The 49,179-nt window shown below is 66.3% G+C and carries 44 protein-coding genes and 1 tRNA gene (1 of these 45 running past the window's edge); 11 read left to right on the top strand and 34 right to left on the bottom strand.

Features of this window, described 5'->3' with window-relative positions; all coding sequences use genetic code 11:
• The 5 genes from E4P09_RS22380 to ccrA all read right to left on the bottom strand — a co-directional run.
• A protein-coding gene (locus tag E4P09_RS22380; protein WP_170984580.1) for an NAD(P)/FAD-dependent oxidoreductase crosses the window boundary here: on the bottom strand, window positions 1-403 show its start. The gene continues 908 nt to the left of window position 1, outside the view; the window shows 403 of its 1,311 coding nt (coding positions 1-403); the start codon lies at window positions 401-403; its stop codon lies beyond the left edge, outside the window.
• A gap of 39 nt (window positions 404-442) precedes the next feature.
• On the bottom strand, window positions 443-1,210 hold the full coding sequence (locus E4P09_RS22385) for a DUF2243 domain-containing protein (RefSeq protein ID WP_137391856.1): 768 nt from the start codon (window positions 1,208-1,210) through the stop codon (window positions 443-445).
• 33 nt (window positions 1,211-1,243) lie between these two features.
• Window positions 1,244-1,384 carry a hypothetical protein gene (locus E4P09_RS26105; RefSeq protein ID WP_170984581.1) on the bottom strand — a complete coding sequence of 47 codons (141 nt, stop codon included), beginning with the start codon at window positions 1,382-1,384 and terminating at the stop codon, window positions 1,244-1,246.
• A 49-nt stretch (window positions 1,385-1,433) separates the two neighbouring features.
• Window positions 1,434-1,919: a DUF4142 domain-containing protein gene (locus E4P09_RS22390; protein WP_137391857.1), complete on the bottom strand. Its 486-nt coding sequence runs from the start codon at window positions 1,917-1,919 to the stop codon at window positions 1,434-1,436.
• A 91-nt stretch (window positions 1,920-2,010) separates the two neighbouring features.
• Window positions 2,011-3,306: a crotonyl-CoA carboxylase/reductase gene (gene ccrA, locus E4P09_RS22395; RefSeq protein ID WP_137391858.1), complete on the bottom strand. Its 1,296-nt coding sequence runs from the start codon at window positions 3,304-3,306 to the stop codon at window positions 2,011-2,013.
• A gap of 236 nt (window positions 3,307-3,542) precedes the next feature.
• Between ccrA and E4P09_RS22400 the strand changes: the two genes are divergently transcribed.
• Complete coding sequence (locus tag E4P09_RS22400) at window positions 3,543-5,546, top strand: protein meaA (RefSeq protein ID WP_137391859.1); 2,004 nt, start codon at window positions 3,543-3,545, stop codon at window positions 5,544-5,546.
• 20 nt (window positions 5,547-5,566) lie between these two features.
• On the opposite strand, the gene E4P09_RS22405 is transcribed toward E4P09_RS22400, so the two are convergent.
• Window positions 5,567-5,752 carry a hypothetical protein gene (locus tag E4P09_RS22405; protein ID WP_137391860.1) on the bottom strand — a complete coding sequence of 62 codons (186 nt, stop codon included), beginning with the start codon at window positions 5,750-5,752 and terminating at the stop codon, window positions 5,567-5,569.
• A 117-nt stretch (window positions 5,753-5,869) separates the two neighbouring features.
• On the opposite strand from E4P09_RS22405, the gene pdxY reads away from it, so the two are divergent.
• The gene (pdxY, locus tag E4P09_RS22410; RefSeq protein ID WP_275406507.1) at window positions 5,870-6,685 is read left to right on the top strand and encodes a pyridoxal kinase; all 816 of its coding nucleotides are present in this window, start codon (window positions 5,870-5,872) and stop codon (window positions 6,683-6,685) included.
• Here the strand turns inward: pdxY and treY are convergent.
• From treY to E4P09_RS22500, 19 genes are all read right to left on the bottom strand, one after another.
• On the bottom strand, window positions 6,682-9,216 hold the full coding sequence (treY, locus tag E4P09_RS22415; protein WP_137391862.1) for a malto-oligosyltrehalose synthase: 2,535 nt from the start codon (window positions 9,214-9,216) through the stop codon (window positions 6,682-6,684). The genes pdxY and treY overlap by 4 nt on opposite strands.
• On the bottom strand, window positions 9,213-11,054 hold the full coding sequence (gene malQ, locus E4P09_RS22420) for a 4-alpha-glucanotransferase (RefSeq protein WP_137391863.1): 1,842 nt from the start codon (window positions 11,052-11,054) through the stop codon (window positions 9,213-9,215). Before malQ ends, treY begins: the two co-directional genes overlap by 4 nt.
• Window positions 11,051-12,871 carry a malto-oligosyltrehalose trehalohydrolase gene (treZ, locus tag E4P09_RS22425; RefSeq protein ID WP_137391864.1) on the bottom strand — a complete coding sequence of 607 codons (1,821 nt, stop codon included), beginning with the start codon at window positions 12,869-12,871 and terminating at the stop codon, window positions 11,051-11,053. The genes malQ and treZ overlap by 4 nt, the downstream gene beginning before the upstream one ends.
• 49 nt (window positions 12,872-12,920) lie before the next feature.
• Window positions 12,921-15,005 carry a glycogen debranching protein GlgX gene (gene glgX, locus E4P09_RS22430; RefSeq protein ID WP_137391865.1) on the bottom strand — a complete coding sequence of 695 codons (2,085 nt, stop codon included), beginning with the start codon at window positions 15,003-15,005 and terminating at the stop codon, window positions 12,921-12,923.
• Between the two features lie 11 nt (window positions 15,006-15,016).
• Complete coding sequence (gene glgB, locus E4P09_RS22435) at window positions 15,017-17,251, bottom strand: 1,4-alpha-glucan branching protein GlgB (RefSeq protein ID WP_137391866.1); 2,235 nt, start codon at window positions 17,249-17,251, stop codon at window positions 15,017-15,019.
• The gene (treS, locus tag E4P09_RS22440; protein ID WP_137391867.1) at window positions 17,235-20,570 is read right to left on the bottom strand and encodes a maltose alpha-D-glucosyltransferase; all 3,336 of its coding nucleotides are present in this window, start codon (window positions 20,568-20,570) and stop codon (window positions 17,235-17,237) included. The genes glgB and treS overlap by 17 nt, the downstream gene beginning before the upstream one ends.
• A gap of 30 nt (window positions 20,571-20,600) precedes the next feature.
• Window positions 20,601-23,882 (bottom strand): alpha-1,4-glucan--maltose-1-phosphate maltosyltransferase, encoded by a 3,282-nt coding sequence (locus E4P09_RS26620; RefSeq protein WP_239025316.1) that lies wholly within the window; start codon window positions 23,880-23,882, stop codon window positions 20,601-20,603.
• 60 nt (window positions 23,883-23,942) lie between these two features.
• Complete coding sequence (locus E4P09_RS22450) at window positions 23,943-24,983, bottom strand: aspartate-semialdehyde dehydrogenase (protein WP_137391868.1); 1,041 nt, start codon at window positions 24,981-24,983, stop codon at window positions 23,943-23,945.
• A 397-nt stretch (window positions 24,984-25,380) separates the two neighbouring features.
• A complete protein-coding gene (leuB, locus tag E4P09_RS22455; RefSeq protein ID WP_137391869.1) occupies window positions 25,381-26,493 on the bottom strand; it encodes a 3-isopropylmalate dehydrogenase in 1,113 nt (370 codons plus the stop codon).
• 78 nt (window positions 26,494-26,571) lie between these two features.
• Window positions 26,572-27,177, bottom strand: coding sequence for a 3-isopropylmalate dehydratase small subunit (leuD, locus tag E4P09_RS22460; RefSeq protein WP_137391870.1), 606 nt, complete (start codon window positions 27,175-27,177; stop codon window positions 26,572-26,574).
• Window positions 27,178-27,290: 113 nt separating this feature from the next.
• Window positions 27,291-27,443 (bottom strand): hypothetical protein, encoded by a 153-nt coding sequence (locus tag E4P09_RS26110; RefSeq protein WP_170984583.1) that lies wholly within the window; start codon window positions 27,441-27,443, stop codon window positions 27,291-27,293.
• Between the two features lie 4 nt (window positions 27,444-27,447).
• Entirely contained in the window at window positions 27,448-27,873 is a 426-nt protein-coding gene (locus E4P09_RS22465) for a metallopeptidase family protein (protein ID WP_239025317.1), read from the bottom strand.
• A 61-nt stretch (window positions 27,874-27,934) separates the two neighbouring features.
• Window positions 27,935-29,341: a 3-isopropylmalate dehydratase large subunit gene (leuC, locus tag E4P09_RS22470; RefSeq protein WP_137391872.1), complete on the bottom strand. Its 1,407-nt coding sequence runs from the start codon at window positions 29,339-29,341 to the stop codon at window positions 27,935-27,937.
• 195 nt (window positions 29,342-29,536) lie between these two features.
• Window positions 29,537-29,929 carry a 50S ribosomal protein L19 gene (rplS, locus tag E4P09_RS22475; RefSeq protein WP_137391873.1) on the bottom strand — a complete coding sequence of 131 codons (393 nt, stop codon included), beginning with the start codon at window positions 29,927-29,929 and terminating at the stop codon, window positions 29,537-29,539.
• Between the two features lie 55 nt (window positions 29,930-29,984).
• Window positions 29,985-30,707, bottom strand: coding sequence for a tRNA (guanosine(37)-N1)-methyltransferase TrmD (trmD, locus tag E4P09_RS22480; protein ID WP_137391874.1), 723 nt, complete (start codon window positions 30,705-30,707; stop codon window positions 29,985-29,987).
• A gap of 3 nt (window positions 30,708-30,710) precedes the next feature.
• Window positions 30,711-31,229, bottom strand: a complete 519-nt coding sequence (gene rimM / locus E4P09_RS22485; RefSeq protein ID WP_137391875.1) for a ribosome maturation factor RimM — start codon at window positions 31,227-31,229, stop codon at window positions 30,711-30,713.
• A gap of 34 nt (window positions 31,230-31,263) precedes the next feature.
• Entirely contained in the window at window positions 31,264-31,647 is a 384-nt protein-coding gene (gene rpsP / locus E4P09_RS22490) for a 30S ribosomal protein S16 (RefSeq protein ID WP_137391876.1), read from the bottom strand.
• A 156-nt stretch (window positions 31,648-31,803) separates the two neighbouring features.
• Window positions 31,804-33,375, bottom strand: a complete 1,572-nt coding sequence (ffh, locus tag E4P09_RS22495; protein ID WP_137391877.1) for a signal recognition particle protein — start codon at window positions 33,373-33,375, stop codon at window positions 31,804-31,806.
• 11 nt (window positions 33,376-33,386) lie between these two features.
• Window positions 33,387-33,578, bottom strand: coding sequence for a glutathione S-transferase (locus E4P09_RS22500; protein WP_137391878.1), 192 nt, complete (start codon window positions 33,576-33,578; stop codon window positions 33,387-33,389).
• Between the two features lie 310 nt (window positions 33,579-33,888).
• Between E4P09_RS22500 and E4P09_RS22505 the strand changes: the two genes are divergently transcribed.
• Window positions 33,889-34,347: a DoxX family protein gene (locus E4P09_RS22505; RefSeq protein ID WP_137391879.1), complete on the top strand. Its 459-nt coding sequence runs from the start codon at window positions 33,889-33,891 to the stop codon at window positions 34,345-34,347.
• Here the strand turns inward: E4P09_RS22505 and E4P09_RS22510 are convergent.
• The 4 genes from E4P09_RS22510 to acnA all read right to left on the bottom strand — a co-directional run bounded on the left by E4P09_RS22510 (window position 34,344) and on the right by acnA (window position 39,050).
• Window positions 34,344-34,724 (bottom strand): lysozyme inhibitor LprI family protein, encoded by a 381-nt coding sequence (locus tag E4P09_RS22510; protein WP_137391880.1) that lies wholly within the window; start codon window positions 34,722-34,724, stop codon window positions 34,344-34,346. The genes E4P09_RS22505 and E4P09_RS22510 overlap by 4 nt on opposite strands.
• A 76-nt stretch (window positions 34,725-34,800) precedes the next feature.
• Window positions 34,801-35,316, bottom strand: a complete 516-nt coding sequence (locus E4P09_RS22515; protein WP_137391881.1) for a hypothetical protein — start codon at window positions 35,314-35,316, stop codon at window positions 34,801-34,803.
• A 135-nt stretch (window positions 35,317-35,451) separates the two neighbouring features.
• The gene (locus E4P09_RS22520; RefSeq protein WP_170984584.1) at window positions 35,452-36,186 is read right to left on the bottom strand and encodes a DUF1223 domain-containing protein; all 735 of its coding nucleotides are present in this window, start codon (window positions 36,184-36,186) and stop codon (window positions 35,452-35,454) included.
• A gap of 167 nt (window positions 36,187-36,353) precedes the next feature.
• A complete protein-coding gene (gene acnA / locus E4P09_RS22525) occupies window positions 36,354-39,050 on the bottom strand; it encodes an aconitate hydratase AcnA (protein WP_137391883.1) in 2,697 nt (898 codons plus the stop codon).
• 309 nt (window positions 39,051-39,359) lie between these two features.
• Between acnA and ccmA the strand changes: the two genes are divergently transcribed.
• The 5 genes from ccmA to E4P09_RS22550 are packed head-to-tail and all read left to right on the top strand — an operon-like array spanning window position 39,360 to window position 42,319.
• On the top strand, window positions 39,360-39,971 hold the full coding sequence (ccmA, locus tag E4P09_RS22530) for a heme ABC exporter ATP-binding protein CcmA (RefSeq protein ID WP_137391884.1): 612 nt from the start codon (window positions 39,360-39,362) through the stop codon (window positions 39,969-39,971).
• On the top strand, window positions 39,968-40,636 hold the full coding sequence (gene ccmB / locus E4P09_RS22535) for a heme exporter protein CcmB (RefSeq protein ID WP_137391885.1): 669 nt from the start codon (window positions 39,968-39,970) through the stop codon (window positions 40,634-40,636). Before ccmA ends, ccmB begins: the two co-directional genes overlap by 4 nt.
• Before the next feature lie 58 nt (window positions 40,637-40,694).
• The gene (locus E4P09_RS22540; protein WP_137391886.1) at window positions 40,695-41,459 is read left to right on the top strand and encodes a heme ABC transporter permease; all 765 of its coding nucleotides are present in this window, start codon (window positions 40,695-40,697) and stop codon (window positions 41,457-41,459) included.
• 27 nt (window positions 41,460-41,486) lie between these two features.
• Window positions 41,487-41,672, top strand: coding sequence for a heme exporter protein CcmD (ccmD, locus tag E4P09_RS22545; RefSeq protein WP_137391887.1), 186 nt, complete (start codon window positions 41,487-41,489; stop codon window positions 41,670-41,672).
• 2 nt (window positions 41,673-41,674) lie between these two features.
• A complete protein-coding gene (locus tag E4P09_RS22550) occupies window positions 41,675-42,319 on the top strand; it encodes a DsbE family thiol:disulfide interchange protein (protein WP_239025318.1) in 645 nt (214 codons plus the stop codon).
• A 16-nt stretch (window positions 42,320-42,335) separates the two neighbouring features.
• On the opposite strand, the gene E4P09_RS22555 is transcribed toward E4P09_RS22550, so the two are convergent.
• Genes E4P09_RS22555 through E4P09_RS22570 form a run of 4 tightly spaced genes read right to left on the bottom strand, consistent with a single transcriptional unit; the run spans window position 42,336 to window position 46,334 of the window.
• The gene (locus E4P09_RS22555) at window positions 42,336-43,250 is read right to left on the bottom strand and encodes a metal ABC transporter permease (protein ID WP_137391888.1); all 915 of its coding nucleotides are present in this window, start codon (window positions 43,248-43,250) and stop codon (window positions 42,336-42,338) included.
• A 3-nt stretch (window positions 43,251-43,253) separates the two neighbouring features.
• Window positions 43,254-44,456, bottom strand: coding sequence for a metal ABC transporter permease (locus E4P09_RS22560; protein ID WP_137391889.1), 1,203 nt, complete (start codon window positions 44,454-44,456; stop codon window positions 43,254-43,256).
• Between the two features lie 13 nt (window positions 44,457-44,469).
• Window positions 44,470-45,324: a metal ABC transporter ATP-binding protein gene (locus E4P09_RS22565; protein ID WP_239025319.1), complete on the bottom strand. Its 855-nt coding sequence runs from the start codon at window positions 45,322-45,324 to the stop codon at window positions 44,470-44,472.
• A 17-nt stretch (window positions 45,325-45,341) separates the two neighbouring features.
• Complete coding sequence (locus tag E4P09_RS22570) at window positions 45,342-46,334, bottom strand: metal ABC transporter solute-binding protein, Zn/Mn family (protein WP_137391890.1); 993 nt, start codon at window positions 46,332-46,334, stop codon at window positions 45,342-45,344.
• A gap of 288 nt (window positions 46,335-46,622) precedes the next feature.
• Here E4P09_RS22570 and blaOXA point away from each other — a divergent pair, with 288 nt between their 5' ends.
• Both blaOXA and E4P09_RS22580 read left to right on the top strand, forming a co-directional pair.
• On the top strand, window positions 46,623-47,447 hold the full coding sequence (gene blaOXA / locus E4P09_RS22575; protein WP_137391891.1) for a class D beta-lactamase: 825 nt from the start codon (window positions 46,623-46,625) through the stop codon (window positions 47,445-47,447).
• A 99-nt stretch (window positions 47,448-47,546) separates the two neighbouring features.
• Window positions 47,547-47,633, top strand: a tRNA-Leu gene (locus E4P09_RS22580).
• A gap of 67 nt (window positions 47,634-47,700) precedes the next feature.
• On the opposite strand, the gene E4P09_RS22585 is transcribed toward E4P09_RS22580, so the two are convergent.
• Entirely contained in the window at window positions 47,701-48,069 is a 369-nt protein-coding gene (locus tag E4P09_RS22585; protein ID WP_137391892.1) for a DsrE family protein, read from the bottom strand.
• A gap of 70 nt (window positions 48,070-48,139) precedes the next feature.
• On the opposite strand from E4P09_RS22585, the gene E4P09_RS22590 reads away from it, so the two are divergent.
• Window positions 48,140-49,144 carry an AraC family transcriptional regulator gene (locus E4P09_RS22590; protein WP_137391921.1) on the top strand — a complete coding sequence of 335 codons (1,005 nt, stop codon included), beginning with the start codon at window positions 48,140-48,142 and terminating at the stop codon, window positions 49,142-49,144.
• The last annotated feature ends 35 nt before the right edge of the window (window positions 49,145-49,179 follow it).

The raw sequence follows: 49,179 nt of genomic DNA on the forward strand, positions 1-49,179 counted from the left end.
GGGCGCGTATGGTGCGGGCGTCTTCCAGGGTCTTGAGGCCCGGCGCATGGCGGGCCCACTCGTCATGGTCGAAATAGCCGTAGCCCGAGCCCGTCGAGACGACCAGCACGTCGTAGGGCACCGGCGCGGCTATGGACAACCACACCTCTTTGCGGCCGAGGTCTATGCCCGTCACCTCGTCCATCATGACCCTGATGTTCCCGTGGCGCCGAAAGATCTTCCTGACCGGCTCGGCAATATCGGCCGGCGACAGGGCGGCCGTGGCCACCTGATAGAGAAGCGGCTGGAACAGGTGGTGGTTCAGCCTGTCGATCAGGATGACTTCAGCGCGGGAGCCAGCGAGCTTCCCCGCACAGGCGAGCCCCCCGAAACCCGCTCCGATGATAACAACCCTCGTGCTCATTCCTCTATTCTCTGACATGGGCGGCCCGGCGCGGCGGGATCACGCTTTCAACCAGGCAAGGCAGCCCGCCCCCAAGACCCGACCGCTGACCAGCATGGCGCCGCGTCCGTAAAGCGCCACCGCCGGCGGCATTCGCTCGTTCCAGGTCACCGCCCAGATGCCGCCCGAGAGCCACAGCACCCGGCCGTCGGTCTCGGCGATGGCGGTCATGGCAGCGCGGTCGCTCACACTGCTTGGGAACACAACGATCGCGCTGCGAGGTTCCTGCGGGCCAAGCGCGGCCCACCAGCCCATGCCCATCGCGGCAACCAGGAGGCAGCTTGCTGCCGTGCCGGCGCCGGGCCTCGGCCCCCCTCGCGCCTGGGCCTGATTGCGCAGCTGCCACCCCAAGGCGATGGGCAAAAGGCCGAAGAGCACGAACCAGAACAGGTCCCACAACAAGGGATTTGGGCTGTCGAGCTTGATGCGGTGGATGCCGAGGAGCCAATGGGAGAGCACCGCGTCAGCGACATGCCAGGCCCCAAAGCCGATCAGCGCGCTGCCGACCAGGATGCCGCTCCCGGGCAGCGTCCTGAGCTCCTGACGCGCGCCGAGCAACAGGATGAGGCCGGCCAGGCCGATCACATACATGAGGGCGTGGAACAAGCCGTCATAGATGACCTGCGCGCGGAGATCGCCCACCCCCTCGACGAGGCTCAGCAGATGGTGCCACTGCAGGATCTGGTGAAGGAGGATGCCGTCGAAGAAGCCACCCAGCGCGAAGCCCAGGAGATAGGCCGCCCATACCGACCGGCGAAAACCAGCCATCTGCTCCTCCAAGCGCGCAGCGAGCGCGCCCGATCAGCCGCCGAACCACCACGCCAAGCTGCCGCCGACAACTGCAAGGGCGCCGATGAAGAGAACGAGCCTCGCCGACCCGCTCACCGCATTGGCGCCGAACAGCACACTTTCCGACCGGTAAGGTGCGTGAAGCTGCTCCATGCTTGCTAAACCATCGCTGCCCCCGACGGGTTGCATAGACCTGGACGCATCAACTCCCCGACCAAGCCTGCGCTTCGGCCAGGTGGTGCTGCAGCTCCGGCAGCAGGTTCCTGGCAAACTTGGCCGACGGACCCTTCGCATTGGTCTGGGCATCGAACAGGTTCACCGCCTCCTGGTGCCCCTTGATCATGACGTTCATGAACGCCTTGTCGAAGCCGGAAGTGATGTCCTGCAGCTTCTTGTACTCCGCCTGATCCTTTTCACGCGGTTCGGCCGGCGCTTTCATGTCCAGCTGCTGGGCCAGGGCGAGCGCCTGCTCGTTGGCCTTGGTGTGGTCGGCCACCATTTTTTCGGCATAGGCGCGCACGGCCTGGTCTTGCGCCTTCTCCTGGCCGAGCTTGCCCAGCTCGATCTCCGCGAGATTGATCTGGATCGCCGCGGCCATGAACTCGCGGTCACTCATTTCGGCCCACGCGGGACCGATGGCGAACAGCAGGCCCAGCCAGATACCGCCGAACCACTTCGCAATTACCATTGTCGCCTCCTGATGAAATTGGCAGGAAGCTAACCGAGCCGCAATCGCGCGGGTTCCGCTTTGGTCAGGCGGCAGGGATCGGCGAGGACGCTTACTTGGGGGAAGCCTCCAGAACGTCGTCGAAGGTGCGCAAGCCGGTGCGCGGGGCCGAGACCAGCACCGCCATGTTGCCCGGCCGGTGCTCGTTCTTCCACATGCGGGTATGGGCCTTCGGGATGTCCAGCCAGGAGAAGACCTCGGACATGCACGGGTCGATACGGCGGTTGATGACCAGCTGGTTGGCTTGCGCGGCCTGCTTCAGGTGCGCGAAATGCGAGCCCTGGATGCGCTTCTGGTGCATCCAGACATAGCGAGCATCGAAGGTGATGTTGAAGCCGGTGGTGCCGGCGCAGAACACCACCATGCCGCCGCGCTTCACCACGAAGCAAGAGACCGGGAAGGTCGATTCTCCCGGGTGCTCGAAGACGAAATCGACATTCACGCCCTTGCCGGTGATGTTCCAGATGGCCTTACCGAATTCGCGCGCGTTCTTCAGCCAGGTGGCGTATTCCTCGGTGCCCACCTGGGGCATCTGCCCCCAGCAATTGAAATCCTTCCGGTTGATGACCCCGCGCGCGCCAAGCGACATGACGAAATCGCGCTTGTCCTCGTCCGAAATGACCCCGATGGCCGCGGCGCCGGCGGTGGCGCAGAGCTGAATGGCCATGGAGCCGAGGCCGCCGGAGGCGCCCCAGACCAGCACATTGTGCCCTGGGCGCAGGATGTGCGGGCGATGGCCGAACAGCATGCGATAGGCGGTGGCCAGGGTGAGGGTGTAGCAGGCGGCCTCTTCCCAGGTGAGATGCTGCGGGCGCGGCATGAGCTGGCGCGACTGCACGCGGCAGAACTGGGCGAAGGAGCCGTCCGGTGTCTCGTAGCCCCAGATCCGCTGGGAGGCCGAGAACATCGGGTCGCCGCCGTTGCATTCCTCGTCGTCGCCGTCGTCCTGATTGCAGTGGATGACCACCTCGTCGCCCACTTTCCAGCGCTTCACCTTGGAGCCGACCGCCCAGACGATGCCCGAGGCATCCGAGCCAGCGATATGGTAGGCATGCTTGTGGACGTCGAAGGTGGAGACCGGCTTGCCGAGCCCGGCCCAGATGCCGTTGTAGTTGACCCCGGCGGCCATGACCAGCACCAGCACCTCGTCGCTGTCGATCTCCCAGGTGGGCACCACCTCGAGCTGCATGGCCTGTTCCGGCGGCCCGTGCCGGTCGCGCCGGATCACCCAGGCATGCATCTTGGACGGCACGTGGCCGAGCGGCGGTATTTCGCCAACGTCGTAGAGATCCTTCTTCGGCGCATTGACATTGGCTGCGTCGGTGACCACGGAGGCGACAGCGCTCATCGATCCAGCACTCCTCATCATTTCCACCCGGTGCCCGCCTGCCTGCTTCTGTATTGGGCAATTGACATCATAACAGGCAGACCATAGCAATCTAGAGGGATATTGCGCCGCAACAATTTCGGATGCAACAACAAAAGGCGTTATCGCGGTCTTAAGCGTTAGTGGAGAAGCGGAGGTCGTTGCACTGCAAAACGACCCGTGTTGTGATATGCCGCTCGCAACTGGGAGGAGCTGATATGGCCGACAGGTTTTCGCCCCCACAAGGACGTGACAAGCCCTGGATCTTCCGCACCTATGCCGGGCATTCCTCGGCCAGCGCCTCCAATGCCCTCTATCGGAAAAACCTGGAAAAGGGGCAGACGGGCCTGTCCATCGCCTTCGACCTGCCGACCCAGACCGGCTATGACGCCGACCATGTGCTGGCCCGCGGCGAGGTGGGCAAGGTGGGCGTGCCGATCATGCATCTGGGCGACATGCGGCGGCTGCTGGACGGCATTCCGCTGGACAAGATGAACACGTCCATGACCATCAACGCCACCGCGCCGTGGCTGTTGGCGCTTTATGTGGCACTGGCGGACGAGCAGGGCGTCGACCGCAAGGCCCTCTCGGGCACAACGCAGAACGACATCATCAAGGAATATCTCTCGCGCGGCACCTATGTGTTCCCGCCGGCCCCCTCCTTGAGGCTCACCAACGACGTGATCACCTGGGCCTATCGCGAGATCCCGAAGTGGAACCCGACCAATGTCTGCTCCTACCACCTGCAGGAGGCGGGCGCCACGCCGGTGCAGGAGGTGGCCTATGCCCTGGCCACGGCGCAGGAGATCCTGGATGGGGTGAAGGCTTCCGGCACGGTGAACGATGCCGATTTCCCGGAGCTGGTGGGGCGTATCTCGTTCTTCGTCAATGCGGGTCTCCGGTTCCTGACCGAGATCTGCAAGCTGCGCGCCTTCGCCGAGCTGTGGGACGAGATCTGCCGCGACCGCTATGGGGTTGCGGATGAGCGGTTCCGCCGCTTCCGCTATGGGGTGCAGGTGAACTCGCTGGGGCTGACCGAGCAGCAGCCGGAAAACAATGTCTACCGCATATTGCTGGAGATGCTGGCGGTGACGCTGTCGAAGAATGCGCGGGCCCGGGCGGTGCAGCTGCCGGCCTGGAACGAGGCCCTCGGCCTGCCGCGGCCGTGGGACCAGCAATGGTCGCTGAGAATGCAGCAGATCCTGGCTTTCGAGACCGACCTGCTCGAGTTCGGCGACATATTCGACGGTTCGGTGGAGATCGCCCGCAAGACCGAGGAGATCAAGCAGGCGGTCCGCGAGGAGCTGGCCCGGGTGGAAGCCATGGGCGGGGCGATCGCGGCGATCGAAAGCGGCTACATGAAGCAGGAGCTGGTGAAGTCCAATGCCAGCCGGGTGCAGAGCATCGAGGCCGGGGAGCGGATCGTGGTGGGGGTGAACGCCCTGACCGCCAGCGAGCCTTCGCCGCTGGCCGGCAGCGACGGCGGCATTCTCACGGTGCCGGAATCGACCGAGATCGAGGCGATCGAGAGCCTCAAGGCCTGGCGCGCCAAGCGCGACGAGGCGGCGGTTGCCGCCGCGATCGCCGCGCTGCGGGCGGCTGCTCAGGAGGGCCGCAACATCATGGAGCCCTCCATTGCCGCGGCCAAGGCAGGGGTGACCACCGGCGAGTGGGGCGAGACCTTGCGCGAGGTGTTCGGGCAATATCGCGCGCCGACGGGAGTGACCGGCTTCAGCGTCATCATCCCCGCCCAGGAGCGCGACATCGCCCGCATTCGGGAAAAGGTGGCCGAGGCCTCGCGGCGCCTGGGCGAGCAGATGAAGCTGCTGGTGGGCAAGCCGGGACTGGACGGGCATTCCAACGGCGCCGAGCAGGTGGCGGTGCGCGCCCGGGAATGCGGCATGGAGGTGGTCTATGACGGCATCCGGCTGACGCCCGCCGAGATCGTGGACAGCGCCCAGCGGGAGCGGCCCCATGTGATCGGCCTTTCGGTCCTTTCCGGCAGCCACGTGCCGCTGGTGCGCGAGGTGATGAACCGGCTGCGCAATGCGGGCCTGGGCGATGTGCCGGTGGTGGTGGGCGGCATCATCCCGGCCGAGGACGTCTATGTCCTCAAGCAATGCGGGGTGCGCAGCGTCTATACGCCCAAGGACTTCGCGCTGAACGCGATCATGGACGAGATCGTCGAGCTGGTGCTGAACCGGGAGACGGAAGCGGCCTGAGCGGCGGCCGCCGCGGGCGCCTACTTCTTGTTCAGCAGGCGGTCTATGGCGCGGCGGGCAGCCTCATCGGCCTTGTGGTTGGCGCCGTCGACCACGCCAGCAGTGACCGGCGTGCCGCCGCCCGGCTTGTAGACCGCCCAATGCCAGCGATTGCGGCCACGACCGCTGACGACGTATTTGTGTCCCTGGTATTCGGCTTCGGCCATGATGATCCCGGCTTGCTTGAATGGCGTGTTCGGCTTTGACCTGACGGCAGGTGGCGGCTTAGTAACACAGGAGCAGGTCGCGCGTTAAGTGCATCGGGAAACCTCGCCATAAGCCGCATTCTTTCCATATCGTCACAGGTGGTGCGCGGGCATGTCGGCAATTCGGCGGCGGTGCCGGCCTTGCAGGCGCTGGGCCACGAAGTCTGGCCGGTGCCGAGTGTCGTGCTGTCCAACCATCCGGCCCATGGGGCGGTGGCGGGCACAACGGTCTCGGCCGACATTCTCGACGGGATGCTGGACCGGCTCGCCCAGTTCGGCTGGCTGGGCCAGGTGGATGCGGTGCTGACGGGCTATTTCCGCGATCCCGGGCAAGTGGAGGTCGCGGCCCGGCATATCGAGAGGCTGCGCGCGGTGAAGCCTCGGCTTCTCGTGTTCGTGGATCCGATCATGGGGGATGATCCGCGCGGCCTTTACGTGCCGCTGCCGGTGGCGGAGGCGATCCGGGACCGGCTGCTGCCGCTGGCGGACGTGATCGTGCCGAACCGGTTCGAGCTGGCCTGGCTGGCGGGCCAGGCGGTGAGCGAGCTTGCCCAAGCGCGCGCAGCGGCGGCGCGGTTGCGTGTGCCGCAGGTGGTCGTGACCTCGTTCGCCTTGCGCCAGGGCATGGTTTCCAATCTGCTCATCGCCGGTGACCAGGTGCTTGCCGCTGATATCCAGCGGCGGCCGAAGGTGCCGCAAGGCACGGGGGATCTGTTGTCGAGCCTGATGCTGGGGCATCTGCTCAATGGGCATGCGCTGGGCGAGAGCCTCGGGCGGGCGGTCGCCGGCGTGGACGCGGTGCTCGATTTGACCGGTGCGCGCGACGAACTTGCGCTGGCGGAAGCACTGCCCCTGCTCAAGGGTGCGGCGCCGGTTGCCGTAGAGCCGGCTTAAGGCGAGGCGAGCGCGGCCACCGGCAGTGCGTTCATGAGCGTGCGCAGCGGCAGTTCGGCGGAAGGCTCGACCGAGGCGCCGGTCAGCAGATCGCGCCAGCTCTGCGTTTCCGCAAGCGCACCGGGTAGCACGATGCGGGTATCGTCCCAGAGTCCGGCGGGGATCAGCGGCTCGTTCAGCTCGGATGCGAGGGAAAGAGGATGCCTGGTTGCGGCGATCACCAGCGCCTGCCCGCCATGCACCCTGGCATAGGCGATGACATGCCGGGCGTGGCTGCCCTCGACCTGCAGGGGCATGTAGTTTCCTTTTGCGAACAGATCAGCCTGCTCGGCGCGGAAGGCCAGCAGCCTTGCCATGATTGCCTGCTTCACCCGGCCCGAACGCCAGTCGGGAAGCGCGGATGGAGCGCCGCCCTCCAAGTCCTCCAAGGCTTCGGCGCGGGCCTTGAAGTCCACCGGGCGGCGGTTGTCGGGGTCGACCATGCTCTGGTCCCACCACTCGGTGCCCTGATAGGTGTCGGGCACGCCGGGCGCGGTGAGCTTGAGCACCAGCTGCGACAGGCCGTTGACCGCGCCGGCCGCCGCGATCCGCTGGGCCAAGCCCGAGATGCCGGCAATGAAGCCGCCGGAGCGCTCCGGATCGAGCGTCGCATCGATGAAGGCGAACATGGCGTCCTCGTGCGCCTTGGTCGGATCGGTCCAGCGGGTATATTCCTTGGCCTCGCGCAGCGCTTTCGACATGAAGCCGCGCATGCGCTCGCGCAGGGAGGCAAGATCCGGCTCACGGTCAAGGGGCCAGATGCCGAGCAGCATCTGGTAATAGAGCCAGATCTCCTTGGGGTGCGGCACGAGCCGCGACCCGAGCGGACGGCGAAATGGCGCGTTCAAGGCCCACCACCGGGAGGCCTGCTCGGCAAACAGGTCGGGGATCTCGGCCAGTACGGCGATGCGCGCCCGCGTATCCTCGCCGCGCTTGGTGTCATGGGAGCTGGTGGTGAGCATGCAATGGGGCCAATGCGCCGCGCGCTCCTGGTTGGCCTCGTGGAACAGCGCCGGCGTGACCTCCGGGCCGGCCGGTTCCGCCCCCACCTCGTTGAGGGCGATCAGGGGCACGAAGCGGTAGAAGGCGGTATCTTCAAGGGCCTTGGCGGTGAGCGGGCCGGAGACCTGCTGGAAGGCCATGGCGAAGGCGAAGCCGTCGGCAGTCTCGCCGCGCAGCAGCTGCATGACGTAGCGCAGCTCTTCCTGCGATTCCGCCCCGATCTCGTCCTCGGCCGCGAGCTCGACCCGGCGGAGCACCTCCCGGTCTTCGGGGCTGATCCCCTCTTCGGTGATGTAGGTTCGGTACTGGGGAAAGGCGACGAGCACCTCGGCCAGCGCCCGGCGGAGGGCCGGCTCGGACACGTCGCGGGTGACGGGGTCCTGCTGGGCGATCTCGTAGGCGCGGCGCGCGAGCGTGTTGAGCTCGGTGGCAAAGCTCAGCCCGAGGATGAAGCGCTTAGACTGCTCGGCAATGCCGTGATAGGTGCGGTGATCGCCGGTGAACGCGCGATAGGCCTTGTCCAGCGCGGCATAGCCGTCCTGGTGAACCTGCAGCGCGGTTACGCGGCGGCCGAACTCATAGCCGGTGGTGCCTTCGACCGGCCAGTCGCTCCTGAGCTTTTCGTTCCCCTCCAGGATCTTCTCGACCACGATGTAGAAGGGATCCCGGCGCAGGTTCGAAACCGTCTGCCGCAACCGCTTCAGATAACCCGTGGGATCGCGCAGGCCGTCGATATGATCGAGGCGCAGACCGTCTATGGCCCCTGCCCTCACCAAGTCGAACACCAGCCGATGGGCCTGCTCGAACACCTGCGGATCTTCCATGCGCAGGGCGACGAGATCGTTGATGTCGAAAAAGCGGCGGTAGTTGAGCGCGTCGGACGCCATACGCCAATGGGCCAGGCGATAGTGCTGGGCTTCCAGCAGCCGGTGCATGCCCTCGGGCGTCTTCGTTGCCTCCACATCGAGGTTGCCCACGGTTTCGGGCGATAAGGGGAACCGCTTGTCGTAATAGGCGATCTCAGGCTCGCCCTTCTCGCTGACGACCGACAAGCCGCCTTGGCCGAGCACCGTGCCATAGGAATCGCCCAGCACCGGCAGGAGCACGCGCCCGTCATAGCGCTGCCAGTCGATATCGAAGAAGCGGGCGTAGGGGCTTGCCTCGCCGTGGCGCAACAGGTCGTGCCACCAGCCATTTTGGGTGGAGGCCGCCATGTGATTGGGCACGATGTCCAGGATCAGGCCCAGCCCCTCGGCCTCGAGCGCGGCGCGCATGGCCCTGAACCCCTCCTCCCCGCCCAGCGCGGGATCGAAGGCGTTGCAGTCCGTCACGTCATAGCCATGGGTCGAACCGGACTGGGCGGTGAAAACCGGCGAGGCATAGACATGGCTGATGCCGAGGCGCCTGAGATAGGGCGCGACGTCGGCCGCGGACCGGAAGGTGAAGCCATTACGGAACTGCAGACGGTAGGTGGCACGGACTGATGTCATCGGCGGGGTCGCTCCAACGCCACGGCCCGGCAGATCGCGCTGAAGCGGGGGCTGGCGTCCAGCTCTTCGATAGCGACCGGCAGCTTGCGCCGCCAGTTCGGGTGGGGGTCGGTATTGCCGGGCAGGTTGGGCTGCTCAATCTCGCCCAGCGCATCCTCGAGCTGGATAGCGAACAGGCGGCACGGTGTGCTGGCCACGAAGAGGTGGAGCTTGGCGGCGAGGTCATCATCCAGGTCATCCGGCAGGCGATCACCGGGATCGACCAGCCCCGCATCGACAAGCGCGTCCCACAGGTGCCGGCGGTCGGCCTCCCGCGTTTCGCGCTCTTCCCTGGCGGCGATGTCGTCCAGGATCCCGAGCTCTTGCCGCACCTCGATGTCATGACCCTGCCACCACCCGCGCAGCGTGGGGAGGTCGTGGGTGGAGAGGCAGGCGAGCGCATGGGCGGGATAATCTTCCGGCCTGATGAAGCCGCCCCAGCGGAGGCGCTCGAACATCAGCACGCGATAGGCGTGGATATTCGCCGCCTCCAGGGTATCGGTGAAGCGTTCGGGCACGGTGCCCAGGGCCTCGGCGATGACAAGCGCCTTCTGGCTGTTCGAGGCCTCCGCCACGGCGGCGATCATGTCGATGAGGGGGTAATGGACATAAGCGCCGTCGGCGGGCGTCATGCCCTTCGGCACCCAGAACAGGCGGGTGAGCGCCATGGCATGGTCCAGCCGGACAGCACCGGCATGGCGCATGTTGGCCGCGAGCTCCTGCCTGAGCGGCGCGAGCCCGCGTTCCTTGAGCGCCACCGGCGAGAGCGGCGCAAGGCCCCAGTCCTGCCCGCGCGCGTTCATCATGTCGGGCGGGGCGCCGATCGAGGCGCCCTCGATGGCCAGGGCCGGGTCGGCCCAGGTCTCGGCGCTGTCGGCCGCAACGCCGACCGCCAGGTCCACATAGAGGCCGACGCGCATGCCTGCCTCCCTCGCCGCCTGCTGGGCGCGGGCCAGCTGGCTGTCCGCCAGCCATTGCAGCCAGGCGAAGTAGGAGATGCGGTCGCCTTGGGCCGCGGCGAAACGGCGGCTGCCCGGCGCATCGGGAGAACGGAAATCGTCAGGCCATTCCTGCCAGGGCACCGGCCGTTCGGCCTCGGCGTGGAAGTGCTCGGACAGGGCTTCGAACAGGCAGTGGGTCTCCAGGCTTTCGCCACCTTTCTCGCGGAAGGCGCCGAAGGCCTGCCGCCGGGCGCCGTCACCTTGCGCGAACTCCCGATACATCAGGCAGAGCGCATTCCATTTCACCGCCGCCACGCCGGGGTAATTGACGAAGGGCTCGGCGCGCAGCCTTTCCAGGATCTCCGCGCCAACAGGGCCGATCGCCTCGTATTCGGGCTCCAGATCCGGCGCGACATAAAGGGGGTTGAGGAACCGCTTGCTGGACGGCGCGTAGGGACTGCTGCGCGACGGATCACTCGGGAAAAGCGCATGCAATGGCGACAGGCCGACGAAATCGCCCCCAGCGGCAGCAACGCGCTTGGCAAGCTCGGCCAGATCGGCGAAGTCGCCGATGCCCCAGTTGCGGGAGGAACGAAGACCATACAGCTGGCAGGTGACACCCCAGATGCGATTGCCCCGCAAGCTTTCGGGGACGAAGCAGGCGGGCACCTCCTGATCGGCCGCCTCGGACAGGGCGCGATCAGGCATTCCGTTGGCCCCTGGCGCGCTGGGATCGATGCCCATGACCTTGAGGATGGCCGCCACGCCCGCACGCGAGGCGTCGCGCTTCTCGCCCTTTTCCGAGACATAGGTCAGCGCGATGCCGTTTGCCTCGGCCACACGATCAAGCTCGCTCATTCGCTTCCGCCCTCGGCTAAGGTCCAGACCACCGCCCAGGGCGGCAGGGTATCGCCGATGCCTGCCTGTCCGGGCACGGCATAGAGATTACGGCCGGACTGCGGAGGACGGGAAGCCGGGCTGTCGGAGAGATTGGCCAACAGCACAAGGGTGCCGCGCTGGGTCTGCCATGCCACGCGAAGCACGTTGCCGGCAACCTCGAAGCTGCCGGCATTGGGGCCGATGTCCCTGGCGAGCGGCGCGATCTCGCGGGCGCGGACCGCCAGCAGCTCGCGCACGAGGCCCAGCCGCGCCTGGTGCGGGCCGCCGTCGCGCGCCTTTTCCCAGTCGAGCTTGGACTGTTCGAACGTGGCAAGCGCGTTCGGGTCCGGGATCTTCTCGCGCGCCTCCTCGGACTGGAAGCGGGCGAACCGGGAGAATTCGCTGCGGCGCCCCTCGCGGACCGCGTCCGCCAGCTCGTCATGAAAATCGCAGAAGAAGCAGAAGGGCCGGGTCTCGCCCCATTCCTCGCCCATGAACATGAGGGGCACCTGCGGGGCGAGCAGCAGCAGGCAAAGCGCCGCCTCGACCGCCTGCGGCTCCGCAAGGGCGGCCAGGCGGTCGCCGAAAGCCCGGTTGCCGATCTGGTCGTGGTTCTGGATGAAGTTCACGAAGGCCGAGGGCGGCAGGTGGGCACTGGGTTCACCCCGGATCCGGCCGCCGCGGAACGGCGATTTCTCGCCCTGGTAGACGAAGCCCGTGGCAAGCGCTCTGCCGATCCTGGCGAGGCGATCGTCGCTGTAGTCCTCGTAATAGCCGTCGGTCTCGTTCGTGAGCTGGGCATGGACCACGTGGTGATAGTCATCGTTCCACTGAGCACTATACAGGCGCGGGTTCATTGCCGGATCGCGCTGGAGCAGCAGGGCCTGGTTCTGGTCGTTCTCGAGCACGAGATGCACATGACGATCGGTGATCCTCTGGCGGATATAGGCGGCCATCTCCACCAGGAAGTGGGTGTCCGAAGGGTCGACGATCTGGTCCACCGCATCGAAGCGCAGGCCATCGAAGCGATATTCCTCCAGCCAATACGCGGCGTTGTGCAGGAAGAAATCGCGCACGGGCCGCTGTGTGTAGTCGATACCGGCGCCCCAGGGTGTCTTGCGCGCGTCGTCGAAAAAGGCTTCGGCATAAGCGTGCAAGTAATTCCCCACCGGGCCGAAGTGGTTGTAGACCACGTCGAGGAACACCATGAGCCCGAGGCCGTGGGCTTCGTCGATGAGCTGCTTCAGGTCATCGGGCGAGCCATAGGCCCGGTCCGGGGCATAGGGCATGACGCCGTCATAGCCCCAGCCCCGGGTGCCGCTGAAGTCGGCGACGGGCATGAGCTCGATGGCGGTGAAGCCGGCATCGACAAAGTGGCCGAGCCTCCGGCGCAGACCGTCGAACGTGCCTTCGGGCGAGAACGTGCCGACATGCAGCTCGTAAAGGACCGCCTCCTCCCAAGGGCGCCCGAGCCAAGCGGCGTTGCGCCAGCGATAGGCGCGCGGGTCCACGACGAGGCTCGGGCCGTCCACGTCATCGCGCTGGCAGCGCGAGGCGGGGTCCGGCACCCGGCGGCCGTCGGGCAAGGCGTAGACATAGGCATCGCCGGCCCCGAAGGCCCGCGTTGCGAGCCTGAACCAGCCGCCGTCTTCGGGCTGCATGTCCTCGCGGGCGCTGCTGTCCGGGTTCACCACGGACATGCCTTTCTGGTTCGGCGCCCAGATGCGGAATAGAACCGAGCCGTCTTCCTGTAGCTGCGCGCCAAATGGGAATGGGTAGGAGAATTGTTCTGTCATGGGCGTGAGAACGACGGGATCTCAATTTCGATCCTTGTTGCCGCACGCCTCACGCAGATTTTTCGGCGAGCAGCAGCGCGCGTGGGGCAAGGCCGAACTGTTCACCCCCGGCGACGGTGCTCAGCCCGGTTTCCGCCGTGTCGAGGAGAATGGTCCATTGGGCGGCGATCCCGGCCGGGAGCCTGAACTGCTGCGCGTCGGCGGATGCATTCAACATCAATGCCAGCGGAGGTTCATCTTCAGCGGCGAAGACCACGGTGATGCTACGGGCGGCAGGATCGCTCCAGTCTTCGATCTGCATGGGCTGGGCATCGGGCCGGAGCCAGGCGACATCGCGCAGGCCGTTGCTCAAGGAGAAGCCGTGCTTGAATCGGTCCGAGCGCAGCTGGGGGTGCGCGCGGCGCAAGGCGGTGAGGCTCGCGACAAAGCCGATCAAGGCCCTGCCCTCTTCGGTGAGGCCGGGCCAGTCGATCCAGCTGGTGGCGTTGTCCTGCACATAGGCGTTGTTGTTGCCGTTCTGGCTGCGGCCGAGCTCATCCCCCATCAGCAGCATGGGCGTGCCCTGGGCGAGCAGCAGGGTCGCCAGCATGTTGCGCATCTGCCGTGAGCGGACGGCGCGGATCTCCGGATCGTCCGTCGGCCCCTCGACCCCATAATTGGCGCTGAAATTGCGGTCGGTGCCGTCGCGGTTGCCTTCGCCATTGGCCTCGTTGTGCTTGCGCTCGTAAGAGACGAGGTCGGCCAGGGTGAAGCCGTCATGGGCGGTGATGAAGTTGACGCTGGTCCAGGCCGGGCGGGTCGGGTTCTGGGCGATATCATGCTCGAACATGTCGGCCGAGCCGAGCAGCCGGCCGGCAAGCTCCGGCAGGATGTGCTCATCGCCGCGCCAGAAGGCGCGCACGGTGTCGCGGAAGCGGTCGTTCCACTCGGCCCAGCCGGGCGGGAAAAAGCCGACACGGTAGCCATCGGGGCCCACGTCCCAGGCCTCGGCGATCAGCTTGCGGCGGGACAGGATCGGATCGCTGGCGACCATGTCGAGGAAGCCGCCGGGGACGGCAAAGCTGCTGCCGTCGCGGATCAGGGTGGTGGCGAGGTCGAAGCGGAAGCCGTCGACCCCCATCACATCCGTCCAGTAGCGCAGGCTGTCGATCACCAGCTGGCGCACCTGGGGGTGCTTCACGTTGAAGCTGTTGCCGGTGCCGGTGACGTTCACGCAATAGCGGGGATCATCGTCGCGGAGCCAGTAGTAGCTGGCATTGTCGAGGCCGCGGAAGGCCAGGGTCGGGCCGATCTCCTCGCTCTCGGCGGTGTGGTTGTAGACCACGTCCAGGATGACCTCGATGCCCGCCTCGTGCAGGCGCTCGACCATGGCCTTGAAGCCATAGGGGTTCGGCGCTGCGCCCAGATAGGGCGGATGGGGCGCGAAGAAGGCGAGGGTGTTATAGCCCCAGTAATTGTGCATGCCACGGCGGGCGACCGGATGCTCGTCGACGAAGGCCTGGATGGGCAGAAGCTCGATGGCGGTGACGCCGAGCTTCACCAGATGCTCGATGATGGCGGGCGAGGCGACGCCGGCGAAGGTGCCCTGCTGCGCGCCCGGCACGGCCGGGTGGGTTTTGGACAGACCCACCACATGGGCCTCGTAGATGATGGTATCCGTCCAGGGGTGGTGCGGCCTCGGGTGGGAGAGGCCGGCGAGGTTCGGGGCCACCACCACCGATTTCGGCACGAAGGGCGCGCTGTCGCGGGTGTCGAAGGACAGGTCCGCCTCGGGGCTGCCCGCCTGATAGCCCAGGATCTCGTCGCGCCAGCGCAGGCTGCCGCGCAGAGCCCGGGCATAAGGGTCGATCAGCAGCTTGTTGGGGTTGAAGCGATGGCCCCGCTGCGGATCATAGGGGCCGTGGACGCGGTAGCCGTAGACGAGGCCGGGGCGGGCGCCCTCGAGATAGCCGTGCCAGATGTCGCCGGTGCGCTCCGGGAGGTCGAGCCGCCGCAGCTCGCGTTCGCCCTCGGCATCGAAGAGGCAGAGCTCGACCCGTTCCCCATTGGCGGAAAACAGCGCGAAATTCACGCCGGCACCATCGAAGGTGGCTCCTAAGGGGGCGGGGACACCGGAGGTTAGGCCATCGTTCATGCTTCCGGCGACTATTCCGGTTCGAGGACGAGCGTCGCGAGCGGCGGCAGCGTCAAGGAGAGCGAGCAAGGCCGCCCGTGCCAGGATGCATCATCCGCCATCACGGCGCCAGCATTCCCCACACCGCTGCCGCCATATTCGGTTGCGTCGGTGTTGAGCCGTTCGCGCCAGAGGCCGCCGCAGGGCACGCCGACCCGGTAGCCGCGGCGCACCACCGGGGTGAAATTGCACACGATAAGGCAGGGCTTGGTGCCTTCGGCCCCGAAGCGCATGTAGGAGAGGACGCTGGCGTCGGCGTCCGATGCGTCGACCCACTGGAAGCCGCGGGCGTCGCAGTCGCGCTGGTGCAGGGCGGGGAGCGCGCGGTAGAGCCGGTTCAGGTCGCGCACCAGACGCTGCACGCCGCGATGTTCGGGCGTGTCCAGGAGGTGCCAGTCGAGGCTGTGGTCGTGGCTCCACTCGCGCTCCTGGGCGAACTCGCCGCCCATGAACAGGAGCTTCTTGCCGGGGTGGGTCCACATGAAGCCGAAATAGGCGCGCAGGTTGGCGAATTTCTGCCAGCGGTCGCCCGGCATCTTGCCAAGGAGCGAGCCCTTGCCGTGCACCACCTCGTCGTGGGACAGGGGCAGGATGAAATTCTCGGAGAAGGCGTAGAGCAGGCCGAAGGTGAGCTGGTTGTGGTGGTAGCGGCGGTGGATGGGATCCTGGCTCATGTAAGCCAGCGTGTCGTGCATCCAGCCCATGTTCCACTTGTAGCCGAAGCCGAGCCCGCCGGTATAGGTGGGCCGCGAGACGCCAGGCCAGGCGGTCGACTCCTCCGCCACCATGGTGATGCCAGGATGGCGCTCGTAGGTGACCTCGTTCAGCTGCTTGAGAAAGGCCACGGCCTCGAGATTCTCGTTGCCGCCGAAAGCGTTCGGCACCCACTCGCCGGGATTGCGGCTGTAGTCGAGATAGAGCATGGAGGCCACCGCATCGACCCGCAGGCCGTCCACATGGAAGCGGTCGAGCCAGAAGAGCGCGTTGGCGAGCAGGAAGTTGGCGACCTCCCGCCGGCCATAGTTGTAGATCAGGGTGTTCCAGTCGCGATGGAAGCCCTGGCGCGGATCGGCATGCTCATAGAGCGCGGTGCCGTCGAAGCGGCCGAGGCCGTGGGCGTCCGTGGGGAAATGGCCGGGCACCCAGTCGATCATGACGCCGATGCCGGCCCGGTGCGCCCGGTTCATGAAGCGGGCGAACCCGTCCGGGCTGCCGAAGCGGCTGGTGGGGGCGAACAGGCCGATCGGCTGGTAGCCCCACGAGCCATCGAAGGGGAATTCGGAGATCGGCAGGCATTCGATATGGGTGAAGCCCATGTCGGCCACGTAGGGGATCAGCTTGTCGCCAAGCTCGTCCCAATTGAGCATGCGCCAGCCATCCGCCCGCGCCCATGAGCCGAGGTGGCATTCGTAGATGGAAATGGGCGCGTCCAGCGCCTGGGCCTGGGCGCGCCGCTCGAGCCAGTCGCCGTCGGCCCAATCGACCTTGACGTCGCCCGCCACCTTGGACGCGGTCAGCGGCGGATGCTCGGCGGCGAAGGCGACGGGGTCGGCCTTGAGCGGCAGACGCTCGCCATGGGCACCGATGATCTCGTATTTGTAGATGGTGTCGGGTCCCAGCCCGGGAATGAAGATGTCCCAGATCCCACAGCCCAGGTGGAGGCGCATGGGATGGCAGCGACCATCCCAGTGGTTGAAGTTGCCGACCACGCTGACGCGCCTGGCATTGGGGGCCCAGACGGCGAAGGACACGCCCTCGACCCCCTCCAACGTTCGGATATGGGCGCCCAGGGCTTCATAAAGACGGAGATGCCTGCCCTCGCACAGGAGATGAATGTCGAGCGGCCCCAGCGCCGTGGGGAAGCGATAGGGATCCTCGCGGATCTCCTCGGCCATCGGCCAGCGGATCTTCAGCCGATAGGGAAAACGCTGCTCGCGGCCAGGAATGGGGCCGGCAAAGAAGCCGGCGTCGTGCAGGCATTCAAGACGCGCCACGCTGCCGCCCTGCTCATCCAGCACCTCCACAGCCTGAGCGGTGGGCAGGAAGGCGCAGACGCTGAGCGGCACCCCGTCATCTCCGCCATGCATGCCCAATATGCCGAAGGGGTCGCCGTGGCGGCCCTCGACAACCGCCTGAATGGCGCCGCGGCTCGGGCGCCAGTCCGGCGCAGGGCGTCGATCGCGCCGTTCCTCAAGCGTTTTCGGCATCCTTTCCTGCACTGGATCCATCCGTTGCCTCGGGCGTGAGAAGGCGCATCAGGCCGGTCAGCGGGATATCGACCCATTTCGGCCTGTTCGATGCCTCATAGGCGATCTCGTAAAGAGCCTTCTCAAGGAGGAAGAGCTCCAACAAGCTATCGAAGGTCGCCTCGGAAAGCTCGATTCCCGGCCCGTCCGATGCGCCGCGTATGGTCTGCTTATATGCGTCGAGAAACGCTGCGGTGGTCTGCCGGTTCCAATGGCGCACGGCCGTCACCGCGGCCTCATCGGTCACCGGCTCGTCCTCCGCCCAGCGTATCGCGGTAAACGCGGCATAATCGAACGAGCGCACCATGCCGGCCACGTCCTTCAGGGGCGAGGTCTTCCGGCGGCGCGCCTCGACACCACGCGCAGGCTCGCCTTCGAAGTCGATGATGTAGAATTCGTTCTGGGCCACCAGCACCTGTCCGAGATGATAGTCGCCATGCACGCGGGTCTTCAACCCGTTTACCGGACGGGCGGCGAGATCGTCGATGCGCCGGCTGATCAGGTCGCCGGCGGCGAGCATCTTCCGAGCCGAGGCGTGCAGCTTCTCGGGCAGGCCGGCCGGCAAGTTCTCCAGCGCCGCGCGGGAGCGCGCATGCTGTTCGTGCACCGCCTGCGCCCAAGCCTGGAGATCCGCCGGCGTGATGGGCTCGGGGGCGAATGCCGGATCATCCGTGGGCGAAGCGAAGGCAAGGTGAAGGCTGCCCGTGCGGCGGCCGAGGGTGCGGGCGCGGTCGAGATAAGGGGCGAGCGCGCCCGCGATCGTCTCCTCGTTGATCGAGATCCCACGGGCCGAAAGACTCATGGCCTCGTCATCGATGAAGCGCTTCAGCCATTCGATGGTGGCTTCCCATCCGTCGCCCTGGTTGCGCACGAAGGCATAGGCTGCACCGAGCACGGTGGTGCGGCCCTCGCCATCGGCAAACTCGATGGCGCCGAGATAGGCCGGCGTATTGGCGAAGCGGGCCACCTCGGTGAGGAAGCGGCCGACTTCGATCTCGGGCTGCACGCCTTCCTGCAGCTTGCGGTAGAGCTTCAACATGACCTTGCTGTCGAGCAGGACGGATGTGTTGCTCTGCTCGGCACCCAGGCGGCGGATCTCAGGCGTCTCGGCAATGTCCAATCGCCGCAGCTGCTCAGTGGACGAGAACCGGATCTCGCCGCCTTCGCTCGACACCCGGCGCTGCTCGCGCATGGCGGCAACCACCATGCGGATGAAGTCGTCGCTCTGGGAGGAATCGAACAGGGCGCCGAGAGAGGGACCCGAGCGCACCTTGGCGATGGTGTAGGACAAAAGCGGCGCGCCGGGCGAGATGTGCTGCTCGCCCCAGGCCACCGTCATGGGCAGCAGATAGCGCTGCGGGCTCGCGGCCGGGTCGGGCCTGACATCCAACTGAACGAACAGGTGCTGGCCCTCCGCCCCTTCAACCAGGGTGGTCGAAGCAATCGTGACCTCCGGCTGCGCGGCCCCCTTTTCCGCAAACCAGCGCTGGTTGGGCAGGAAGGCGGGCAACGCCTTCTTCTCCAGCAGGATCCGCGCCTTGAACCCGGTGATGTCGGTTTCGAGATTGCGGATCACGATGGTGGTGAACTCCGGCACCGGCTCAGGCATCGGCGTGTGCCAGGCAGGGAGATCTGCCTGTTTGGTGATGTTGAACCAGTAGAAGCCATAGGCCGGCAGAGTGAGCAGATAGGGAAGGTCCCCGATGGGCGGGAACGGCGAACGGCCGAGCATCTCGATCGGCACCGCGCCCTTGAAGGCGGACAAGTCCAGCTCCACCGCCTGCGCCGCACGTGACAAGTTGGCCACGCATAGGATCGTCTCCTCCTCGTATTGGCGCAGGTAGGCGAGAACCTTGCGGTTGCGCGGGAACAGGAAGGTCATGGTTCCGCGACCGAAAGCCGTGTGCTGCTTCCGCACCGCGATGATGCGCTTCATCCAGTTCAGCAGCGACGAGCGGTTTGCCTGCTGGGCCTCCACGTTCACAACGGCGTAGCCGTAGACGGGATCCATGATCGGCGGGAGATAAAGCCGCTGCGGATCGGCGCGCGAGAACCCGCCATTGCGGTCGGACGACCATTGCATCGGGGTGCGCACGCCATCACGGTCGCCCAGAAAGAAGTTGTCGCCCATGCCGATCTCGTCGCCGTAATAGATGACCGGGGTACCGGGCATCGAAAAGAGCAGCGCGTTCATCAGCTCGATCTTGCGGCGGTCGTTGTCCATGAGGGTGGAAAGCCGCCGCCTGATGCCGAGATTGATGCGGCCCCGGCGCTCTTCCGCATAGTAGTTCCAGAGATAGTCGCGCTCACGGTCGGTGACCATTTCGAGCGTGAGCTCATCATGGTTGCGCAAGAAGATGGCCCACTGGGCATTGTCGGGAATTTCCGGCGTCTGATCGATGATGTCGGTGATCGGGTGCCGGTCTTCCTGGGCCAGAGCCATGTACATGCGCGGCATGAGCGGAAAGTGGAAGGCCATGTGGCACTCGTCGCCGTCGCCGAAATAGGGGCGCGTATCCTCCGGCCACTGGTTTGCTTCCGCCAGCAGCATGCGGCCGGGGAAATGGGCGTCCACCTCGGCGCGGATGGCTTTCAGCACCTCGTGGGTTTCGGGCAGGTTCTCGTTGTTGGTGCCCTCGCGCTCACGGAGGTAGGGCACGGCGTCGAGCCGCATGCCGTCCACCCCCATCTCCAGCCAGAAGTGCATCACCCGGACCACTTCCTTCAGCACCCGCGGGTTCTCGAAGTTGAGGTCGGGCTGATGGGAGTAGAAACGGTGCCAGAAATAGGCCTGGGCGACCGGGTCCCAGGTCCAGTTGGAGGTTTCCGTATCGAGGAAGATGATGCGCGTGCCCTGATACTTCTTGTCCGTGTCGCTCCAGACATAGAAATCGCGGGCGCTGGTGCCGGGCTTCGCCATGCGGGCGCGCTGAAACCAGGCATGCTGATCGGAGGTATGGTTGATGACCAGCTCGGTGATCACGCGGATGCCGCGCCGGTGCGCCTCGCGGACGAAGCGGCGGAAATCCTTCATGGTGCCGTAGGCAGGGTTCACCGCCTCGTAATCGGCGATGTCATAACCATCATCACGCAGGGGCGAAGGATAGAACGGCAACAGCCATATGGCCGTCACGCCGAGATCCTGGATATAGTCGAGCTTTTCGAGCAGGCCGGGAAAGTCGCCAATTCCATCGTTATTGGCGTCGAAGAAGGCTTTGACGTGCAGCTGGTAGATAATGACGTCCTTGTACCAAGTCGAATCACTCCAATCGACGGCCATTTGCTCAAGGCTCCGCAACAGTGGTAGTGCTCAGGGCGCGACGGCGGACAATCCGGCCGGCGGCACCAGCCGCCAGATCTGGTAGGACCGGACCGCCGGATCGAGGGTTACGGACTGGACCTTGCCGGTCCAGGTGAAGCGGCTGCCGGTGACCAGGTCGACAACGTCTATGGAGGCGTGATCCGGTAAGCCAAAGGCCCATAGCGGTATCTCGAAGGCGGCGCTCTGGGTGTCGTGCGGGTCGAGATTGACCGCGACGACGATGCAATTGTCCCGCTCGGCCGTGATCTTGTAGTAGGCGATGATCTGGTCGTTCCAGCAGTTGAGGAAGGCGAGGTTGGCAAAGGACCAGAGCGCCGGATTCTCGCGCCGGATGCGGTTGACGAGCGCGACATCGGCGCGGATGTTGCCCGGCCGGTCCCAGTCCCAGGCGCGGATTTCGTATTTCTCGCTGTCGAGATATTCCTCGCGGCCCGGCAGCGCCGCCGCCTCGCACAGCTCGAACCCGTTATAGATGCCGTAGACCGTGGTGAGGGTGGCCGCCAGCACCAGCCGGGCCTGAAAGCCGCCGCGGCCGCTGGTCTGCAGATAATACGGATTGATGTCGGGCGTGTTGGTGAAGAAATTCGGCCGCATGTAATCCTGCGGACCCTCGGTGGTGAGCTCGGTCAGATATTCCGTGAGCTCTGCCTTGGTGTCGCGCCAGGTGAAATAGCTGTAGGACTGGGTAAAGCCCAGCTTGGCCAGCCGCTTCATCACCTTCGGCCGGGTGAAGGCCTCAGCCAGGAAGATCGTGTCGGGGTGCTGGTCCTGCACCTCGCGGATGAGCCATTCCCAGAAGGGGAAGGGCTTGGTGTGCGGGTTGTCCACCCGGAAGATCTTCACACCGCGCTCGACCCAGAACAGCACGATGTCGCGCAGGGCATACCAGAGCGAGGGGAAAGAGGACGAGCCGTAGAAATGGACATTGACGATGTCCTCGTATTTCTTCGGCGGGTTCTCCGCGTATTTGATGGACCCGTCCGGCCGCCAGTCGAACCATTCCGGATGCTCCCTGATCCAGGGGTGGTCGGGCGAGCATTGGATGGCGAAGTCCAGCGCGATCTCCAGGCCGTGAGCGTGGGCCGCCGCGATCAGGCGGGCGAAGTCCTCGAAGGTGCCGAGCTCGGGATGGAGCGCATCATGCCCGCCCTCCTCCGAGCCGATGGCATAAGGGCTGCCGGGGTCGTCCGGGGCGGGCGTGAGGGTGTTGTTGCGCCCTTTGCGGTTCTTGCGGCCGATGGGATGGATGGGCGGGAAATAGAGCACATCGAAGCCCATGTCGCGCACATAGGGCAGGCGCGCGATGACGTCGTCGAAGGTGCCATGCCGATTGACATCGCCCGATTGCGAGCGCGGGAACAGCTCATACCAGGCGGCGACCGCCGCGATGCGCCGCTCCACGATCACCTGCAGGGTGTGGTGATAGGCGGTGAGGTTGAAGCGCGGCGCCGCCCGGCGCATGACGGCGGCGGTCTCGGGGCTGCGCAGGGCTTCGAGCTGGTCGGCCTCGGCAGAGATGGCCAGGAGCCGGCCGAGAGCGTCACGATCCCCGGCCGTGGCCTGCTGCATCGCCTCGGTGACGAGATTGCGGCCCTCGATCAGCTCCAGCGAGACATCGAGGCCGGCGCCCAGCTTCTTCTCCACCTCGTATTGCCAGTAGCCGAAGCGGTCCTTCCAGCCGGAGATGGTGTAGTCGTAGCGGCCGACGCGATCGAGCAGGAACCGCCCGGTCCAGCGGTCGTTGCCCATGTGCTGCAGCGGCACCTCCGTCCAGGTCTGCTCGCCCGGGGCCCGGTAGAACAGCGAGGCATCGATCCTGTCGTGGCCATCGGCAAAGATGTCGGCGGAGACCTCCAACATGTCTCCGACCACCCGTTTGACCGGAAAGCGGCCGCCGTCGATCTCGGGCTCGACCGCCTCGATCGCGACCTGCTGCGGGGCGAGGATGTCGAGGGGAACGGCATCGCGCAGCCGGTCACCGAACATGGGGAGCCGCTGGCCGCGCAGGATGCGGGTCTCGTAAGGCTGCAGCGGCCGGAACGGATCGGCGGTCGCGGCACGGTCCGAATGCTGCGGCGTCACATCCTCGAAATTGCCGAACCAGCCACCGCCCGCGGCAAGCACACGGGACAGCGGCGGAGCGGGCAGCAGCTGGTCGGTGGGATTGACGAACACGGCCGCGGCGGTCTGCGCCTCAAGCTCGCTTTCCGCATCGAAGCGCAGATAGGCGGCTGGTATGGTGTCCGGCGGCGCGATGGGCCGCAACAGCTGCTCGGACTGCAAAGCCGGCAGGCTGGCCTTCAGCGCGTTGGCGGCCATGATCGCGCCGGTCAGGTCGAAGTCGCGGTCGGCGATGCAGCGCGCCCAGGCATCCGGCGTGGCGACACCTGCTGCGGCGTCTGCGGGCATGGCCCGCAGGCCGTATTCATAGCCCATGGGCATCCACAGGCCGGCCGAGAAGGCCAGGGCGAACAGGTAGCGCTGGAGATGCACCTGTTCGACGGTGCCGGCCGGGTTGGCGCCGAAGCGTTCCGCGAGACGGCCGGTGCGGTCATCCTCGGGGAAGGCGATGGTCCTGACGCGACGGCGGAAATCCTCATACTGGTCGAGGGCCCAGTCCTGCCGGAAATCCCACCAGGCGCTGCTGTTGAAAACGAAGTCGAAGCCGGCATCGGCGGTGGCGACGGTGGTCTCGACCGCGACGCCGAGCGCATCGGCGATGAGCAGGGTCTCGGGGGTGCGCGCGCGTATGCGCCCGATGAGCTCGCGCCACATGGTGGCCGGCACGCGATGGGCGCGGCGGCAGAGAAAGCCGGCGGCGCCAGCATCGAGCGCCCGTTCGGCCTGTTCGGCTGCGGCGGCCAGGATCGCCTCGCCGGCACTTTCGAGCAGGCCCGGCGGTGCGGGCTCCTCGGGTGCCAGGGCCATGTCGAGGACCAGGCCCAGGCCGTGTTCGCCGGCTTCGTCCGCGAGCGCGCGCAGGATGTCCGCCGCCGGCCGGGCATCCTCGCCGCGGAGATTGGGCGACAGATCGGCTCCGGCCGCGGAGAGGGCAAAGGCGCCGCGCGGGTTGCCGGCGGCGCCGTTATCCACATGCACAAGGTCGAAGCCCAAGGCGGCGGCGTGCCGGAAGATGCGCTGCCAGCCGGAGACGGGGCCGGCCAGCGCCGGCTTCAGGCCGTAGATCCGGGGCGAAACGGCGGCCGACGGCCCCGGGTGAGCCTCGGGCATGCCCAACCCAGTCCGCACCTCCAGGCCGCTTCGCTGCATGTCAAAAACTCCGTCAAAGCCCTACGAAAGCAGCAACTGACGGTTCGGTTCCATGGCAAATCACGCCGCCTGCCTGACGAGGCCGCGGTTGACCAGAGCCTCCGCGATCTGCACCGTATTCAGCGCCGCGCCCTTGCGCAGATTGTCGGAAACGACCCACATGGCAAGGCCGTTCTCCACGGTGGGGTCGACCCTGATGCGGCTGATGAAGGTGGCATAATCGCCCACGCATTCCACGGGGGTGACGTAGCCGCCGGGCTCGCGCTTGTCGATCACCAGGCAGCCCGGGGCCTCGCGCAGGATCTCGCGGGCTTCATCGTCGGAGATGGGCTTCTCGAACTCGATGTGGACCGCCTCGGAATGGCCAACGAAGACCGGCACGCGCACGGCGGTGCAGGTGACCTTGATCTTGGGGTCGAGGATCTTCTTGGTCTCGACCTGCACCTTCCACTCTTCCTTGGTGTAACCGTCCTCCATGAACACGTCGATATGGGGGATGACGTTGAAGGCGATCTGCTTGGCGAACTTGTTCGGCTCGACCTCCTGGCCGGGGACGTACTTGCCCTTGGTCTGGTCCCACAATTCGTCCATGGCATCCTTGCCGGCGCCGGAGACGGACTGGTAGGTGGCCACCACCACCCGCTTGATCCTGGCCACATCGTGCAAGGGCCTCAGCGCCACCACCAGCTGGGCGGTGGAGCAGTTCGGATTGGCGATGATGTTGCGCCGCTTGGGGTTGGCCATATAGGCCTCGAGCACATGGGCGTTCACCTCCGGCACGACCAGGGGCACGTCCTGGTCATAGCGGAAGCAGGACGAGTTATCGATGACGAGGGTGCCCTCGGCGCCGATGCGCGGCGCCCACTGCTTGGCCACCGCCGAGCCCGCCGACATGAGGCAGAAATCGATGCCGGAGAAATCGAACTGCTCCAGGTCCTCGCACTTCACCGTGCGGTCGCCGAAGGACACCTCGACGCCGAGCGAGCGGCGGGAGGCGACGGCATGGATCCTGTCTACGGGAAATTCGCGCTCTTCGAGGATGTTGAGCATCTCCCGGCCCACATTCCCCGTGGCGCCGACCACAGCAACCTTATAGCCCATGTGAATTCTCCTGAAATGGCTGCTTGTCTCTCCCGATCATCCACCCGCCCTGTGGCAGGGTCATGTCCCTCTCCCGCCGGGAGAGGACGCGGGATGAGACGAAGCTACGCGGCCGTCGTGGTAACGGCGCGTTTGGCAGTCGTCGTTTTCGTCCCGGAAGTGATGTGCGTTACACGCATCGACGTGTGCCCAGCCTGAAGCCCTGCGCGGAAGCACGCAGCAGCGAACCTGTGGTGCATGAGCCCAATGGCGTTGTCAAGCGGGACGAGCGGCCGGATGCTCAGCCAGGAGCTGATCTATGTCAGTTGCCGATCGTCTCGTTCATGGACCCCATGGAAAGCGTCGCCGTGTGGCCCTGGATGCGCCGATCAAGTCGGCGCATGACGAATTCTGGGTCTCAGCCGCCCAGTGCGGCGAGCTCCCTGGCGATCGCCTCGCCCATCTGGGTGGTCGAGACCTCGCGCATGCCGGGCTGCATGATATCGCGGGTGCGCAGGCCCTGATCCAGCACATTGGCGATGGCCACGTCCAGCTTGTCGGCCCACTCGCCCAGGCCGAAGGAATAGCGCAACGCCATGCCGAAGGAGGCGATGGTGGCAATCGGGTTGGCGATACCCTTGCCGGCGATGTCCGGGGCCGAGCCATGCACCGGCTCGTACATGGACTTGCGCCGCCCGGTCTTCTCGTCCGGCGCGCCGAGGGAGGCGGAGGGCAGCATGCCGAGCGATCCGGTGAGCATGGCCGCCACATCCGACAGCATGTCGCCGAACAGGTTGTCGGTGACGATCACGTCGAACTGCTTGGGCGCCCGCACCAGCTGCATGCCGCAATTGTCGGCGAGGATGTGCTCGAACTGGACATCGGCATAGTCGCGGCGGTGGAGATCGCGCACCACCTCGTCCCACAGCACGCCCGACTTCATCACGTTCTTCTTATCGGAGGAGGTGACCTTGTTGCGCCGGGTGCGCGCGAGCTCAAAGGCGACGCGGGCGATCCGCTCGATCTCGTAGGTCTGGTAGACCTGGGTGTCCACCGCGCGCTTCTGCCCGTTGCCGAGATCCACAATCTCCTTGGGCTCACCGAAATAGACGCCGCCGGTGAGCTCGCGAACGATGAGGATGTCGAGGCCTTCCACCAGCTCCCGCTTGAGGGTGGAGGCATCGGCCAAGGCGGGATAGCAGATGGCCGGGCGCAGATTGGCGAAGAGGCCCAAGTCCTTCCTCAGCCTGAGCAGGGCAGCCTCGGGCCGCTTGTCATAGGGGACACCGTCCCATTTCGGGCCGCCGACCGCGCCGAACATGACCGCATCGGAGGCGAGAGCGTGCGCCATGGTCTCTTCCGAGATCGCCTCGCCGTGAGCGTCATAGGCCGCACCGCCCACCAGGCCGCGCTCGACCTCGAAACGGGCAATGCCCTGACCGTTAAACCAGTCGATGAGCCGCTCGACTTCGGCCATGACTTCGGTGCCGATGCCGTCGCCGGGCAGAACGAGAATGTTGAATGCAGCCATGGAAGATGATCCTCGCGAGGAGCCGGAGGGCGCCGGATGGCGGGCAGGACCCCCCCGTGCCGGCCGAAAGGGGTTAGATCAGAGCCAGGGGCGGGCGTCGCGGGCGCGCTGCTCGTAAGTGGCGATCGCCCCCTCCTTCTGCAGCGTCAAGCCGATATCGTCCAGCCCCTCGACCAGGCAATGCTTGCGGAACGGATCGATCTCGAAGCGGATCTCATTGCCGTCCGCGTCGCGGATGACCTGGTTGGGCAGGTCCACGGTCACGGTGGCGTTCGATCCGCGGCCGGCGGTCTCCATGAGCCGGTCCACCTGCTCCTGGGGCAGCACGATGGGCAGCACGCCGTTCTTGAAGCAGTTGTTGTAGAAGATGTCGGCGAAGGACGGGGCGACGATGCAGCGGATGCCGAAGTCGAGCAGCGCCCAGGGGGCGTGCTCGCGGCTGGAGCCGCAGCCGAAGTTCTCGCCGGCAATCAGGATCCTGGCGTTGCGATAGGCCGGCTTGTTGAGCACGAAATCGGGCTTTTCCGAGCCGTCGTCCTCGAAGCGCAAATCGAAGAACAAGCCCTTGCCGAGACCGCTGCGCTGAATGGTCTTGAGGAACTGCTTGGGGATGATCTGATCGGTATCGACATTGATCATCGGGAGTGGCGCTGCAACGCCGGTCAGCTCGGTAAACTTCTCCATGGCCCATCTCCAAGGCATGGCGGCGGTGCCGGGCGGCTCCGGCGCAACACCATGCTTCCTCTCAAGCGGCTTGCATTTTCCTCATGCGCCGCCGCGCTCACCCCGTCAATAGGTCAGGCGGCCAGATATGTCGAGTAGAGATGCCAGACGAGGTAGACGAGCAGGATGAGCCCCAGCGCCCGGCCGAGGCGCTTGCCCCAGCGGATGGCGGGGTCGCTCTCGTCATCGTCGGGAGCCTGCTGGCCGTGCCCGGGCTCGAGCGGCATCGGTTCAAGCCCCCGCTTCCGCCTCGATCCGCTCCATATCCTCGTCGGACAAGCCGAAGTGATGGCCGATCTCGTGGATCAGCACGTGGGAAACGATATCGCCGAGGGTCTCCTCGTGCTCAGCCCAGTAATCCAGGATCGGACGCCGATAGAGCCAGATCATATTGGGCATCTGGCCCGATTGCGGGGTGGCGCCATCGCTGGTCATGCCGACGCCATGGAACAGCCCGAGCAAATCGAACGGCGTCTCGGCGTTCATCTCCTTGAGCACCTCGTCGGTCGGAAAGTCTGCCACCCGGATGATGATGTCGCCGCACAAGTCGCGGAACGACTGGGGTAACTGGACGAAGGCTTCCGAGGCCAGGGCCTCGATGTCGTCCAGGGACGGCGCGATGAAGCGCGACCTGTCCGGCCGATACTCGCCAGTCACGGGGTAACTGCTCCGATAGGGTTTATAACTGCCCAATTCCTCTAAATTCTCCTTGCCTGGTTCAGTGCCACTGGCGCACATCGACGAAGTGGCCAGCGATCGCGGCGGCGGCGGCCATGGCCGGCGACACCAGGTGGGTGCGCCCGCCCTTGCCCTGACGGCCCTCGAAATTGCGGTTCGAAGTAGAGGCGCAACGCTCCTTGGGGTTCAGCTTGTCGGCGTTCATGGCCAGGCACATGGAGCAGCCCGGCTCGCGCCAGTCGAAGCCGGCCGCCTTGAAAATCCTGTCGAGGCCTTCCTGCTCGGCCTGAAGCTTCACCAGGCCCGAACCCGGCACCACCATGGCGCTGACCCGCTCCGAAACCTTGCGGCCCTCGATCACCCGCGCCGCGGCCCTGAGGTCCTCGATACGGCCATTGGTGCAGGAGCCGATGAACACGCGGTCGACCGGGATGTCGGTGACCTTGGTACCAGCGGTCAAGCCCATATAGTCCAGCGCGCGCCTGATGGCCTCGCGCTTGTGCGCATCCTCGACCCGCTCGGGATCGGGAACGCGCCCGGTCACCGAGACCACGTCCTCCGGGCTCGTGCCCCAGGTGACCAGCGGTGGCAGCTCGGCCGCATTCAGCCGCAGCTCGTAATCGAAATGGGCGCCATCGTCGGTATAGAGCGTGTCCCAATAGCGCCGGGCCGCATCCCAGGCCGCGCCCTTCGGCGAGCGCGGGCGGTCCTTGATGTATTCGAAGGTCTTCTCGTCCGGCGCGATCATGCCGGCGCGGGCGCCGCCCTCGATGGACATGTTGCAGACGGTCATGCGGCCTTCCATGGAAAGGCTGCGGATCGCCTCGCCCGCATATTCCAGCACGTGGCCGGTGCCGCCGGCGGTGCCGATCTCGCCGATGATCGCCAGGATGATGTCCTTCGCGGTGACGCCTTGCGGCAGCTGGCCGTCGATGATGACCCGCATGTTCTTGGCCTTGCGCTGGATCAGCGTCTGGGTGGCCAGCACGTGCTCCACCTCGGAGGTGCCGATGCCGTGGGCCAGCGCCCCGAAGGCGCCATGGGTCGAGGTGTGGCTGTCGCCGCAGACGATGGTGGTGCCCGGCAGAGTGAAGCCCTGCTCCGGCCCAATGATGTGGACGATGCCCTGACGCTTGTCGATCTCGTTGAAGTATTCGATGCCGAACTCACGGGAATTGCGGGCCAGCGTCTCGATCTGGTTTGCCGATTCCGGGTCATCGATGCCGTGGCTGCGGTCGGTGGTGGGCACGTTGTGGTCGACGACCGCCAGGGTCTTCTCCGGCGCGCGCACCGTGCGGCCGGTCATGCGCAGCCCCTCGAAAGCCTGCGGGCTGGTGACCTCGTGCACGAGATGGCGATCGATATAGAGCAGGCAGGTGCCGTCCTCGGCCCGGTCCACAACGTGGTCGTCCCAGATCTTGTCGTACAGGGTGCGTGGCGCGCTCATCGATCGATCCATCTTCTTGTCTGTCTTAGCCCATAACCGCCCGAAAACCCAAACCGAGCGGGGAGCACGTTCCTCAACCGTTCATATGACCAAGCGGTGAAATCTGGTCAAGAGCATGAAAATAGGCCCATCCAACGCCAACGGCGCGGTGCCCAGCCGGGACCGCGCCGCGCGAAGGAATGCTTTCTCGGCGTGTTATTCGGCGGCGGCCGCTTCCTCGCTGCGGCGATTATCCTGCCGCTCGGCGATACGGGCCGATTTGCCGCGGCGCTCACGCAGGTAATACAGCTTCGCACGGCGCACCTTGCCCCGCCGCACGAGCTTGATCGAGTCGATCATGGGGCTGTAGAGCGGGAATACACGCTCCACCCCTTCGCCGTAGGAAACCTTGCGCACGGTGAAGGACTGATTGAAGCCGCCGCCGCTGCGGGCGATACAGACGCCCTCATAGGCCTGGATGCGCTCGCGCGTGCCTTCCACCACCCGCACGTTCACCACCACAGTATCGCCCGGTTCGAAGTCCGGCACCGGCCGCTTGGCCGCGATCTTCTCGGCCTGTTCCTTTTCAATCTGCTCGATGACGTTCATCGGACCGATCCTTCCATCCTGTTGCGCGGGGTTCTACGCGCGCTTGCCATAAAAATCAAACCTTTCGGCGCGGCGGGCCGCCAGACCGGCCGAGCCATTCCGCATGAAGCTCCGGCCGACGGCACCTGGTCAGGGCGATCGCCTGCTCGCGGCGCCAGCGCTCGATGCGGCCGTGGTCGCCGGACAGGAGCACCTCGGGGATCTCCCTGCCCTCCCAGACCCGCGGCCGGGTGTAATGGGGATGCTCGAGCAGGCCTTGCTCGAAGCTCTCCCATTCCCCGGACGCGGTGCTGCCCATGACGCCGGGCAGAAGCCTCACCACCGCATCCATCAGCACCAGCGCCGCCGGCTCTCCGCCGGAGAGCACGAAATCGCCGATCGCGATCTCCTCCAGGCCGCGGGCCTCGATGACGCGCTCGTCAACGCCCTCGAAGCGGCCGCACACGATCATGGCCCCCGAGCCGTCCGCAAGCTCTCGCACGCGGGCCTGGGTGAGCGGGCGGCCGCGAGCGCTCATCAGCAGACGCGGCTGGCCGGCGGCCTGCTCGGCGACCGCGTCGATCGCCGCCGCCAGCACGTCGGCCCGCAGCACCATGCCCGGGCCGCCGCCGGCCGGGGTGTCATCCACCGCGCGATGCCGGCCCTCGCCGAAGCGGCGGATGTCCACCGTCTCGAGCCGCCATACGCCATCCACCAGGGCGCGGCCGGCGAGCGAGATGCCGAGAGGCCCGGGGAACATCTCGGGGTAGAGCGTCAGCACCGTTGCGGTCCACGGCATCCCTCACTCCAGCCCTTCGAACAGGTCTACCACCACCTTGCCGCCGGCGATATCGACCTCCGGCACCGCCTCGCGGGTGAAGGGCACGTAAACCGTCGCGGCGGCGCCCGGCCGCTCGATCTCCAGCAGATCGCCCGCGCCGAAATTCTCGACCGCCACCACCTCGCCCAGCCGCTCGCCCGTGGGACGCACCGCCTGAAGGCCGATGAGATCGGCGAGGTAGTACTCGTCTTCCTCCTCCGGCTCCGGCAGGCGCGATCGCGGCACATAGAGCATTTGCCCGCGCAGGCTTTCCGCTCCGTTACGATCGTCGATGCCGGCGAGCTTGGCGATCACGCCACCCTCGGCTGGCCGCCGCCGTTCCACCGCAAAGGCGCGGCTGCCGTCCTCGAGCTCCAGCGGGCCGTAGTCGCCGATCGCCTCAGGCGTTGCGGTGAAGGTCCTGATCTTCACCTCGCCGCGCACCCCGTGGGCCGCCGCGATGGTGCCGAGGCAGACCCGGTCGCGAGGCTTGGCCGCCATGGCCGGCACCGCCGCTCAAGCGTGACCGGCCGGATCAGCCGGCCGGCTGCTCGGCGGCTTCCGCGGCCTTGCGGGCGGCGTCCTCGGCAGCGATGCGCTGGGCTTCCTCACGCTCCTGGCGCTTCTTGCCGATCTCGCCCTTCTTCGGGTTGGACCGCGCCTCGCGCTTGCGCAGGTCGGCGGCATCGAGGAAACGGGCAACGCGATCGGTGGGCTGGGCGCCGACGCCGAGCCAGTGACGCACCCGGTCGGTGTCGAGCTTCACCCGCTCCGGATTGTCCCGGTTCAGCAGCGGATTGTAGGTGCCGATCTTCTCGATGAAGCGGCCATCGCGCGGGGCGGTCGCCTCGGCCACCACGATGCGGTAGAACGGCCGCTTCTTGGCGCCCGCGCGCGCCAGCCTGATCCTCAATGCCATCGTCTCTTCGTCTCCTGTCTAGAACCTGTGGTCGCTTTTGCTTCCGTGCTGCCCTGGATTGCCGGGTCAAGCCCGGCAATGACGGGAACTTTCCAAGGATGCGTCATGCCCCTGGCTTGCCAGGGCATCCAGGGCCGAGGCTTCCAAACAACCCCTTCACCTCTTCTTCCCTGGGAATTTCGGTGCGCCGCCCAAACCGGGAAGCCCACCAAGTCCCGGCAGGCCGCCCTTGCCGCCGCCGAGGCCCGGCAGCTTGTTCATCAGATCGGGCGAAAGGCCCTTGGGCAGCCCGTTGGGGCCGAGCTCCGGCATGCCGCCGCCGGGCAGCTGCTTGGCGAGAGCGGCCATGTCGGGCATGCCTCCGGGCACGCCCGCCCCAGGCAAGCCCGCCGGCGCTCCCCCGCCGAACAGGCGCGAGAGCATGCCCTTGTTCTTGCCCATCATCTTCATCATGTCGGCCATCTGCCGATGCATCTTGATGAGCTTGTTCACGTCCTGGACGTCGGTGCCCGAGCCGGCGGCGATGCGCTTGCGGCGCGAGGCATTCAGCACCTTGGGCTGGCGGCGCTCCTGCCGGGTCATGGACGTGATGATGGCCAGCTGGCGCTTCAGCACCTTGTCGTCGAGATTGGCGCCATCGAGCTGCTTCTTCATCTTGCCCATGCCGGGCAGCATGCTGAGCACGCCCGACATGCCGCCGATCTTCTGCATCTGGCGGAGCTGCTCGGCGAGATCGTCCAGGTCGAACTCGCCCTTCTTCATGCGGTCGGCGATGGCCTGGGCCTTCTCGGCGTCGATCGTCTCGGCGGCGCGCTCGACCAGGCTCACCACGTCGCCCATGCCGAGGATGCGGCCGGCGATGCGGCTGGGATGGAAGCCTTCGAGGCCGTCGAGCTTCTCGCCGGTGCCGATGAGCTTGATCGGCTTGCCGGTGACGGCGCGCATGGACAGCGCCGCGCCGCCGCGGCCATCGCCGTCGACCCGGGTGAGCACCACGCCGGTGATGCCGATGCGCTCGTTGAAGGCGCGCGCCACGTTCACCGCGTCCTGGCCGGTGAGCGCATCGACCACGAGAAGGGTCTCGTGCGGCTTGGCGAGGTCGCGCACCTGCTCGCTCTCGCGCATCAGGTCGTCGTCGATGTGCAGCCGGCCGGCGGTGTCGAGGATGACCACGTCATAGCCGCCGAGGCGCCCTGCATCGAGGGCCCGGCGGGCGATCTGCACCGGGTCCTGGCCGGCAACGATAGGCAGGGTGTCGATGCCTGCCTGCTCACCCAGAATCTTCAGCTGTTCCTGCGCGGCGGGCCGGCGCGTGTCGAGGGAGGCCATGAGCACGCGCTTCTTGTCGCGCTCCTTGAGGCGCTTGGCGAGCTTGGCGGTGGTGGTGGTCTTGCCCGAGCCCTGGAGGCCGACCATCATGACGGGCACCGGCGGCACCGCGGCGAGGTCGATCTCGGAATCGTCCGCGCCCAAGGTCTCGACCAAGGTGTCGTGGACGATCTTGATGACCATCTGGCCGGGCGAGACCGAGCGGATCACCTGCTGGCCGACGGCGCGCTCGCGCACCTTGTCGACGAAGCCGCGCACTACGTCGAGGGCGACGTCGGCTTCGATCAGGGCGCGCCGCACCTCGCGCATGGCGGTGTTGACGTCGTCCTCCGTCAGCGCGCCGCGCCGGGTGAGCTTGTCGAAGATGCCGCTGAGGCGTTCCTGAAGATTATCGAACATGGACTATCCCGTCAGGCGTTATCGCCGCCAAGGGCGGCCTCGAAATGCGTGACGGCCTGCTCGAACTTGTCGCGGCAACCGGGATTGCAGAAGCCGACGACGCGTCCTTTGTAGAGGGTGAGGGAGTCCGCGGACACGGGCTTGCCCGACCAGGGGCAAGTCGCGTTCATGCAGTCCTTCATATGCAGCTCGTCGGCCATCATCTGGTGTCCTTGGGACCAAACGCCAATGGCACCCGCGGGCGAATCTCGCTGACGGGTGTTGACCCCCTTGCCTCCCGGAGCATGTCTCCGCTCCATGTGCAAGGCAGCCTTCAAAGACGCAACGTCTCAGAAATCGGCGGGGACCGTAACCACAGCGGGCGCGGTGTGTCAAGGTTGGGCGGATGCGGGGCGGCTGAGCCAGCCTCCCTGCCAGCCCCATCACGGCCTGTTGAACGGCCGGCGGGCTGTCGGGGTGATGCGCTCGCGCTATGAGTGGGTTGCCAATCAACGGCTCGATTCGAGGGAACCCATGGCAGCAATCGACGACCGCACCGTTTCCGCCAGCCGGCTCTACATTCCGGCGCTGGCGCCGCTTTATTCCGCCTTGTCGCCCTTCGTGTGGTTCCTCATGCGCGCGCTGGCCGGCGGCTTCCTGGCGGTGCACGGCCTACCCAAGATCCTCGATCCGATGGCGAGGGTCGGCATGGTGGAAAGCCTAGGCTTCTATCCCGGCGTGATCTGGGCGCCGCTCCTGGCCATCACCGAATTCTTCGGTGGGCTGATGATCCTGCTCGGCCTGTTCACGCGGCCGGCCGCGGCGGCCGCCACCATCGTGCTGCTGGTGACGGTCTATTTCCACTGGATCGTGCAGGGCGAAGGCCTGATGGGGGCGGAGAAGTCCATCCTGTGGGCGGCCATCACCCTGTTCTTCGCGGTGCGCGGCGGCGGCGACTGGTCCATCGACGAGAAGCTGCGCAAGACGTTCTAGATCGGACCGCCACCCATGGCATTCGTCATGGCCTTGAGGCCCTGATCAACGCCTTGCCTCAAGGCGCGAATGCGCGCCTTGTAGATCGCCGTCAGGCAGCCGACATCGGCACCGCAGGCCATACGCTGCTGCAGGAATGCCCGCGCATCGTCCTGGCGTGCGCCGGCAGCGCCCATGGCCAGGGGCAGGCGGCTATAGGTGAACCACAGCGCCCCCATCTCGCTGTCGAGCGCCGAGAGCCTGTGATTGCTGCAAACGGCGATCTCATCGGGCGTCTGCGCCGCGCGACAGTCAAAGCTTGCCGCCTCCGCCGGAGCAGACAAGGCCAGGCCGGCAATGATAACAGCGGTTGCGGATAGTATGAACGGTTTCAACATGGTCGAAGCCCTTACTCGATACTCAGAGCGTGCCCGTCAGGCACGGTTTTGGTGATCAACGAGCCTTCCCGCTAGACTAATTGGTGCGCGGGCGCTGCTCGTAGGTCGTGTGCTCCTTGCCCTTGGTCCAGCTATAGGTCGCGATGCAGGCATTGGTACGCGGCGCGTCGTTGCACTGGGTGCGGTCGACCTCGATCTCGGCTACGGTCTGCTCCGGCTGCTGGATGAGGCGCGGCACGCCACCCTGCAGCGAGACCGGATGCCGGTAGCCCTTCGACGACAGCAGGATATCGATCTGGCAGCCCGCATTGGCGCAGAAGGCGGTGAAGGCACCATCGCAGGTCAGCTGGTCGGTGTTGATGAGATAGTCGAGCTTGCGGTCGCCATCGAGATCGCCGGCAAGAATGCGTACCGCATTCGGATTCTTCAATTTGCCGCCCAGACCGCTGCATTGCTTGGTGTAGCCGGAGATCACCTGGGCGACCGGCTTGGGCAATGCCGGAGCGCTCACAGCGTGGAGGGGACCGGCCGTCACGACGGTGCCGACGACAACGCCAGCGGCCATAAGGATGGAAAAGAGAGGGTTCACCATGGTCGAGGCTATCCTTTCTGATGCGGCGGATCCTACCACGCCGCGAAATGCGCTCGTCCATGCAATCACAGATACGTTTAAGCAAATCTCAAGGCGCTGGAAAGGCGGACCGGTGCGCCCGCGGCCAGGCCAAAATCAGTCGCCCTTCAGGACCACCACGTCCGTTGCAGCGATGATCGGGCCGCCATCATCCTCCTGCACCAAGACCACCCCGCTCGGGGTGTCGGGGGTCGCCAGCTCGCTCGCCGGGAGCGAGACCTTGAGGGGCTCGCCATGCCACATGGCCACCGGAATGATCCGGCGCACCACATTGGTGTAGGTGATCTGCTTGTCCAGGTTTTCCCCGCGCTGAATGGAAACGCTGACCTCCGGCTGAATCATCATCAGCCATACGGTCGCCTCCATCGGCTGACTGGGGTCAACGGCCGGACCGATGGAGACTTCCAGCTCGCGTCCGTGCCGATCGATGGTCAGGCTGGGCGCCGGCCGCTGCTCGGCCATGTGGGCCTTGAGAATGCGCTCGATGTCATCCCGACGGCTGCCGACCGCATGGGCGCGGCCGTCGATCACCAATTGCGGCGTATAGACTTCGCGATCGCCGCGGCGCTCGGCGTATTCGCGCTGGCGCCTGCTGTTCTCGGGGGTGGCCAGGGTGTCCTTCCAGCCGAGATAGTCCCAGTAGTCGACATTGTAGGTCAGGGCCACGATGCCCGGCTTCTGCGCCAGCTCATGCAGGAGCTTGTCGGCGGGCGGGCAGGAGGAACAGCCCTGGCTGGTGAACAGCTCGAGCACCGCGCGGCCACCAGCCCAAGATTGCGCCACGCCACCGATACCGCCAAGCACCAGCAACGCGCCGATGGCCAGCGCCAATCGACCGGATCTGAAGCGGGCTGTGGCACGTGAGGACATGCGCGCAAACTAGGCCCGGACAGAGGTCATGGCGAGTAACGAAGGGGTGAGTCGCACAGCTTTCATCGAAGGGTCTGACAGGGAGGTCGCCGCGCCTCGGGCGCCCCTCCCCGCCGGTTCTCGACAGGTCACGCGGCGCGCGCCAGGTTGCGCAGCACGTAGTGGAGAATGCCGCCGCTCTTGAAGTAGTCGAGCTCGTCTACGGTATCGATCCGGCAGAGCAGCGGAACGATGCGGCCGGCGCCATCGGCATAGGCGATCTGCGCCTCAACCGTGCAGCGCGGCTGCAGCCGATCGAGCCCGAGGATGGTGACGGTCTCGTCGCCCCTGAGGCCGAGCTGCTGCCAGCTGTTGCCCTCCTCGAACTGCAGAGGCAGCACGCCCATGCCCACCAGGTTGGAACGGTGGATGCGCTCGAAGGACTCGGCGATCACCGCACGCACGCCGAGGAGCCGGGTGCCCTTGGCCGCCCAGTCGCGGCTCGAGCCGGTGCCGTATTCCTTGCCGGCGAAGATGACCAGCGGAACATCTTCAGCCTGATATTTCATCGCCGCGTCGTAGATCGGCATGCGCTCGCCCGAGGGGTAGTGCACGGTGATGCCGCCCTCGACCCCCGGCACCATCTGGTTCTTGATGCGGATATTGGCGAAGGTGCCGCGCATCATCACCTCATGGTTGCCGCGCCGGGCGCCATAGGAGTTGAAGTCGAGCACGTCGACCCCGTGCTCGATGAGATATTTGCCGGCCGGGCTGTCCTTCTTGATGGAGCCGGCCGGCGAGATGTGGTCGGTGGTGATCGAGTCCAGGAACAGGCCGAGGATGCGGGCGCCCTTCACGTCCTCCACCGGGGTGGGGGTCGCGCTCATGCCGACGAAATAAGGCGGGTTCTGCACATAGGTGGAATTCGGGTCCCAGTCATAGGTGAGGCCGCCGGCCACCTTGATCTCCTGCCAGGACTGGTCGCCCTTGAACACGTCGCGGTAGCGCTGCTGGAACATTTCGCGGGTGACGGAGGCGCGCACCGTGTCGGCCACCTCCTTGCTGGACGGCCAGATATCACGGAGATAGACCGGCTTGCCGTCATGGCCGGTGCCGAGCGGCTCGGTCGCCAGGTCGAGCTGCATGGTGCCGGCGAGCGCATAGGCCACCACCAGGGGCGGCGAGGCAAGATAGTTGGCGCGCACGTCGGGATTGATGCGGCCCTCGAAGTTGCGGTTGCCGGAGAGAACCGAGACCGCCACCAGGTCGTTGCTGCGGATGGCTTCGGAGATGGCGTCCGGCAGCGGGCCGGAATTGCCGATGCAGGTGGTGCAGCCATAGCCCACGAGGGCGAAGCCGAGGGCGTCCAGGTCTTTATCCAGGCCGGCGCGGGCCAGATATTCGGTCACCACCTGGCTGCCGGGGGCAAGGGAGGTCTTGACCCAGGGCTTGACCTTGAGCCCCTTGGCCACCGCGTTACGCGCGAGCAGGCCGGCACCGAGCATGACGGACGGGTTCGACGTGTTGGTGCAGGAGGTGATGGCGGCGATCACCACGTCGCCATGGCCGAGGTCGAAATTGGTGCCATCAACCTTATAGCGCTTGCCCTGGTCGCCGGCCTTGCCGAACTCCTTCTCGAGCACGGCCTTGAAATTGGCCGCGGCGCTGGCGAGCTCCACCTTGTCCTGCGGCCGCTTGGGGCCGGCAAGGCTCGGCACCACGTCGCCCAAGTCGAGTTCCAAGGTGTCGGTGAAGACCGGATCCGGAGTATCTGCGGTGCGATACATGCCCTGGGCACGGGCATAGGCCTCGACCAGCGCGATGGTCTCCTCCGGGCGGCCGGTGGCATGCAGGTATTTGACGGTATCGTCGTCGATGGGGAAGAAACCGCAGGTTGCCCCATATTCCGGCGCCATGTTGCCGATGGTCGCCTGGTCCTCGAGCGACAGAAGGCCGAGCCCGGGGCCGTAGAACTCGACGAACTTGCCGACCACGCCCTTCCTGCGCAGCATCTGGGTGACGGTGAGCACGAGATCGGTGGCCGTCACGCCCTCTGTCAGCTGGCCGGTGAGCTTGAAGCCGACCACCTCGGGGATGAGCATGGAGATCGGCTGGCCGAGCATGGCGGCCTCCGCCTCGATACCGCCCACACCCCAGCCGAGGACGGAGAGACCGTTCACCATGGTGGTGTGGCTGTCGGTTCCCACCAGCGTGTCGGGATAGGCGATCTCGGCATCGCCTTCCCGCTTGGTCCAGACCGTGCGGGCGAGATATTCCAGGTTGACCTGATGGCAGATGCCGGTGCCCGGCGGCACCACGCGGAAATTGGCAAAGGCGCTCTGGCCCCATTTCAGGAAGGTATACCGCTCGCCGTTGCGCTCGTATTCCTTCTCGACATTGAGCTTGAAGGCATCGGAATTGGCGAAGAAGTCGACCATGACCGAGTGGTCGATGACCAGGTCGACCGGGGCCAGCGGGTTGATCTTCTCCGGATCGCTGCCCAGCTGCTTCATGGCATCGCGCATGGCGGCGAGGTCGACCACCGCCGGGACGCCAGTGAAATCCTGCATCAGCACCCGGGCCGGGCGGAACGCGATCTCGCGGTCGCTCCGGCGCGTCTTCAGCCAGTCGGCCATGGCGAGGATGTCGTCGCGGGTGACCGTGCGCCCGTCCTCGTGCCGCAGCAGGTTCTCCAGCAGCACCTTGAGCGAGAACGGCAGCCGGGAGACGCCGGCCAGCCCGTTCTTCTCGGCCTCCGGCAAGCTGAAATAGTCGTAGCTTCGCGTTCCGACCTTGAGCTGGCGGCGGCATTTGAAACTATCGAGCGAACGGGTTGCGATGGTCATTGCGGTCCTCTGGGGAAGTGCCGAACTCAGCGCCTTCTTAGGGCGAAGCCAAGCGATTCCGCGCAATAGCGGGGATGGCGGTCTGGTCGCATCACCCGGCAACGGCCTGGCCCCATGGAGCGGCAGCCTGCCGAAGGCCGGCGCGGTGCCGAGTGATGGCCGGTTCTATAGACTCTTTCCAAACAGGTTGAAAGTGGTCGAAGGGAGGACAGTCCCATTCCCGGGCAAGGACGACGGGCAAGGCCGTCACGGCCCCCTATGCGCCGGCCGTGCACTCCTGTAGAGGAGAGCCGATGACGGGACATCGCCATGACCAGCCTGACCGGTGACAACCTGGCCTGCGACCGGGGCGGCCGGCGCGTGTTCTCCGGCCTTTCCTTCCAGGTGAGCAGCGGCGAGGGCCTGCTGATCACGGGCCCGAACGGCACCGGCAAGACCACCCTGCTGCGCGCGGTCTGCGGCCTTTCCGAGCTCAGCGCCGGCCGCTTGTGGCTGGAGGGTCAGCAGGATGACCTCGCGATCGGCCAGCGGTGCCACCTGGTTGCCCATGCGGATGCCATCAAGCCAGCCTTCTCCGTGGCCGAGAATCTTGCCTTCTGGGCGGCATTCAATGCCGGCGGCGACGTCGCGGCAGCGCTTGCCGCCTTCGATCTCGTGCCGCTTGCCGGCTATTCCGCCGGCCTTCTGTCGGCCGGTCAACGGCGGCGGCTCGCCCTGTCGCGGCTGGTGCTGACCCCAAGACCGATCTGGCTCCTGGACGAGCCGACAGTGGGACTCGATGCAACCTCACTGGCCCTGCTGACGGAACTGATCGCAACCCACCTGCGCGGCGGGGGCATCGCCATCGTCGCGTCGCATACGCCACTGGACGTGAGCTTGCACCATCACCTCGACATGAGCAGGTTCAGCGCCGAGCCATGAGCGTGTTCGCCGCCATTGTCATGCGCGACATTCGCCTTGCCTTGCGCCAGAGCGGCGGGGCGGGCACGGCCATCGGCTTCTTCCTCGCGGTGCTCGTCCTCATGCCGCTGGGCGTCGGACCGGATCTTGCGCTGCTGCAGCGAATCGCGCCTGGCACCTTATGGATCGCATTGCTGCTTTCGGTGCTGCTGTCGGCGGACCGGATCTTTCAGGCGGATTTCGAGGACGGGTCGCTCGAACTCATGAGCCTGGGGCTCATCCCGCTGGAGCTGACCGCTCTGGCCAAGGCGCTGGCGCACTGGCTCACCACGGCCCTGCCCCTGGCCGTCGCGGCGCCGGCTCTGGGCGTACTTCTCAACCTGTCGCCGCAGCTGGTGCTGCCGCTGTGGGCGGCCATGCTCGCCGCCTCGCTCGCACTGAGTCTGCTGGCGAGCGTGGGGGCCGCCCTTACGGTGGGCCTGCGGCGCGGCGGCATAATCATTTCACTTCTGGTGCTGCCGCTCTATATTCCCGTTTTGATTTTCGGCATCTCGGCGAGTCTCGGGATGCCGGCGGACGGCGCCCTCTTCGGCGCGTCCATGCTGATCCTGGTGGCGATAACCCTGGCGTGCGTCGTGCTTTGCCCTGTCGCGGCAGCGGCGGCGCTGCGGGTGCACCTGAAATAGGCGTGAGGCGCGCCTGGGTCGCATTGCGAAGCGGCGCCTTAAAGGCTAGAGCGAGCCCATGCAGCGGTTTGCCAACCCGACCCTGTTCTCGAAGCTCGGCGCAGCGGTGCTCCCGTGGACGGCGGCCGCGGCGGTGCTGCTGCTGGCCATCGGCCTGGTGTGGGGCCTCGTCTTCTCGCCGGCCGACTACCAGCAGGGCGAGACGGTGCGCATCATGTATGTGCACGTGCCGGCGGCGTGGATGGCCATGTTCATCTATACAGCCATGGCGGTGGCAAGCGCGGTGGCCATCATCTGGCGCCACCCGCTGGCGGATGTGGCAGCCAAGTGCTCCGCGCCGATCGGTGCCTGCTTCACCTTCCTGGCGCTGGCCACGGGCGCGCTGTGGGGCAAGCCCATGTGGGGAGCCTGGTGGGTGTGGGACGCGCGGCTTACGTCGGTGTTCGTGCTGTTTCTGCTCTATCTCGGCTATATCGCCATCTGGCAGCTGATCGAGCAGCCGCAGCGGGCGGCCCGCATCGCCGCCATCGTGGCCCTGGTCGGGTTCGTGAACGTGCCGATCGTGAAATTCTCGGTCGATTGGTGGAATTCGTTGCACCAGCCGGCCAGCGTGTTCAAAATGGACGGGCCGGCGATCGATCCGTCGATGCTGTGGCCGTTGCTGGTGATGGGGGCGGCCTATCTGTTTCTGTATGTGACGCTGCTTCTGATCAGTATGCGGACCGAGATCGTGTCCCGGCGTATCCAAAGCTTGGAGCTCGCGGCGGTGCGTGGCCAAGCCCGCGGCAGGGTGGGACCGGCAGCGCAATCGCAGCGCGCCTGACAGCGGCGTGGGCTGGGGAGACCGCGAATGTCGTTCGAGGCACCACATGTAGGCTACGTGATCGCGGCCTATCTCATCAGCGCGGTCGTGCTGATGCTCCTCGTCATCGGTATCGCCTCCGCCTCCCGCCGCAGGCGCCGTGAGCTGGCGCTGCTCGAGGCAAGCAGCGCGCGGCGGACGCAGGCGACCGGCAAAGACTTGGAAGAGATGTAGAGATGGACGGCAACATGCCTGTTTCGGAACTGACGAAGGACGGGAGCGGCGCGCGTTCCGCTTCGGCCTCCAGTCGGCCGCCGCGGCGCGGCGCCATCTGGGCCCTCGTGCCCGCGATCGTCTTCGCGCTGCTCGCCCTGGCCCTGTTCGTCCGGCTGCAAGGGGATGATCCCTCGAAGGTTCCATCGCCGCTGGTGGGACGGCCGGTGCCGGATTTCGCGCTGCCGGGCCTTGCCGGGCTGAAGAGCGAAGGCACACCGGTGCCGGGCTTCGCTGCCAGCGATCTCGCCAAGGGCGAGGTGAGCCTGGTGAACGTGTGGGCGTCGTGGTGCGTGCCGTGCCGGGAGGAGCATCCGCTCCTCATGCAAATCGCCGCCCAGCAGGCGGTGAAGCTCTACGGCATCAACTACAAGGACGAGCAGGAGAATGCGCGCCGATTCCTGGGGCTGCTCGGCAATCCCTATCACGCGGTCGGCGTCGATGCGCAGGGGAAGACCGCCATCGAGCTGGGCTTCTACGGCGTGCCGGAAACCTTCGTGGTCAATGGCAAGGGGGTGATCACCTACAAGTGGATCGGCCCGATGACGCCGGAGGTGATCGAGAAGCAAATCATTCCCGCGATCACCGCGGCGCGGAAGGCCAGCTGATCGAGGCCGCGCGCGTTCAAGCCCCGACCCGGGCGCGGCGCGGGCCAAACAGGCAGGCGGCCAAGAGGACGAGGCCGGAGGTGACCGCGATCATGCCGGCGGCGCTGACGCTGGCGGAAAACCCGAGCCATAATGGCGCGAACGCCGCCAGCACATAGCCGGTGACAGCCGACAGCACCGCGAAGGCCGCGCTCCAGGCCAGCTGCGCCGGCAGCCGGTCGGTCATCAGCCGCGCGGCTCCGGCGGGACATATGAACATGGCAATGACGATGATGGCGCCCACCGCGTCGAAGGACATCACCGCCACGGCCGCCACCATGACGATCAGAGCCGATCCGGTGAGGCCCGGACGTGCGCCGATGGTTTCCCCAAAGGCATGGTCGAAGGTGGAAATGAACAGCTCTTTCCAGAACGAGAGGATGAACAGCAGCACCGCGAGCAGGATGAGGCCCAGGCGAAGCACTTGCGGCGGCAGGCCGGCAAGGGCCGCGGGATCGACCAGCGAGTGCCAACCCTGGGCATCGAACCACACGAGGCTTTCCAGATTGCCGTAAAGCGCATGCTCAACATCGAGATGAACCGACCGGGCACCCGCCTGCTCCAGCAGGAACACGCCCAGGGCGAACAGGGCGGTGAACACGACGCCCATGGCGGCGCCGGGCTCGACGCGCCCCAAGCGGCGGATGAGCTCGATGAGCATGACGGAGAGAACGGCCGATACGGCGGCGCCCGCCAGCATGTAGCCGGCCGCCACGCTGCCGGTGAGGATGAAGGCGCCGACGATGCCGAGCAGGACGACGTGGCTCACCGCATCGCCGATCAGGGCCTGCCGGCGCAGGATGAGGAAGTTGCCGAGCAAGGCGCAGGCGAGCGAGACCAGCACGCCGACCAGCAGCGGCACCAGGTTGAGCATGACGAATTCGGCACCCATGGCTCAGGCTCCCTTCGGCGCGAGCCGCGCCTCGAGATCCGCCACCATGTCGGGCGGCAGCGCCTGGCCAATGGGGATCAAGCCCTGGTATTCGACATTGGCGGCCTCGGCCGGGAACAGCCGGCGATAGAGATCCCACAACGCTTCGTCGCGCACGGCCGCAGCGGCGGCGGCCCGGCCCTCCAGCGAAGGCACGCCATCGCCCCTGACATATCCGGCGCGCCGCAGCACCCGCATGGTCAGCGGATCATAGATGGGCTCGCCGCGGGCGAGCGCGAGCAACCCCTGGCGCTCGTGCACCCGCTTGCGCAGGAGGAAGCGGGCATAGGAGCCGGCCATCACGCCGCGCACCGGCGAGAAGATCAGCGAGAGAAGAAACAGCGCGAAGGCGAGCAGCACGATCAGCGCACCGGTGGGCAAGCCTTCGCCGAGGGCGGAGATGACGGCGCCGCCGTAAGCGGCAGCCGCGCCGAGCGATGCGGCAATGACCACCATGCGGTCCGGCCGGTTGGTCCAGAACCGCGCAGCCACCGGCGGGATGATGGTCAGCGCCACGATCAGGACAAGACCGGCCACCTTGAGACCGATGACGGTGACCGCCAGCACGAGCCCCATCATGGCCAAATCGACGGCGCGCACATTGATGCCGCGCGTTGCTGCATAGTCCTGGTCGAAGCAGACCAGCGTGAACGGCCGGCGCAGGAGGAACACGGCCAGGCCGGTGATCGCGGCGGCCACGGCGATCGTCTCCGCCTCGCTGCGCAGCATGCCGGCGGTCGAGCCCAGGAGAAACCCGGAAAGCCCTGCCTGACCGCCCGTATTGAGGGACTGGATGACGGTGAGCAGGACGACGCCGAGACCGAAGAAGACGGACAGGACGGCCCCGATCGCCACATCTTCGGTGAGACGGGTGCGCCGCGTGATCCACACGACCGCGAGCAGGCCAAGGCCCGCGCTCAGCGCCGCGCCGACGAGCAGGCCGGGCATCCACCGCCCGTCGCCCGCCGCCAGGGCCATGACCAGGAAGGCGAGGCCCAGCCCCGGCAAGGTCGCATGCGAGATGGCATCGGTCACCAGCGAGCGCTTGCGCAAGAGCACGAAGGTGCCGATGGCGCCGGCGCTCGCGCCCAGAAGCGCGGCGCCGATGCTTACCAGGGCCGTGTTGTAGCCGGCCTGCAGCAGCAATGCGGAGAGCAGCGCATCCATCGTGTGCTCTCCCTCACGGGCGAGGCGGGCTGGTGCCCGCTGCCGGATCTATGGTCTGGATCTGCGTTGTGGCGAGCTTGCCGCCATAGGTCTTCTGCAGGTTCTCCGGCGTGAAGGTGGTGGAGACCGGCCCATCGGCAATCTTGCTGCCGTTGATCAGCAGCACATGATCGAAATAGGCGGGCACGGTCGCGAGGTCGTGGTGCACGCAGATGATGGTCTTGCCCTTCGCGTTCAGCTCCTTCAGCACGCCAATGATGGCACGCTCGGTGGCGGCGTCCACGCCGGCGAAGGGCTCGTCCATGATGTAGAGATCTGCCTCCTGGGCGAGGGCGCGCGCCAGAAACACGCGCTGCTGCTGCCCGCCGGACAGCTGCCCGATCTGCCGCTTCGCAAGGCCACCCATGCCGACCCGCTCCAGGCAGTCGAGCGCGATGCGCTTATGGCGGGCTCCGGCGAAACGGAACGGCCCGATGTCGCGGTAGAGGCCCATCAGCACCACGTCGAGGACGGTGGCAGGGAAGTCCCAATCGACACTGGCGCGCTGCGGCATGTAGGCGATGCGCTGCCGCGCCTTCTCGTAAGGCTGGCCGAACACCGTCACCTCGCCGGAGATGCGCGGCACGATGCCGAGCGCGGCCTTGATCAGGGTGGACTTGCCGGCGCCGTTCGGGCCGACGACGGCCACCATGGCGCCGGGCGGCGCCACGAAATCGATGGAGAACAGCACGGGCTTGGTGCCGTAGCCGACCGTGAGACCGGCGATGGCCAAGGGGCTGTCCGGGTGGTGCTGCCCCAGGGTGCGCCCGTGTTCCGCCACCAGATGGGGCGCAAACAGACCAGCGGAGCTCATAAGGGAGGGTTTCATGATGGGGCTCCGATCCGTTACAGCGCCGCCAGCTTGTCATTGAGGCCGCGCGCGGGCGCATCACCCCCAAGCGCCCGGGTGATGGTGGTGACGTTGTGATCGATCATGCCGATATAGGTTCCCTCGTAGGTGCCGGGCTTGCCCATGGCATCGGAGAACAAGGTGCCGCCGATGGTGACGGCATGGCCCTTGGCCGCCGCCCCTTCGATGAGGGCGCGAACATTACGGTCGGAGACGGACGTCTCGACGAAGATGGCGCCTATCTTCCGCTCGACCAGGACGTCAACGAGATGCTCGATCTGCTTGAGGCCGGCCTCGCTCTCGGTGGAGATGCCCTGGATGCCGAGGACCTCGTAACCATAGGCGCGGCCGAAGTAGTGAAAGGCGTCATGGGCGGTCACCAGCACGCGGGAGGATTGCGGCACGGTGGCAAGCCCGTTGCGGGCATAGGCATCGAGCGCGTCGATCTCGGCCAAGTGGCGCTCGGCATTGGCAGCGAAGTCGGCCTTGCCTTCCGGCCGCAACTCCGTCAGCGCGTCGCGCGCGGCAACAACCACGCCCTTCCAGAGGTTGGGATCCATCCACACATGGGGATCGAACTGGTCGGGATAGGCGGGGTCGCGGATGAGCTGGTCCTCAGGCAGGGCATCGGCCAGGGCAAATACCGGCCGGCGCGCGCCGAGCTGCTCGAGAAAGCCGATGAGCTGAGCCTCGAGCCGCAGCCCGTGCCAGAATACCGCGTCGGCCCGGCTCATGGCGGCGATGTCCGAGCTCGTCTGGCGGTAAAGGTGCGGGTCGACACCAGGCCCCATCAAAGCCTGGACCTGAACATGGCTGCCGCCGACCTGGCGCACCGCATCGGCGATCATGCTGGTGGTGGCGACAAGCTGCAGGGGCTTGCCGGTCTCGGCGTGTGCTCGATCGGAAAGGACGGCCGGGGCCGCGGCGCTCAGCAGAAGCGCTGCCATGCTGCCGGTGAGCAGCGAACGTCTTGCCCTCGAAAAGCCCATGCGACCCGCCTTTCATTTCTTGCGAATGATTTTCATCTGCAATATAGGATCATACCGCGCGCATATGCAAGTGCAAGTTATTCTCAAGAAAAATGTTCCGAATCGGCCGTGGCTCACCGTGCGCGCGAACGGCACAGAGCGGCGGGCGTGGAGCGCCTTCATCAAAACTTCAGGCTGTTGAGGAATGGTCGGGGCCGCTTCTGCCGGGGCGGGAGAGCTGCTGCCTTTTTGCCGCCGCGATTTGCACGGAAGCACAATTCACCAAGGATTTCACGCAAGGACACGATAATGCGCGCATTGAACGGACGGGGACGTGCAGCGGCCGCCTTTGCTTTCGCGCTGGTCGCGGCATGGCTGCCCTGGAGCCGCGCCACGGCGGCCGAACGCCTGCACTGCACGGTGGTGAGCGATGCCGAGACCGGTACTGTGATCCACCGCGAAGGGGTTTGCGACCGGCGCTTCTTCCCGATGTCGACCTTCAAGGTGCCGCTGGCGCTCATGGGCTATGATGCGGGCATTCTCACAGACGAGCACAATCCCGCCTGGCCGAAGCCGGCCGACAAGCAGAACGCGCGCGGTCCCGCCGTGGTCGACCCGACGATCTGGGAGAAGCAATCGATCGTCTGGTATTCTCAGGAATTGACCAGGAGGCTGGGAGAGAAGCGGTTCGCCGGCTATGTCAACGCGCTCGACTACGGCAACAAGGACGTGTCCGGCGATCCGGGCAAGAGCAACGGTCTCACCGACGCCTGGCTCATGTCGTCGCTGGCGATTTCACCGGACGAGCAGGTTCGCCTGCTCAGGCGGCTTCTCAAACGCGAGTTGCCGGTCTCGGCTCAGGCGATCAGCAAGACCATGGCCATTATCCCGCGCTTTCCGGCGGGCGATTGGGCCGTTCACGGCAAGACCGGCTCCGGCTGGCTGAAGACCACGGCCGGTGCGACCGACAAGAACCGGCCATTGGGCTGGTTCGTGGGCTGGGCCGAGAAGGCGGGGCGCCGTATCGTGTTCGCCCGGGTGGAGGTCGGCATGCAGCCTCAGTCCAAACCGATGAGCTTTCTCGTGCGCGATTCCTTGCTCAAGGACCTGCCGGCCCTACTTGAAGGACATTGACGCCGCCGAGAATGGCGCTGGACTTCCGGGGGCGGCTCATGGCAGAAACGCCTCCAGGCCGGGGCGGCGGTTCCACGGGGCTGCGCCGAACGGCGTCTCGCGGGTGTGGCGGAACTGGTAGACGCGCTGGACTCAAAATCCAGTTCTGGTGACAGAGTGTCGGTTCGACTCCGACCACCCGCACCAAACACCGACTGTGAAGCAGGGCGATGGCTGAGGCGCCCTCACCCCGGCTTCCGCTTACGTCACGCACTCAGAACGAAAGCGTGGCAGCGCCTTCCTTGATCTGTGCATGCATCGCGCTGGCGCCAACGATGATGACGCCGTCGATCAGGTCCGCCTGCTCATAGCCCCGCGATTTCACGCAGGGCGGGCAGGCCCAGATGGTGCCGCCGCGCTTCTGGAAATCCTCGATCAGCGTGGCGAGAGGGTCGAGCGGCGCGACCTGGGTCATGCGCTGGCCGCCCTTGCGCACCAGATCGATGGCCGTGCTGGTGAGGAACACGAACACCTTGAGCCCCGCGGTGATGCCGCCATTGGCGATGGTGAAGGCCACGGATGAAAGTTCGGACTCGATGCCTTTGGTGATCAGCACGACAAGTTTGTCAGTTGACGCCTGCATAGTATTCTCCGGGTGCTAAACTGCGCATTCACAGTTTTAGGAAGGCGTGCAGCACACGTCTTTGGCCGGGATGCGAAAAGCCTTGTCCGAAAGTCCATCAGGCGCGGGCGGCGTGGCGCGGGATGACGTTCTGTCGACGCTGCTCTCGACCATCCGTCTCTCGGCCTCCCTGCAGTTCTGCTTCATGCCGAGGGGCGATTGGCAGACCGGAGCGCAGGCGATGCTGGCGAGCGCTCGGGTGGACTCCGCCGGCGCCATGCCGTTCCACATCGTGGTGGACGGCCGCTGCTGGGTGAAGATGGATACGGGATCGATCGCGCTCGAGGCGGGGGACGTATTGGCCTTTCCATTCGATGCCGGCCATCAGCTCGGCGCCGGAACGGGCGGCAGGCTGGTCGCCCCGTTGCACGACCTTCCGCCCAGGCCCTGGCGCGAAGTTCCCGTGCTTCGCTACGAGGGCGACGGCCCTCAGGTCAGGCTGATCTGCGGCTATCTGCAATGCCAGGTGCTGTGCTTTGCACCGCTCAGGCGAGCGCTGCCGGCCTTCATCCTGGTGAGGACACGCGGCGCCAATGACGGCGACTGGCTGCGCGCGACGATCCGGCAGATGGTGGCGGAGATCGACATGCCGCGCGCCGGCGGCATCTCGATGCTGCCAAGGCTTACAGAGATCATCCTGATCGAGATCCTGCGGCACCAGATCATGACGGCGGTGCCGGGCGCGGTCGGCTGGCTCGCCGCCCTCGCCGATCCGGCCTTGTCGCGGTGCCTGTCGCTGATCCATGACGACCCGCAACGGGAATGGACGTTGGACGCACTGGCTGCCGCGTCAGGCATGTCGCGCAGCGCGCTGGCGGACCGGTTCCAGATGTTTCTCGAGACTTCGCCGATGCGATACGTGCGGGAGTGGCGGCTGTATCTGGCGAGCGTGGCGCTGAGCACCACCGACCAGGCGATCGCCGCCGTGGCCTATGACGCGGGATATGCAACGGAGGCCGCCTTCAACCGCGCGTTCACGCGTGCCTTCGGCAAACCGCCCGCTGCCTGGCGCATAGCGGCGCGCGGCGCCAGCTGAGCGCCCGCGGGCGCCGCCGGGGCCCTTCCGCCGCG

It is taken from the genome of Rhodoligotrophos defluvii (assembly GCF_005281615.1).
GTDB lineage: Bacteria > Pseudomonadota > Alphaproteobacteria > Rhizobiales > Im1 > Rhodoligotrophos > Rhodoligotrophos defluvii.

Coding starts and splice junctions, on each gene's coding strand:
- E4P09_RS22385 (WP_137391856.1), bottom strand. CDS start 1,210: ATGGCTGGTTTTCGCCGGTCGGTATGGGCGGCCTATCTCCTGGGCTTC.
- E4P09_RS26105 (WP_170984581.1), bottom strand. CDS start 1,384: ATGGAGCAGCTTCACGCACCTTACCGGTCGGAAAGTGTGCTGTTCGGC.
- E4P09_RS22390 (WP_137391857.1), bottom strand. CDS start 1,919: ATGGTAATTGCGAAGTGGTTCGGCGGTATCTGGCTGGGCCTGCTGTTC.
- ccrA (WP_137391858.1), bottom strand. CDS start 3,306: ATGAGCGCTGTCGCCTCCGTGGTCACCGACGCAGCCAATGTCAATGCG.
- E4P09_RS22400 (WP_137391859.1), top strand. CDS start 3,543: ATGGCCGACAGGTTTTCGCCCCCACAAGGACGTGACAAGCCCTGGATC.
- E4P09_RS22405 (WP_137391860.1), bottom strand. CDS start 5,752: ATGGCCGAAGCCGAATACCAGGGACACAAATACGTCGTCAGCGGTCGT.
- treY (WP_137391862.1), bottom strand. CDS start 9,216: ATGACATCAGTCCGTGCCACCTACCGTCTGCAGTTCCGTAATGGCTTC.
- malQ (WP_137391863.1), bottom strand. CDS start 11,054: ATGAGCGAGCTTGATCGTGTGGCCGAGGCAAACGGCATCGCGCTGACC.
- treZ (WP_137391864.1), bottom strand. CDS start 12,871: ATGACAGAACAATTCTCCTACCCATTCCCATTTGGCGCGCAGCTACAG.
- glgX (WP_137391865.1), bottom strand. CDS start 15,005: ATGAACGATGGCCTAACCTCCGGTGTCCCCGCCCCCTTAGGAGCCACC.
- glgB (WP_137391866.1), bottom strand. CDS start 17,251: ATGCCGAAAACGCTTGAGGAACGGCGCGATCGACGCCCTGCGCCGGAC.
- treS (WP_137391867.1), bottom strand. CDS start 20,570: ATGGCCGTCGATTGGAGTGATTCGACTTGGTACAAGGACGTCATTATC.
- E4P09_RS26620 (WP_239025316.1), bottom strand. CDS start 23,882: ATGCAGCGAAGCGGCCTGGAGGTGCGGACTGGGTTGGGCATGCCCGAG.
- E4P09_RS22450 (WP_137391868.1), bottom strand. CDS start 24,983: ATGGGCTATAAGGTTGCTGTGGTCGGCGCCACGGGGAATGTGGGCCGG.
- leuB (WP_137391869.1), bottom strand. CDS start 26,493: ATGGCTGCATTCAACATTCTCGTTCTGCCCGGCGACGGCATCGGCACC.
- leuD (WP_137391870.1), bottom strand. CDS start 27,177: ATGGAGAAGTTTACCGAGCTGACCGGCGTTGCAGCGCCACTCCCGATG.
- E4P09_RS26110 (WP_170984583.1), bottom strand. CDS start 27,443: ATGCCGCTCGAGCCCGGGCACGGCCAGCAGGCTCCCGACGATGACGAG.
- leuC (WP_137391872.1), bottom strand. CDS start 29,341: ATGAGCGCGCCACGCACCCTGTACGACAAGATCTGGGACGACCACGTT.
- rplS (WP_137391873.1), bottom strand. CDS start 29,929: ATGAACGTCATCGAGCAGATTGAAAAGGAACAGGCCGAGAAGATCGCG.
- trmD (WP_137391874.1), bottom strand. CDS start 30,707: ATGCCGTGGACCGCAACGGTGCTGACGCTCTACCCCGAGATGTTCCCC.
- rimM (WP_137391875.1), bottom strand. CDS start 31,229: ATGGCGGCCAAGCCTCGCGACCGGGTCTGCCTCGGCACCATCGCGGCG.
- rpsP (WP_137391876.1), bottom strand. CDS start 31,647: ATGGCATTGAGGATCAGGCTGGCGCGCGCGGGCGCCAAGAAGCGGCCG.
- ffh (WP_137391877.1), bottom strand. CDS start 33,375: ATGTTCGATAATCTTCAGGAACGCCTCAGCGGCATCTTCGACAAGCTC.
- E4P09_RS22500 (WP_137391878.1), bottom strand. CDS start 33,578: ATGATGGCCGACGAGCTGCATATGAAGGACTGCATGAACGCGACTTGC.
- E4P09_RS22505 (WP_137391879.1), top strand. CDS start 33,889: ATGGCAGCAATCGACGACCGCACCGTTTCCGCCAGCCGGCTCTACATT.
- E4P09_RS22510 (WP_137391880.1), bottom strand. CDS start 34,724: ATGTTGAAACCGTTCATACTATCCGCAACCGCTGTTATCATTGCCGGC.
- E4P09_RS22515 (WP_137391881.1), bottom strand. CDS start 35,316: ATGGTGAACCCTCTCTTTTCCATCCTTATGGCCGCTGGCGTTGTCGTC.
- acnA (WP_137391883.1), bottom strand. CDS start 39,050: ATGACCATCGCAACCCGTTCGCTCGATAGTTTCAAATGCCGCCGCCAG.
- ccmA (WP_137391884.1), top strand. CDS start 39,360: ATGACCAGCCTGACCGGTGACAACCTGGCCTGCGACCGGGGCGGCCGG.
- ccmB (WP_137391885.1), top strand. CDS start 39,968: ATGAGCGTGTTCGCCGCCATTGTCATGCGCGACATTCGCCTTGCCTTG.
- E4P09_RS22540 (WP_137391886.1), top strand. CDS start 40,695: ATGCAGCGGTTTGCCAACCCGACCCTGTTCTCGAAGCTCGGCGCAGCG.
- ccmD (WP_137391887.1), top strand. CDS start 41,487: ATGTCGTTCGAGGCACCACATGTAGGCTACGTGATCGCGGCCTATCTC.
- E4P09_RS22550 (WP_239025318.1), top strand. CDS start 41,675: ATGGACGGCAACATGCCTGTTTCGGAACTGACGAAGGACGGGAGCGGC.
- E4P09_RS22555 (WP_137391888.1), bottom strand. CDS start 43,250: ATGGGTGCCGAATTCGTCATGCTCAACCTGGTGCCGCTGCTGGTCGGC.
- E4P09_RS22560 (WP_137391889.1), bottom strand. CDS start 44,456: ATGGATGCGCTGCTCTCCGCATTGCTGCTGCAGGCCGGCTACAACACG.
- E4P09_RS22565 (WP_239025319.1), bottom strand. CDS start 45,324: ATGAAACCCTCCCTTATGAGCTCCGCTGGTCTGTTTGCGCCCCATCTG.
- E4P09_RS22570 (WP_137391890.1), bottom strand. CDS start 46,334: ATGGGCTTTTCGAGGGCAAGACGTTCGCTGCTCACCGGCAGCATGGCA.
- blaOXA (WP_137391891.1), top strand. CDS start 46,623: ATGCGCGCATTGAACGGACGGGGACGTGCAGCGGCCGCCTTTGCTTTC.
- E4P09_RS22585 (WP_137391892.1), bottom strand. CDS start 48,069: ATGCAGGCGTCAACTGACAAACTTGTCGTGCTGATCACCAAAGGCATC.
- E4P09_RS22590 (WP_137391921.1), top strand. CDS start 48,140: ATGCGAAAAGCCTTGTCCGAAAGTCCATCAGGCGCGGGCGGCGTGGCG.